Below are 41026 nucleotides of genomic sequence, written 5' to 3'. Positions count from 1 at the left end.
AAACGGTGGGCCGGGGGGCCCGGGCGGACCGGGGTACGTACCCTGGCTTGAAAATCGAATTAGACAAGATAGCATGATGAATTATTGCGAAGCGGGCGCGGTGCTGCTGGCGAGTGGCTTGCTGCTGGCCAGCTGCCAGTCAAAGCCCGGCGCGGGGGACGATGCCAGCGCAGAAAAATCTGGTGTCATCTGGCAATCAGCCGCTTACACGCTGTATGCCGATAGCGTGGTGCAGGGCGCCAACCACGCCCGCGCCACCTCGGCCACCGCGCTCACCTCCAATTACCGCAGCCCGGCCAACGAGCGCCAGAGCCCCAAAATCCTGTTTAAGTTCAGCCTCAATGGCCAGGACAACGAGCTGGCCTCGGGCCAGGATAATAGCTTTCTGGCGCTGCCGGCCACGCCCGGCGCGGTGGTCGAAACGCCGGTTATCGCCTTCGGCCAGCGCTACGTGGACCCCCGCCCCGAGCCCGCGGGCCAGTGCCTGGCGCCCAATACCAGGCTGAAAATCAGGCTCGACCTGCGGCCCGTGCTGGCTGCCTTCGCCAAGCAGGGCTACTACACTACTTTCAAGGGCGAAAAGCTTTATAAGCAAGACTTTAAACAGGTATTCGTGGCCGGTGGGCAAGCGCCGCTGAGCTGGGATTTTGACAACCTCGCCAACAAGCCCGAGCTGGCAATGCACGACCCCAACGGCGACGGCATCTACGAAGTGACGCTCACGCTCAACGCCCCGGCCGCCGCCAAAACCACGGCCCAGCAGTGGGAAAAATCCATCAAGACCGACGATTTTCCGCAGTATACTTCCGAGTATCCGCTGGCCGATGCGCTCTACAACCTGGCCCTGGAGGAGGCGCGCCGCGCCGTGGAGCCGGATAGCACCTTCCGCACCGGCAAGGAGTGGGCGGGCGTGTGGACGCGCGACGTGAGCTACTCTATCCTGCTGGCCCAGGCTACGTTGCAGCCTAAGGTGGCCATGAAGAGCCTGCTGCGCAAGGTGAGCCCCGAGGGCCGCATTATTCAGGACACGGGCACCGGCGGGGCCTACCCGTGCTCTACCGACCGCGTGGTGTGGGCCGTGGCCGCCTGGGAAGTGTACAAGGTGACCGGCGACGAAGCCTGGCTGCGCCAGGTATACCCGGTCGTCAAAAAATCGCTGGAAGAGGACGCCCAAAACGCCTACGACCCCGCCACCGGCCTGGTGCGCGGCGAGTCGTCGTTTCTGGACTGGCGCGAGCAGACCTACCCGCGCTGGATGCAGCCCGCGGACATCTACCAGAGCGAAAACCTGGGCACCAACGCCGTTCATTTTCAGGCCAATACCGTGCTGGCCCTCATGGCCCGGCAGCTGGGCGAGGCCGCCGTGGCCGCACGCCACGAGCAGGTGGCCGGGGCCATCAAGCAGGCCATCAACCAGCACTTATGGCTCGATAAGGCGGGCTACTACGGGCAGTACCGCTACGGCCGGGTGTTCCCGGTGGTGTCGCCCCGGGCCGAGGCGCTGGGCGAGGCCCTGAGCGTGTATTTTGGCGTGGCCGATGCGGCGCGGTCCCAAACGGTGGTGGCTAGCACGCCCACCACGCCCTTCGGCATCCCGTGCATCTACCCGCAGATTCCGGGCATCCCACCCTACCACAACGACGCGGTGTGGCCCTTCGTGCAGAGCTTTTGGGCCCTGGCTGCCGCCAAGGCCGGCAACGAGGCATCGCTCACCGAAAGCATGGCCGCCGTGTATCGCCCGGCCGCGCTGTTTTTGACCAACAAGGAAAACTTCGTGGCCAGCAACGGCGACTTTGCCGGCACCCAGGTCAACAGCAGCAACATGCTCTGGAGCCTCTCGGGCAGCCTGGGGCTGGTGTACAAGGTGCTGTTTGGCCTGCACTACGAAACCGACCGGCTGGTGTTTCAACCCTTTGTGCCGCAGGCGTTTAAAGGTATGCGCAAGCTCACCAATTTCAAATACCGCCGGGCCGTACTCAACATTGAGCTGACGGGCTATGGTAAGGAGATTCAGGAGATTACCCTGGATGGCAAGCCGCTGGCCGGCGCAGCCGTGCCCGCCACGCTCACTGGCACCCACGCCCTGCGCATAACGCTCAAAAGCCAGGCCCTGGCCGCGGCAAAAGTTACCCGCGTGGCCAACCTGTTCAGCCCCGAAACGCCGCAGGTCACCCTTGCCAACGGCCAGCTGCGCTGGGCCGCCATAGAAGGTGCGCAAACCTACCGCGTGCTCCAAAACGGCCGGCCCGTGAACGCCAGCGGTGCCCTCACCTACGCCGTGCCGGCCGGCCCCTACGCCGAGTACCAGGTGCTGGCCATCGACCGCCAGGGCCTCGAATCGTTTGCCAGCGAGCCGCTGCCGGTGGGCGCGCCCGCCACCGAAGTGCAGCTCGAAACCCTGGCCCCGGCCGCGGCCTACGCCTACAAAGGCTTCAGCGGCAAGGGCTTTGTGGAGGTGAGCACGGCCAAAAACACCCGGCTCACCATTCCGGTAGACGTGCCGGAGGCCGGGCAGTATGCCCTCGATTTCCGCTACGCCAACGGCAACGGCCCCCTTAATACCAATAATAAGTGCGCCATTCGCACCCTGCGCAACGGCCAGGGCGCGCTGCTGGGCACCGTGGTGCTGCCCCAGCGCGGGGTAGCGGAGTGGTCGAGCTGGGGCTTCTCGAACCCCGTGCTGGTGCAATTGGTGAAGGGTAAAAACACGCTCGTGCTCACCTACGAGGCCGCCAACACCAATATGAACGGCCCCGTGAACCAAGCCATGCTCGACTACCTGCGGGTGCGGAAAATTGATAAATAAAAAATCGTTTGTTATTGCGAGCGCAATGCAGTGGAGTGCGGCAAGCCTTCCTGGTCGTCCTCGGCATTTGATTACTAACCCCAGCGTGAAGGAAAGATTGCCAAGCTCCACCGCGTTGCGCCCGCAATGACAAACTACTACGAAGCAGTTCTTACTTTTACTCCCTATGACCGACGCCGAATTTGACTTGCTGGACGAATTGTATTTCGTGACTCCCTTTAAAGTGTTGCTCGAAAAAACCGGCCAGCCCGCCGCCGAGCTGCTGCCCGTGCTGAGCCGCCTGCTGGAGCGTGGCCTAGTGCGCTACTACTGGCCCGACCCCGACACTGAGCTGGCCTACGAGCCCACCTCGTTTGGCGCGCTGGGCCAGGATGCCAGCTACCTGGCCTCCAAGGAAGGCCTGCTGCAACACAACACCCGCTAGCCGTGGCCGCCCAACCGGGTACGACCGCGCCCGCTACCCTGCCCGCCGCCCCCGATACCGCCGTGGTAGTGCCGCCGCCTGCGCGCACGCCCGGCTACTACGTGCGCCAGCGCCTGTGGGCCAACCGGCCCGCCGTGGCCGGGCTGGTGTTTATCGGGCTGTGCGCGCTGGTGGCGCTGCTCGGCTACTGGGTGCTGCCCGATAACTCGCCCGATGCCAACAACGGCCTTGTGCAGCTGCAAAAGCAGCCGCCGGGCTTCGTGGCTACCATCCGGCAGGTGCCCAACGCCAACGCGCCGGCCCCCGGCAACGCGCTGCAAGTGTGGCTGCACGGCCGCCCGCCCCAATTTAAAGACGAGGTAGCCACCAGCGCAAACCCACTCCTTCCTTCACTCCTTCGCACGTACTGGCTGGGCACCGACAAAGCCGGGCGCGACGAGCTGAGCCGGTTGCTGCTGGGTACGCGCATCTCGCTGGGAATCGGGCTGGTAGGGGTGCTTATCTCGCTGGTGCTGGGCGTGAGTGTGGGGGCGGTAGCGGGCTACTTCGGCGGCTGGGTTGACAGCCTGCTGCTGGGCCTCATGACGGTGGTGTGGAGCATTCCGGGTATTATGCTGGTCATTGGCATTTCGCTGGCTCTGGACAGTAAAGGCGTGTGGGTCAGCTTTGTAGCCGTGGGCCTTACCATGTGGGTCGATGTGGCCCGGGTGGTGCGCGGGCAGGTGCTGAGCCTGCGCTCGGCCACGTTTATTGAGGCCGGGCGGGTGCTGGGGCTGCCCACCAGCCGGCTCATTTTTGTGCACCTGCTGCCCAACTTGCGTGGGCCCGTTATTGTGCTGGCTACCAGCAACTTCGCGGCGGCTATCCTGCTCGAAGCGGGCCTCAGCTTCCTGGGCCTGGGCGTGCAGCCGCCCGCCCCCAGCTGGGGCCTGATGGTGAAGGAGGGCTACGACCTGCTGGGCACCGAGGCTGGCCTGTGGCTTACGGCGCTGCCGGGCCTGGCCATTAGCTTGTTGGTGCTGAGTTTCAACGTATTGGGTAACGGCCTGCGCGATGCCTTCGACCCCAAAACCTCGCTCACTTAAGCACGTGGCCCGCCAGTTGGGCGGCTGCGCGTATCATTGTGGCACCTTCTCTTTTTCTGCGCCCGCCCGGCTTTAGTGCCGGCGGGCCTCCTTCGTACCTGCCCCATGCCTAACACCGCCGCCCTCGTTGGCCTCGAAAAACGCCTCTTTCTGAAGGAGCGCGAGTTGGGGGCGCTGCTCGAAATCACGCAGGCCATCACCCACAACTCGGCCGAGGCCGACCTGTACAAGATTTACCAATTCACGCTCATTGGGCAGCTGGGGGTGCGCCGCGTGGCGCTGTATGTGCTCGATGAGGGTGCCTACCGGCTGAAGGTAAATTTCGGCACCGACCTGCCCGCCGATTCCCACTTTATGCCTGCCGAGGTGGGCCACTGGTGCCCCGGCCCCTCGTGCGCCGTGCAGGAGCTGGGTTTGGGCCACGCTTGGCACAACTTTGAGCTGCTGGTGCCCGTGCGCCAGCAAGACATGGTGCAGGCCCTGGTCTTTATAGGTACGCTGCATGGCGAATATGCTAGTAGTGAGGCACTTTCGTTTCTCGAAACGCTGAGTAATATTTTGCTTGGGGCGGTGGCCAACCTGCGCTTGGCCCGTCAGCGCGAAACCCTACTCGTGGCCGAGGCCACCGTGCGCCGCGAAATCGAGATTGCCCAGCAGGTGCAGCAATTGTTGTTTCCGCAGCACCTGCCCAACAATGCCTACTACGCCCTGCACGCCACCTACCAGCCCCACACCGAGATAGGCGGCGACTACTACGACGTGGTGGAAATTGACCAGCACCGGCTGCTCATCTGCGTGGCCGACGTGAGCGGCAAGGGCGTGCCCGCCTCGCTGCTGATGTCCAACTTCCAAGCGGGCCTGCGCACGCTGCTGCGCCAGAACGTGGACCTCATGACCTGCGTGCACGAGCTCAACCACCTCATCTTTCGTAACTCGGGCGGCGAGAAATTTATCACCGCTTTTCTGGCCATTCATGACCGCCGCACCCAGGTGCTGGAATACGTGAACGCCGGCCACAACGACCCACTGCTGCTGCCCGACGTGGGCCCGCCCCAGCCCTTGCACGACGGCACCGTGATGCTGGGCATCATGCCCGACCTGCCCCGCTTTAAGGTGGGCCTGGCTGCCATGCCGCCCCACTCGCTGCTATTCGCCTACACCGACGGCCTCACCGAAGTATTTGATAGTCAGCAGGAAGAGTTTGGGGAGGAAGGCGTGCTGCGCGCGCTCACCCACAACCGCTACCTGCCGCTGCCGCGCCTGCACGAGGAAATGCTGCACGATATCCAGCGCTTCAACGCGACCGGCGACCGCTTCGCCGACGACGTAACGATGTTGAGCCTACGGGTGAAATGAGGGGGTGAGGGGGTAAAAAGAACATCATCGCCCCATTACCTCCTCACTTCCTGATTTCTTCACCTCAGTACCTCCCTCCAGCCAGGTGCCGCACCGAATAAGTACAGCTAATGACAGGAAAAAAACGGAACCGATTTTGTCAACCTCAATCAGCTCGTTGAGAAACAAGTGGAAGAGAATGATGGCAAAGGATAGCGAAGCCACGAGCACTACCCCGTGCACTTCGGGCCGGTGTCGGCTCGCGTGGTAGAGCCGCTCGGCCGTGAGCAAGGCCGTGGCTACCAAGGCACAAAATAGCAGCAAGCCAGGAAAACCCTGCTCAGCCGTGAGCAATATAAAGTAGTTGTGGGCCGTGGAGTGCTCGCGGTTATCGCTCACGTAGGTGCGGAAGCTGGTTACCGTATAGCGCTTGTACTCAGGGTAAAAGGTGGCGGGGCCGCTGCCGGTAATGGGCTTGTCGGCTATCATGCCAATAGCCGCCACCCAGCGGTACACCCGCTCCATGCCCGATACGTCCTGAAACTTATAGGTGGAGGCCAGGTGCGCCGAGAAGTCGCCGCCGTGCCAGATAGTCTTCTCATAGTCGGGCCGAAACCGCATGAAGTTCTCGCCACTCACAAAGTACACCGCCGAGCCCATCATGCCCAGCCCTACTATTACCAAAGCTATGCGCGTGAGGCGCAAGCGCATTACCCAATAAAAAACGGCTGCCACCGGCAACGACAGCCACGAGGCGCGCGTGTAGGAAGTAAGCAGGCCAAATAGCAGGATGGTGCCCACCCCCAGCCACAGCCGCCGCTGGGTGCGCGTGGCCGCCTGCGCCGCCAGCCCGCCCACCAGCGGCAGCAGCAGCGCCAGCACCGTAGCGTAGGTAACGTGGTTGCGGTAAAATGGCTGAATGGCCCAGTTTACCTTGGCAAAGCTGAATCCCACGCTGGCGTGGCGTGGCAACACCCACAACAAGCTTACCGCAGTGGCCGCCGCGTAAATACCCATTACCCGCCAAAAATCGGCGGGGCGCCGCACCAGCAGGAGCGTGCCCAGCAAAAACGGTATCAGGTACCAGCACTTGGCCAGCAGGTATTTACACGATTTCAGCAGGTTGGTCGAAAATACCGTGTCAAGCATCGACCAGGCCAGCATAAGCAAGGGCAGTAGCAGTAGCGGGTGCCGCCACTCGCGGCGGGCCAACTGGCCCAGCCCACCCGGGGCCAGCAGCAGCGCCAAGGGCACGCAGCCCAGCAGCGCCAGCATGAGCGGCTCGGAAGGCACATCCATGCTAAAGCCGCCCGGCAGGCCGATTTCGCGCGTGAAAGGCAGCGTCAGAAACAAGCCGTAGTAGAGCCACTGCCAGCGCGTGGCCGCCAGCACCACGGCCAGCAGCGCCAGGGCCGGCACCAGCAGCAGCGGCTCCCTCAGCAGCCCAGCCAGCAGCCCGCCCAGCAGGAGCAGCCCCAGAAAAGCCAAAAACAACCGCTGGCTAGCATCGACGGGCCGCAGGCGGAGCAATAACTGGTGCATGGCAAATCAAGTAATAGGTACTGATTACCAGGCAGCCCGTAGCAGGTACCAAGCAGTAGCGAATACTGCCTGCTACCTGCTACGGGCTGCCTGGTACTTCATTAATTGCTAATTGGCGTGGACGGGCGGCGGCGGTACAACTCTAGCAGCAGGATGATGAACACGGAAAGGGCCAGCGTGAGCAGCACCGAACCCAGCACGATAACCGTGCGGAAGGGCTTGCTCTTGCGGGTGGCGGGGTACGCCTTCTGCACCAGGTACAGCGACGATACCCGGCTGCGCAGCGACGTTTCGGCCTGCTCAAACGAGCCCTGCGCGGCTATCAGCCGGGTTTGCAGGTCCGTAATGCGCAGGCTTAGCAGCGTTACGGAGTCCACGCCTTTGTTCCAGCCCTCCAGGTTGATGGGGTTGCCTCCATCGGCCTTGGTGAGGCCATTGAGCGCCCGGCGCAGGCCCGCCGCGTTGCCGGGCCCGCCGCCCTCGGCCAGGCGCAGCTCCTTTTCGGTTTCGATAATCTCCTTGCTGAGGTATCGGCCCTGCTCTTCGGTGCGGAAATAGACCCCGTAGCGCTGGCGCATAGTAAGGAGCTGCCGGCGGGTAGTCTCGTAGATAACCCCCAGCTGATTAGAGCGTAACTGATAGATTTGCAACACGTTGCGTCGGTTTTCCAGCGTCAGTTGCTGGTTCACCGAGTCGATGGCGGCCACCATGGCGTTGGCCACGGCCGCGGCCAGCTTCTTATCGCGGTCCTGAAAGGTGAGCTCAATGGCGTCGCGCTCATTGTGCACGATGCTCAGGTTGGAAGTAAACTCGCGCAGCACGCTATTCTCGGCCGCGTCGGTACCGGGCTGGCCCGCGTCGTAGTGCTCATACAGGTTGAAGCGGCGAATCATGAGCTCGGCCAGCGGCAGCGACTGCCCCACGGTAATCACCCGGTCCAGGTCCTCGGAGCGGGCCCCTACTTCCAGCTTCGAGCCCTCCACCAGGCGGTCGGGGTCAGTGCTTTGGGGCGAAGTAGGCAGGAAAACAGCCGTGGAGCTGTAAATATTGGGTAAAGTCCACGATACCAGAATGCTTATCGCAGCAGACAGCACTACGGCCAGGGCCAAAAGATATTTCCAGCGATGAAAAATGGCCAGCAGGCCAGCCATGGCAAAGGAAGGACGCGAATCGGGGGACATAGACTATAAAAAGAAAACGGCGGCATAGGCAGCCCTTTGCCACTTCTGGCAAAGATAATGGCCTAACTGCCCTGGCTGGTACCCTATGCCGGGCCCGGCTGGCTCGTTGTGCCCGCCCAAGAAGCGGCCAGCCCGGCCGGGGTAGTAAAATTGCCAGCGCTCGCCTGGCCTAATTACCCGTAGTAGCTTTGCGGTCTTTTATTCGGTCTTTTATTCGCTACTATATCAAACGGTTTTTTGGAAATATCAGCCTGGCAATTGGGGTTAACCTGCTTGTGAAACCCGGCTGGGTAGTGGTCGAGAGCCTCGTGCAAAACCAAATTGGGCACGTGGCCTACGGCACCTTCACGGCCCTTTCGTCGCTGACAATGATACTGGCTACCCTCTCCGATGTGGGCCTCACGCACTACACCGTGAAGCGCATTGCCGCCGAGCCTACCTACCTGAGCACGCATTTCCCGGTTATTCTGCCCCTGCGGGGGCTGCTCAATGGCGTGGCGCTGCTACTGCTGCTGGCCCTTGGCGGGTTGCTGGGCTACCGGGGCAGCCAGCTGGGGCTGTTGGCCGCGGTGGGGGCGGGGCTACTGCTCACCCAGTATGGGCAGTTTTTGCGGGGTACGCTGCAAGCCAACCAGCGCTTCAACACCGATGCGCTGCTCTCGGTGCTCGAAAAAGCGCTGCTGCTCGTGTTGGTGCTGGCGCTGCTGCCGGTGGGCCTCACGCTGAACGTGTACGTGGGGGCCCGCCTGGCGGCAGCGGCCTTCACGGCAATGCTACTCTATGGCCTTATGACCCGCCTGTATGGGCGGGTGCGCTACCACTGGCACTGGGGCCACGCCCGCGGCGTACTGCGCGACGCCCTGCCTTTTGCCCTGATAACGCTGCTCTACGGGGCCAACGAGCGCATTGATATGGTGATGCTCGAACGGCTGGCCTCGCCCACCGAGGCCAGCTACTACGCGGGCGCCTACCGCTGGGTCGATGCCGTACTCATGTACGTTTGGACCCTGATGCCGCTGTTTTTTGCCCGGTTTGCGGCCGCCCTGCACAACCGGGGCGAGCAGCAGGCCCTGCTCTGGTTTGGGCAGCGCATCGTAACGCTGCCCATGCTGCTGGCCTGCGCGTTTGTGCTGTTTCGGGGCGAGCTGCTGTTCTGGCAGTTCACGCACAGCACCGCCGCTGAGGTGGCCCGCATGACGCTCTGCCTCAAAATTCTGTTTATCAATGTGTTGGTGCAGTCCTTCTTTGTCATCTACAGCACCCTGCTCAACAGCACGCACTACGTGCAGATTGTGAGCCGCCTGATAGCCTTTAGCCTGGCGCTGAACGTGGGGCTGAATCTGTGGCTGCTTCCCCACTACGGGGCCGTGGCCGCCGCCGCCAACACCCTGCTGTGTGCCACGCTGGTGGCGGGGGGGGGCGTGTGGCTGGTGCACCACCGGGCGCAGGTAGCCGTGCCGTGGCCGCTGCTGGGGCGGCTGGGGCTGGCTTTTGGGCTGCTGTGCGCCGGCTGGTACGGCTTGCAGCACTTGTTGGTGCTACCTTGGCTGGCCGAAAGCGCCCTGGCGGCCGGCTGGTTTGTAGCCATTAGCCTGGGGCTGGGGCTGGTGCCGCTGGCCGAAATCAGAGCGTTTTTCCGGCCTTCAGCACCAGCCCCGGCCGCTGAGAGCGGACCTCTTACGTAGTTTATGTTACCTCATTCCTCTTTGCTTACCAGCGACTTGCTGCAGCGGCTCCGCCGCGTTGAGAAGCTGGCAGCACTGCCTAAGATTGGGCGCTTGCTCCGCCTTCGGGGGCGTTATATCTATGCCCTTGGGTTTCGGTTGCTGCGCTACCGGCGCACCAAAAAAGGCGTGGCCCGCCAGGCTCTCACCTTCTTCAACATGCCCATGACGGTGGTGCTGCCCGCCAGCACCGATATTTACCTGACGGGTGGCAAATCGCACGATTCGGAAATCCGGCTGGCCCGGTTTCTGATTCAGCACCTCACGCCAGGAGCCGTTTTTGCCGACGTAGGGGCGCACTTTGGCTACTTTTCGCTGCTGGCGGCCCAGCTGGTAGGCGCGGCGGGCCAAGTAGTGGCCTTCGAGGCCTCAACCGCTACCTACGCCGTGCTGGCGGCCAATGTGGCAGCGGTGCCCACTGTGGCGGCGCACCACTGCGCCATATCAGACACGCAGGAGCGGCTGTCCTTCTACGAGTTTCCGGTGCACTACAATGAATTCAACTCATTGGATGTAAGTCAGTTCGCAGAAGAAAAATGGTTTAAGAACGACCGGCCGGTTAAGATTGAAGTAGCAGCCACCACCCTCGACAGCGTCTTTGCCGCGGCGGTCTGCCCGCCCGCCATTATCAAAATTGATGTGGAAGGGGCTGAGTTTAAGGTGATTAAAGGCGCTGCTGAGCTCTTGCGCCGCGCCGCGCCCGCGGTAGTGCTGGAGTACCTGGAGCCCAAGCGCCACAACACCGAGCATCGGCAAGCGGCTGCCTTGCTGGCCGACCTGGGCTACCAGGCCCACCGCATCAGCTCCGAAGGCTTGCCCATTGCCTGCCCCAACGTAGATGCCTATTTGCTGGCACAAGGTATTGATTCTGATAATTTTGTATTCCTGAAAGCCCGGGCTTAACGTGGGCCGTCTCGCGCCTATTAGTTGATTACTAATAAAGCAGTAGGAAGAAATCTAGCGCGGGTTGCGGCTGCGTAAAGCGGCCGCACTGCTTGGTGCAACGCTCCGGCCTGTGCTTGGCAGCAGGTTTTATCTTTGCGCCGTTGGGCCCGCCTGGCGGCTAAGGTGCCAGCTGGCTGAAAGCCCTTGCACAATGAACCAGTAGCTTGCTGGCAACAATTGAGCAGAGGAAGCAGATAGGTTGTCTGGCTACGTGGCTTGCACAGTTTTTTGATTTATAGATTGATAACAGCTATTGCTCCAGCCTGACAGGATAGTAGAAGAAGCGCTGAAGCAGCAATTGTGGCAAGCTGGCTCGCTGGTAGGCGCAGTGCAGGTACTTCACCAGTTTAAAGCGTCAGGTGGTAAGCAGCAAGATGCGTTGCGTATTTTAGCGCACTTGCGACGCCTGGTGGTTAGCGAGCAGGAGGAGGATAAAATACTGGAATTGATGGATTTGGCAACCGGGTTTTGCCAGGCACACAGGCGTATATGGTGATTTGCCAGAAGAATAAATTCTTTCAAGTAATTCATAATAAGCTGCTTTAGTGGGGCCTGCGCCAGAGCGGCCGTCGTTGTGCTGCAGCCAGCTTACAAGCACTCAGGTGCCTTACGGGCACGGCCCGCACACACTGGCTTGAGGCGCAACGTGTTCGCAGTACCAAACGATTTGGTGTAAGGCCTACTTTAGAGCGGATTACCCAACAGTGTGCAGTTTTTAGAGGAATGAAGAATTAAAAATCTGTTAGTCAAATTTTTAATTCTTCATTCTATTCATCCAAGCGGAAACCGCTCTAACAATCAATTGCGAAGCTGATTCAGCTTCGCAAACCCTGGAAAAACGTTTTACGCCTTCTATAATGGCCCGCCCGCACCCGCATCAATTTGCTTATTCTATGCTGCCCCAGCTGGTGTGGCGGCGGCCCGCCGCCGTGCGCCGCGAGCTAGCCGACCCGCTGCTGGCCCGCGAGCTGCTGCTCTACATGTGGGATAAGGCCGCCGAGAGCCTGCCACCCCGCGAGCGCGTGGCCCCCAGAAGCTTGCAGCTAAGCTGGCACCAACTGGCTGGCCGCGCCACGGCGCTGCTGCAGCTGCCGGCTCCCCAGGCCACCGGCGAGGCCCACTTGGTGGCCATCGTGTACGACGAGGCTGAGGCCGACCCCGACGACCACTCCCGCATCCCCAACGATGACGAGGACGACGACGAGGATGACCTCAGCCCCAGCCTGGAGGCCACCCTGCCGCGCTATTTTCTGCTGGAAGCCACCCTGGGCCGCAGCCCCGAAGAAGCCGGCACGCCTACCGTGCTGGGCGAGCTGCGCGGCGAGCACCACCGCCACCACGCACCCGGCCCCCCCGCCGGCCGGCCCGATACGGCCGGCCGTTTCCTGCAAGCCCTGGCCGACCTGCTCGGTCCCCTGCCCGATACAGTGCCCTACATGCGCGTGGTGCGCGGCTAGCGCTTGGCGGCCGCGCCCACCACGGTGATGTCGTTGCCCGTTTCGGGGTACACAAAATGCCCGCCCACGGCCCGCTTGCCGTTTACCCGGCACTCCCAGGTATAGCTGCCGGGGGTGGGCTGGGCCGCCAGGCCGGCCATGTTTTTGAAGTATTCGGGGTCGCTGGGCTCGGTAGGGAAGAAAACGTCAACGCCGTTTTCGCCCTTGGCCACCACTTTCGTCAGCAAAAACTGCTTGGTTGTTTTTTCGTCCGTTACAATAAACACGGCGCTGTAGCCGCCCAGCGCGTTGTATTTATCCAGCACGCCCAGTTTAATGTAGGGCGTGGTAGATACCATCCAGGTTTGCGCTTTGGCCGGCGTAGCCACCAGGCCGCCCGCCAATAAAGCCGCGGCTGCGGCGTAGCGGCGCAGCCCACCAGTGAGGAGAGAAGTAGTGAATGATGCCATCAGAAAAGAAGGAAAGAGTTAAAGAAAATAATGGATAAATGACAAATCGCTAAATTGCTAAGTTATTAATTTGTGGTCAATATAGTCACCTATTTGCTCAGTACGCAACTTCTTCGGGCCAATAGGGTAAAATACCGGCCCAGTTAATCCTATTTGCCCACCATTTTGTGACCCGCCGCCAGCAACTTGCCCAGGCTGCCGCCGAAGCCGCGGCCCGCGCCCAGCGCCCGCCCACTACCCACTGCGGCCTTTGCGAGCGGGCTGTGCAGCAAACCAGCCGCCACCACCTCGTGCCCCGCGAAGAGGGCGGCCGCCACGGCGAAGTAGTGGACCTGTGTCAGCCCTGCCACAGCAGCGTGCACCGCTTTCTTACTAACCGGGCGCTGGCCCAGTATTACCACACCGTAGAAGCCCTGCGCGCCGCCCCCGAGCTGCAAGGCTACCTCAGCTGGATTCGGAAAAACAAGGTAGAGAAAATTCGTAATCGCCGTGGTAATAAATAATTGATTTATAGATAATTATGGAAAGTAAGCAACTGCTAATCGCCAGCGAGCAAGGGCGATACTTCGTGCCGTTTGGGCAGCTGCGGCGGCAGCCCACCATCGTGGTCGATAGTACCGGGCTGGGGGCGGCCATTACGCTGGCGCACTGGCGCGGGGCCGCCACGCCCACCGCCCTGCGCGACGATACCAGCGCGGGCTCGTGCCTGCGCGCCCTGCACGCGCCCGCCACGCCGGGGCTGGCGGCACGCGCCGTTACGGCCAATCACTTTGATATCGACGGCTTCATTGGCGTGTGGGCGTTGCTGAACCCCACGCTGGCAGTGGCCCACGAGCCCCTGCTGCGCCTGGTAGCCACGCTGGGTGATTTTCGCGAGCTAGACTGGGCTAACCCATTGGCAGACTACGCCTTGCAGCTGGTGTGCTGGCTCAACGCCGAGGAAAAAGCCCATTTCTACGAGCCCTTTGGCGCGCCCGCCCGCCGCCGCCGCGAGGATGAGGCTTCGGCCGAAAAATTTGCCTGGTTTTTGCCGCGCTTCGCCGAGGTTTTGCTGACTGCAGAGGTGGGCCGCGCCGCCTGGGAGCCGGAGTACGCCCGCGTGAAGCAGGCCGTGGCCACGCTGCAAGGGCCGCTCACGCAGCGCAGCGAGTACCCCGAAATTGGCCTGGTCGTTATCCGCACGCCCGAGCCGGGGCCGTACTACGCGCTGTTTGGCCCTACGGCGGGCTTCGATTGGGTGCTGAGTCTCTACGATGGCCAGCGCTACGAGCTGGAAGCCAAGTACACTACCTGGATTGACCTGGAGAGCCGGCCCACGCTGCCGCGCCTGCCGCTGCCCGCCCTGGCTGCCCGCCTCAATGAGCTGGAAACCAGTAGTTACCGCTGGGCCGCTGATGGCCTCACCGATACCGGGCCACTGCTGCGCCTGGCCGGCCGCCGCCTCACTAAAGCCGAGCGCTACGCCGACCCTGAAGGGCGACCTATTTACGTTTCCAGCCTGGCGGCTGGAACGGTAGAGGCGGAGGTAGTTGCCTTCCTGACAAGGGGTTATGCTGATGTGGCGCCGAAGCGGTACTGGACCTGGGCTGAGGTGCGCAATGCAGGGTAAGCTTTGGCTTGCCGACGTTTGCCGCTATATGGGCCAGGCGTCGGCAAGCTAAAGCTTACCCTACGTCGTTTCAACGGGCCAAGTGGGGTTACCCTACGCCTCGCAGCTGGTTTCGGTGCCTACTACATCCACCACGCGCACGGTGCTGTTGCCGCCGGCACCGGGCTGCACCCGAATCTGGGTGCCGATGCGCTCCTTCAGGTCGGCTACGTGCGAGATGATGCCAATCATCTTGCCCGAGTGCTGGAGGCGCTCCAGCGCATCGAGGGCCGTGTTGAGCGAGTCGGGGTCGAGGGTGCCAAAGCCTTCGTCGATAAACAGCGATTCGATACGGGCCTTGTAGCCAGCTAGTTCGCTCAGGCCCAGCGCCAGCGCTAGGCTCACCAAAAAGCTTTCGCCGCCCGAGAGCGAGGCCATGGGCCGCACGGTATCGGCCTGGTCGTGGTCGATTATCTGGAGCTCCAGGTTGCGGTTGGGGGTTTTGAGGATGGTGTAGCGGCCCGTGAGCTGCTGGAGGCGCAGGTTGGCCAGCCGTGCCAAGTGGCTGAGCGTGAGGCCCTGGGCAAACTGGCTGAACTTGTCGCCCTTGGCCGAGCCGATTTGCTCGGCCAGGTCTTGCCAGCGCTGCTGCTCTCGCTGGCGGGCGGCCAGCTGGCGCAGACCTTCGGCCTGCTGCTGGCGGGCCTCATCGTCGTGGGTGAGCTGGCTGGCGGCGGCCCCGAGGCGCTGGTGCAGCTTCTCGTTTTCGGCGTTGAGCTGGGCCAGTTCGGCGGTGAGGGCCGCGGTGGGCAAGGCGGTGAGGGCGGCCTCATGGTGGTGGGCCAAGTCGGCGGCCAGCTTGGCTTGCAGTTGCTGGCTGGCCTGCTGGTCGGTGAGGTGGCGCTGGCGGCGCTGGGCCAGCTGCCGGGCCTCGGTTTCGGGCAGCAGCAGGGCCTGGGCCTCGGCCGCACTGGCAAAGCCGGCGGCGGCCAGGGCGGCGTGCAGGTCGGCCTGGTGGCCCTGGTAAGTAGCCTCGTGGCGCTGCAGGTCGTCTTGGCGCTGCCCTAGCTTCTCGCGCGTGCTATCGAGGGCTTGTTGCTGGCGGGCTTGCTCATCGTGCGTGGTCAAAAAGGCTTTGGCCAGCTGCCTGGTAGCTTGGTGGAGGCGCTCTTGCTCGGTGGCGGGGTCGGGGCCGGCGTAGGCCGCCATGCGAGTGGCTCGTTGCGCATCAATAGCCTGCTGCTCAATACGTAAACTGTCAGCATCGGCTTGCAGCCTGGCCGCGGTTTTGGCTAAGTTATCGGCGCGCACGGCTTGTTCTTTTTGCAGCGCGGCCAAGTCACTCTGGCTTTTATCCAGCGCCAGGTTGCGGGCGTGGTAGCAGTCGGCGCGCTCATGCAGCGTAGCCAACACCCCCGCGTAGCGCTGCGAAGTTGCGGGTAGCAGCAGTTGGTGCGGGGTAAGCAGGCTCTGGATAACGGCCCGGTAATTAGCGGCTTGCTCGCGGGTATCGACCAGCTCGGCATCAAGGGGTTGCAGGGCAAGGTGCGCCTGCTGGCGGCGGTCCGCGGCCAGCAGGCCCTCGTCCTGCGCCTGGGTTAGCCGAGCGCCGGCGGCCGTATGCTCGGCCTTGAGTTGGGCCAGCTCCTCGGTGAGCGTGGCCAGGCGGCGGCGAGCCAGGTCGGTGCTGGCTTGCTGGGCGGTGGTGGCGGCCAGCAAGTCGCCGACGGCCGCTGGGTCGGCGGGGTCGGGCGGGGCCGGGGTGAGCAGCGCGGCTAGCTCCGTGGCCTGGGTGCGGGCCAGGGTGGCGGTGGCCGTCGCTTCGTCGTGGCGGGCCAGGCGCTGCTGCTGGGCGTAGCGCAGGCGGGCTAGTTCCTGGCCTGCGGTGGTAAGTGCCTCATTCATTTGGGTTAAGGCAGTTTTTTGCGTGGTCACGCGCTGCTCCTGCTCATCGGCCTCGGCCTCAAAATCAGCAGCGAAAACGTGCTCGGCCGCCCCGCAAAGGGGGCACGGCTGCCCAGGCCGCAGGTGCTGGCGGTGGGCGTTGAGGTCGGCCAGGGCCTGCTGGGCGCGCAGCTCACGCTGGTAGCTGTCGAGCAGGCGCTGGCCATCGGCGCGGCGTTGCTCCAGGTGGTCGAAGGTGGTTTCGGCGGTGGTCAGGCCGGGCGCGGCCTGTGCATGCTCTTGCACCAGCGCTTGGGCGCGGGCGGTGTGGTCGTGGGCGGCCTGGGCCTGGGGCAGCAGGCGCTGCAACAGGCTCAGGCGGGCCGTGAGGTCGGCCGCGTCCTGGGCCAGCGCGGCGGCATCGGTGCCGCGCAGCAGGGTGGTCACTTCCTCCCGGTAGGGGCGGCCCTGCTCTACCAGCGCGCGTTGTTTTTGCAGGGCTTCGCCGGCCGCCTGCGCGTGGCGCTGCTGGTCGGCGGTGGCATCGGCCAGCAGCTTAAGCTGCGATTTTTGCTGCGCTTGCAGGGTTGCCAGCTGGGTATTAACTAACTCTAAATCTAGTAGTTGGCTATTTATTTCGGTGAGCTCGCTCGTGAGGTCGCGCTCGTGGTGGTGGGCAGCAAGCCACTCGTGCAGGGTGGCTTGCTGCTGTTGCAGCTGGGCCAGGCCGCTGGCCTGGGTGTGGTTCCAGGCGGCTTGCTCGTCGGCGTGGGCAGCGGCGGCGTGGTCGTGGGCGGCGCGGCTTTTCGCCAATTGGTTTTGCGCGGCCCGAATGGTCGTGTCCTGGGATTGCGCTTCCTGCAATACCGGGTACAGCCGTTCAGCCTCGGCGAGCGCCGTGGTCTGGCTGGTTGCGGCCAGCGCGTGAGCTACTTTGGCCGCCTCTGCGGCTGTGTGCAGCTGGGGCAGCTGCCGCTCAAGCTGCGCCAGCGCCTCGGCATCGCGGCTTAGCTCTTGCTGGGCTTGCTTGCTCAGTACCAGCGCGTTGGATAGCGCGGGCGTAGCGGCGCGCTCGTGGTCGGCGAGGCGCGCAAATGGGGGTTGCAGGGCCGCATCGTCGGCCCCGAGCTGGGTGGCCTGGCGGGTAGCGTCGGCCAGCTGCCGGTCGAGCTGGTCGAGGATGGTGCGCCAGGCCAGAAATGCGCCCAGCTCCTGCTGGTGGTCATAAATGCCCTGCGCCTCGCGGTCCAGCTCGTCGAGGAGGTGCTCCAGGCGCTGGCGCTCCTCGTCGGGCAGCAGGCGGGTGGCGTGCAGGGTGGCTTCGAGCAGCTTGGTTTTTTGCTCCTCCTCCTTGGCTTTCTCAAACGCCGCCACCGACAGCCGCGAGTAAATACCCACGTTGGTCATCTTTTCGAGCAGGGCGCTGCGCTCCTTTTCGGGGGCGTGCAGGAAGCGCGCAAACTTGCCCTGGCTCAGCAGCACGGCCTGCTCAAACTGCCCAAAATCGAGGCCCGACAGCTCGCCCACCTTGGCGGGCACGGCCTCCTTGCCGCTCACCACAGCCTCGCCCGAGGGGCTGAGCACCAGCGTCATGGCGTCCTGGCCGAGGCCGCCTTTGTCGTCGCCGCGGGTTTTGCGCTTCACCTCCCAGCGCGAGCGGTAGCGCACCCGCGCCGTGAGGCCGGTGTCGGGGTTGGTTTCGTGCACCTCAAACTCCACCTCCGACCACGCGCCCGCGGCGTGGCGGCTCACCATCTCGCCCACCTGGCGGTCGTGGCGCGGCACCCGGCCGTAGAGGCCCACCGCAATGGCGTCGAGCAGGGTGCTTTTGCCCGCGCCCGTGGGCCCGGTAATGGCAAACAAGCCCGTGTCGGCCAGCGGCGCCGCATCGAACCGGATGAGGTAGGGCCCCGGCAGCGAGTTGAGGTTGGCGAAGCGCAGGCTGATAATCTTCATACCCAAAAATACGCCCCAGCCCGCGCTATGGCGAACCGGGGCGTATTTAAGAGGGCGTAAAAACCGGCTTATTTGGCCGGCTCGGCCGGGGCGGCGGCCTGCTGGCGGCGGGCATTCTCGACCCAGTAAAAGTCCATTTCCCTCTGGTAGGCGTCGGTGCTCCAGTGCAGGCGCGCGCGCATCAGATTGGCGAGGCAGCTTTGCAAGGCGACTCGCTGCTCGGGTGGGCATACCGGGCCGGTGGCATCAGCTACTAGCGCCAGGTGGCAACGCTCCAGCTCGGCTTCTAAGTTGGTAATCAGCTCCGTATCCTGGCGGGGTAGCTGGGCCGGGGGCGTGCGTTGCATGGGGTACTGCTGCCCTTGGTAGTCTTGCATCGTGATGGGCCGCCCGGAAGCCTGCTGGTTTACCAGGCGGCCACCCGCCCGGCCCAGGTTAAAAAGCTGCAAGGGCAGCTGCGCGTGGGCTGAGCTGCTGAGGCACAGCGCCCCACCAAAAATAAGGAAGGCGTAAAAGTGTTTAGTCATATACTTGAAGTGGCGTTGCCAAAAGCAAAGCTAAACAACGCCACTCGCCAGCAGCGTAACCAGGGCTAGCCGTCGGCCCCCGCATCGCCGCCCCAGGCCTGTGGGTCGGCCTCGGCTAGCAACTGGCGCAGCTCCTGGAAGGTGGCGGCCAGGGCGGCGGCGCGCTCGGGCGGCAGGCCCGCCACGCGCCGTCCAAACACCTCCTCTACCGAGAGCTCGTGCAGGTGCTCGATGGGCGCGGCAGCTTCGGCCAGCATGGTGGGCGCGTCGGTTTGGCGCTGGTGGCGGGCGCCGCGCGGGGCCAGCACGTGGGCGCGGCGCTCGTGCAGGGCGGCCTGCACGCGGCGCTGCACTTCGGAATAAGATTCGTCGGAGCGCACCTGCACATCGGCCCAGGCCACTAGGCTAAAGGCCTCATTGTCATAGGCTAGGATAGCGGCCTCCACCTCCTCCAGCCCGCCGTGGAAACGCTGTAAGCGGCGCGCCACCGGCACAGCCAGCGCCGTAATCCGGGGTTCGCCGGCCCCCGCAAAGTCGAGCAGCAGCACTTGCTGGCGGTCGTCGGCCTCGGTGAAGGACAGCGGCACCGGCGAACCCGAGTAGCGGATACGCGCCTGCCCGCCCACCACCTGCGGGCGGTGCAGGTGGCCCAGGGCCACGTAGTCGAACGCGGCTGGGAAGTGCTCGGCCGCAATCACGCCCAGCCCGCCGATGTGCACGTCGCGCTCGGCCCCCTCACGGGCCTCGCCGCCGGCGGCGTAGAGGTGGCCGGTGGCCAGCACCGGCACGTCGCGCTCGCGCAGGCTGCGGATTAAGTCGTGCTCACTCAGTAGTTTATAGTGGCCCGCGATGCTGTCGCGCACGCGCAGCTGGCGCTCGTCGGGCGTTTCGCCGGCCACGGCCAGGCGCAGGTCGCGGTCGCGCAGGAAGGGCACGGCGGCCACTACCAAACCTGGCCGGCCACCGGCGTCGGCCAGCGAAATAACCTGGTCGGCGGCCTCAGCCGGCACCCCGCCCACCACATGGATGCGCAGCGCCCGCAGCAGCTGGCGGCTGGCGTTGAGCAGGGTGGGGGAGTCGTGGTTGCCGCCCACTATCACGATATCGCGGCAGCCGGTGCCTTGCATCCGCACCAGAAAATCGTAGTATAGCTCTTGGGCCGCGTGCGAGGGCGTGGTGGTATCGAACACGTCGCCGGCCAGCACCAGGGCCTCCACGCCTTCGGCCTGCACGGTGGTTAGCAGCCAGTTAAGGAAGGCCTTTTGCTCGGTAAGGCGCTCGTGGCCAGTGAGAAAATGCTGGCCCAGGTGCCAGTCGGCGGTGTGCAGTACACGCATCAAAAACAACAAAACAGAATCTACCCAAAGATACGCCGCTGCCCCGGCGACCGCTGCGGGCGCACGCTGCGTAAGGGTTCGTGCCCGGCCCCGGCCCCGTGCGAAGCCTCCTCATTATCGTTAGCCAGTCGCCATAAGGGTATTGGGCGCGTTTACAGAGAAGAAATAGCGGCAGGTCAGTTAATTTTTAAAAGATTAACTACTTATAAATCAAATATTTGTACGAAAAATTGTATAATGTATGCTGGATGATACTTGCCAGCCGGCCCGCCAGAGCCGCGTTCAATTGTTCAGCATTTCCGTAAGCTAAACCAGCACTACCCAGCTGGTCTGGCTTCGGTGGCCAATGCATTAAATCAGAATAAATCAGCCTCTTATGAAGACCAGCCAGCTTTTCGGCGCCGCCCTGCTTGGGTTGGCTATCAGTTTTTCGGCCCACGCCCAAACGCCCGTGAGGAGTACGGCCGGCGCACCCGTGGCGCCCAACCCGGCCGGCATGCCCAACGGGCTGAATACGGTGCCCGCCGGGGCCGTACCCGCCAACGCCACCACGCCCATCGGCAGCTCGGGTGGCCGGCTGTACCCGGTGGGTAGCGTGCCCACCCGCAACGTGAACGGCGGCACGCAGCGCGCCGACCAGCCCACTATTGGCACCGGCCGCCCCGCCACCATCGGCGGCCAGCCTACGCGCCGCATCAATAAAGGCCGCGCCAGTTCTGCGTCGATAAAGAAATAAGTAATTGATTCATAAGTGTTTGCACAAAAAATCCCGCTTGCTCTGGTTGAGCAAGCGGGATTTTTGCATAGTAGCCGGCCGGGGCGGCTAGCCGATTTTCTTGCCGCTCATGGCTTGCTTGATGGAGATATTCATCACGCGCTCGGCGTAGGGGCGGGTCAGCTCGTCGAGCTCGTCCATGCGCTTGAGGATGAGGTCGCGGTCATTGCCGGTGAGGGCTTGGCTGAGTTCGTCGGTTTTGGCGGTGGTGGTGGCTACCTCGCTGGTTTCCAGATGCTCGGCGTTCTTTTTGAGGAAGCGGCCGACCTGGTAAAGCAGCTGCTCGGCGGCGGTGCGCGCCTCAATGAGCAGGCGGGCGGCCACGTCCTGTTTGGCGTTGAGGAGCGAGTCCATCAGCATCTGCTCCACCTGGTCGTCGGTGAGGCCGTACTGGGGCTTGATATCGACCTGCTGGCGGGTGTCGGAGCGCAGCTCCACGGCCTCCACGCGCAGAATGCCGTCGGCGTTGAGGAAGAAGTTGACGTCGATTTTGGGCAGGCCGGCGGGCATGGCCGGAATGCCGCTGAGTATAAACTCGCCCAGCTTGCGATTTTCGCTAACCAGGTCGCGCTCACCCTGATAGACACCAATTTTCAGGTTCACCTGGCCATCGACGCTGGTGGTGTACTGGCGGCCGGCCTTGGTCGGAATTTTGGAGTTGCGCGGAATAATGGCGTCCATGAGCCCACCCAGCGTTTCGATACCCAGCGTGAGGGGCGTCACGTCGAGCAGCAGCACGTCGCGCCGGTTGCCGGCCAGGATATCGGCCTGAATGGCCGCGCCCAGCGCCACTACCTCGTCGGGGTTGAGCGAGTTATTGGCCTCCTGGCCAAAGAAGCTGCTCACCTCGGCGTGCACCAGCGGCACGCGCGTGGAGCCGCCCACCAGCAGCACCGCGTTGATGGCCGACGCGGGCAGCTGGGCATCGCCCAGGGCCTGGCGGCAGGCGGCAATGGTGCGCGCCACCAGCGGCCCGATGAGGCCGTCGAACGCGGCGCGGGTGAGCGTGACGCTGGTCACGTTTTCGTCGCCGTCGATGAGCTGGGTCGTGAAGTCGTCGTGCTGGCTAAGGTAGCGCTTGGCCATTTCGGCGGCCAGGCGCAGCTGCTGTTGCAGGGCAGGTATTTCCTGGTAAGTACTTGGTAGGTTGAACGTTGACTGCCAGTGCTCCACTACGGCGCGGTCCATATCATCGCCGCCCAGCCAGGTATCGCCGTGGGTGCTCAGCACCTCAAAAATGCCCTGGTGCAGGCGCAGAATGCTGATGTCGAAGGTGCCGCCGCCGAGGTCGTACACGGCCACGGTTTTTTCCTCGTCGGGGTCCAGCCCGATGCCGTAGGCCAGGGCGGCGGCGGTGGGCTCGTTCACAATGCGCAGCACCTCCAGGCCGGCCAGGCGGCCGGCGTCGCGGGTGGCTTGGCGTTGCGAGTCGTTGAAGTAGGCGGGCACCGTAATCACGGCGCGGCGCACCGGCGTTTTGAGGGCGTGCTCGGCGCGGTGGCGCAGCTCGCGCAGGATGTCGGCCGACAGCTCGATGGGGGAGTAGAAGCGGTCGCCCACCCGCACCTTCACCAGGCCCTCGGTGTCGTCGTCAATCACCTTGTAGCCCAGCTGGCCGGCGTGCTGGCCCAAGTCGCGGTAGCTTTTGCCCAGAAGGCGCTTCACCGAGTAAATGGTGTGGGCGGGGTCGGAGAGCAGAAAATCGCGGGCGTCGTTGCCTACCAAGGGCGAGCTGCCATCGGCCGGAAAGTGCACCACTGAGGGCACAATGGTGCCGCGGCCCAGGTCGTTGATGGCCGCCGGCTGGCGGGTTTCGGGGTGCACGTAGGCCACGAGGCTGTTGGTGGTGCCCAAGTCGATGCCCACAATCAGCTCTTCCTGCTGAACGGCGCCGGTGGCGAGGTTGATGGCAACTTTAGCCATAAGAAAACAGAGCAGCCGCGCAGCCGCGGCTAACTAACAAACAAGTGAAAAAAAACGCCGCCCGGCCCGCAAAAGTACGCCCGGCGGGGGCGGGCTGCCCGGCCGGCCCTTAGCACAAGCCAGGGCCGCGACAAAAGTTGGGAAGGTATAAGATTCGGGCATATGAGCGAAGCCTGCGAACCAGCAGATGGCTTACGGCGTAGGTGAGAGGAAATAAGAAAATATTACGGATAAAGTACTTATTATCAGGGCGAAAAAACGTAGAATTATCCAGTTAAATTTTAGCATCTTTCCACCATTTCCTTTTCTTTTTTTCATGAAAAAACTGCTTACCCGTCCCGCTCTCCAAGTAGCGTTAGCTGCTGCCGCCGTGGGCGGCCTGCTCACGTGGAGCGGCCATATCAACCACCTGGAGGCCTCTTCGCACCGCGAAGCCCCCCTCATTGCCGACGACCCGCTGGCCGACAACACCGACCTGTACGTTTTCCGCTCGCCCGATGCGCCCACCAACGATGGCAATGCTACCGTGACGATTGTGGCCAACTACATTCCGTTTGAGCTGCCGCAGGGCGGGCCAAACTTTAACACCTTTGGCGAGAATATCCGTTACGAGATTCACGTTAAAAACAACACCACCACTACCGGCGACGACATTACCTATCGCTTTACCTTCACGCGGGCCAACGAGGACCCTACCACCTTTTTCCGGGTGCGGCTGGGTAAAGAGAACCTCAAGACCACGTACAAGCTGGAGCAGAGCATTGGCGGCGCAGCCTTTACCACGGTGGTGGCGGCCGGCGTAGTGCCGGCCCCGAACATCGGGCCAGCCTCCATTACCAACCCGGCCGGTTTAGGCAAGGCTAGCTACCAGGCCTACGCCGAGAGCACCATTCAGACGGTGAATGGCATGAAGATTTTCTGTGGTCCTACCGACGACGCTTTCTTCGCTGACCTGGGGGCTATTTTCGACTTGGGCGGTGTGCGTACGGCGGGTGCTGCCCGCGACGGCCTGGCCCGTAAGAACGTGCACAGCATTGTGATGCAGGTGCCGGTATCGGCACTGGTGAAGGCCGGTACGCCGGCCCTGACGGCGACGACCAACCCGCTGGCTGGTGCGGGGGCTTCGCCCGTATCGCCGTTCACCATTGGTGTGTGGGCTTCGGCCAGCCGCTTGTCGCTACGCACCATCAACGCCGATGGTACCCGCAGCGAAACCGGCAATTACGTGCAGGTATCGCGCATCGGTATGCCGCTTACCAACGAGGTTATCAGCGCCATTGGCGACAAGGATGGCTGGAACGCCGGCTCCCCTTACGGTACCTACCCAGCCCCGGCTGGCTCGGGCTTGGCTAAGTATCAGGCCAACCTGAAAAACCCCGAGTTGGGCTTGTACATGGCTGACGACGTGCCCAAGAACGGCGCGGCTCCCAAGCCCACTGGTCAAACATACTATGGTGGAGCCGTACCAGGCTTAGGGCCGCTGCGCATCCAGACCAAGTCGCTGGCTGGCTTGCTACCCGGCGCTTTTGCTGGCGGCTTCGACTTCCGCAATGGCGCACCGGGCCTGGCTCCGCTTTTGGGCAACGCGCTTACGGCCGGCACTGCCCTTGCACGCAGCGCAGATGGCGGTTTTGGTGAACTGCTACTAAACGAAGGCAACAGTGGTGCCCCGCGCTCGGTAGACTTGCTGCCCCTATTCCACACCGGGGTGCCTAACCTGCCTCCCTACCAGCTGGCAACCGGTAAAACGGGTAATAACCCGCTGACGGCCGGCAAGCCGTTCATCAACAACTTCCTGCCGACCTATGGTGACATGCTGCGCATTAACCTGGCCGTAGCACCTACCTCCCGCACCTCGACCGACTTTAGCTCGGAGGGTCTGCTGGCTGCCGCCAAGCTAGGCCTCACCGATGCGCGCTACACGGCTGGCGGTGCCGCCTACACCGCCATCCCGAACATGGACGGCTTCCCGAACGGCCGTCGCCTCGAAGACGACGTAACGCGCATCGAGCTGCAAGCAGTGGGTGGCGTAGTACTGGCAGCCATCGGCCTGTGGTACGACGACTACACGGTGGGTACCACAGTTGACCCCGTAACGGCGCAGTTGGGCAACGTATTGACTTTCACCACGAACGTGGAGAAAAACGATACTACCTTCCGCACTACGTTCCCCTACGCCCAAACTCCTTGGAGTGGCACCAACGCCCAGCGCGTAGCCCTGGCGCAGCTAACGGGTAGCCCCACGCTGGGCCTGTCGCAGAACCTGGCCAAAGCTTCGGCTTACCCCAACCCTTCGAACGGCAGCACCACGCTGCACTTCGAACTGGCCGTTGCTTCCAACATGAACGTGCAGATTCGGGATGTAATGGGCCGTTTGGTAGCTACCATCCCCGCTAAGGATTACGCCGCTGGTGTAAACGAAGTGAAGTGGCAGCCGAACGCTTCGATAGTGCCCGGCCAGTACATTGCCTCCATTTACATGGGCAAAACGCTGGTTCAGTCGCTGCGCGTAGAGCGCCGCTAGCAACTGCCCGGCCGCTTGCACTGGCGGCTGAGTGCTAAAGAAAAAGGGCCGTCGGTTAGCTTAATTCAGCTAGCGGCGGCTCTTTTATCTTCGTAGCTTGCCGGTAAACTGGCCCAGTAGGCCCTTTAAATTAACTGGCTATCCGATAATCTATTCCACATCCCGCCCATGCGTAAAAAACTATATCCTGCGCTGCTGCTGGCCTTTGCGGTGGCAGTAGTAGCCATCGTTTTCTTCAAAAAGCCCGCCGCGCCCACCCTGCCTGCGCCCAAAGACCGCATCGGCAACCTGGCCCTGGGCGGCGAGTGGGTGAACACCAAAGCCTCGATGGAAGGCCTGCTGGCCAAGCTGCGCAGCAACCCCGCCGACCAGAAAAGCCGCCTGCTGCTGGCAGAAGCCTACATGCAGGAAGGCCGCGTAACCGGCAACCATCCGTACTACGACGCCGCCGCCATGCAGCTGCTGCAAGAGGTGCTCAAAACCGACCCCGAGAACTTCGAAGCCCTCTGCTGCCAGGCCTCGCTGAGCCTCACGCAGCACCACTTTTCGCAGGGCCTGGCCCTGGCCGAGCAGGCCCAGGCCATCAACCCGCAAAGCGGCTACGTCTATGGCTTGCTCACTGATGCCAACGTGGAGCTGGGCCGCTACGACCAGGCCGTGAAAATGGCCGACAAGATGAACCAGGTGCGCCCCGACCTCACCGCCTACACTCGCGTGAGCTACCTGCGCGAGATTCATGGCGACCTGCCGGGTGCCATTCAGGCCATGGACATGGCCGTGAAAGCCGGCTACAACGGCCTGGAGCAAACCGAGTGGAGCCGCGTGGCCCTGGGCCACCTCTACGAAGTGAGTGGCCAGCTCGACAAAGCCCAGGGCTACTACGCGCAGGCCCTGGCCATGCGCCCCAACTACGCCTACGCCCTGGCCGGCCTGGCCCGCGTGGCCGCCGCCCATAAGGACTACGCCACCGCCATCAAAAACCTGAACCTGGCCCGCGCCACCGTAAAAGACTACGCCTTTACCGACGAGCTGGTGGATGTGTACCGCCTCAACAACCAGCCCGCGGAAGCCGAGAAAATGGCCCGCGAATCGGTCGAGATGCTGGCCGACGCCGCCAAGCAAGCCAATGACAACGAGGAGCTTGGCCACTACACTGACCGCGAGCTGGCCTACGCCTACCTCAAAACCAACGAGCTGGACAAGGCCCTGGAGCACGCCAAAATCGAGTACGCCCGCCGCCCCGACAACATCGACGTGAACGAAACCCTGGCCTGGGTCTACTACAAGCGCGGTAATTTTCCTGATGCGCTGAAGTACATGACCGTGGCTCGCCGCACCAACTCCCAAAATCCCGTGCTACTGTGCCGCGCTGGCCTCATCCTCACCAAAACCGGCAAAGTCGCCGAGGGCCAGGCCCTCATTACGAAAGCCCTGGAAACCGCACCCTACCTCAACCCTGAGGTTGAAGCCGAAGGCCGCAAAATGCTGGCCGCCCGCTAATAAAATGGCGAAAATTATCAGTCATTGCGAGCACAGCGAAGCAATTGCACCCGAACGACACCCGAACGACAACGCGCTGCTGTCGTGGCTGCGCCACGCCGGCGCGGGGCGGGTTTTGCTCTTGGTGCTGCTCGCCAGCCTGCCCGCCGCCGCCCACGTCATCGATGCCGACCTGAGCAAGCTCTCGCGCACGGCCATTTTCTGGACGTATATCCAGCTGGGGTTCACGCACATTATTCCGCTGGGTTTCGACCATATCCTGTTCATCATCAGCCTCTACATCCTAGAGCCGCGCCTCAAGCCGGTGCTGTGGCAGGCCACGGCCTTCACGGTGGCGCACTCCATCACGCTGGGGCTGGCCATGTACGGCATCATTAAGCCGCCGGGCAGCGTGGTGGAGCCGATTATCGCACTCTCCATTATGTTTGTGGCGATTGAGAACATCCTTACGACTAAGCTAAGTCCCTGGCGCATAGCTATCGTGTTCGGCTTCGGGCTGATTCACGGCATGGGCTTCGCCAGCGCGCTCACCGGGTTGGGCCTACCGAAGCAGGCTTATTTCGGCTCGCTCATCTCATTTAATGTGGGCGTGGAGCTGGGCCAGGTTACCGTCATTATGCTGTGCTGGGCGCTGGTGGGCCGCTGGGCCGCCGACCGGACCTGGTACCGGGCGCGGGTCATTATCCCGGTGTCGGTGGTTATTGGCCTGGTGGCCGCCTACTGGACCGTAGACCGACTGCTGGCGTAGATTAGCCCAGCCGTTTGCCGATGCTTGTTTTGGTTAGAATAAGTACTTATTTCGTCAACAAGCCCTTGATTGCTAAACCGAACCACTACCTAATTGCGTAGCTTCACGCAGTTGTTTTATTTCCTATGCTCCGTTCACTGCTCACTTGGCTTTTGCTGCTCAACTACCTGCTGGTAGTGGGGGCGGGCCTGCTCGTGAGCCGGCCCCCGGAGCCGCTTTTCACCGCTGCACACCCCTACGTGCACAGCAAAGAGTGCCAGCAGCATAACTACCTGCGGCTCGATTGCTTTGAGCACTGCAACGGCAACCAGCACGAGGTAAAGACCAAGCTGCCCACCGGCACCGGCCTGCACTACCTGGCACAGCTCAAGGGCTTGGATGTGCACTGCGCCACCGGCCCGCTAGCCATGTTGGCCGCCCCGCGCCACTGGGCCCAGCTGGCCGCGCGCCGCGCCCTGGCCCACCCTGCCCCGCGCCCCAGCTTGGGTGCGCCCGACTACCCCCCACCCCAGCGCGGCTAAAACTGCCCAGCTTCCCGCAGCCGCCCGGCCGCCGGAACCACTACGCGGGCCCAAGGCCTAGCAACGTGGGCCGTTTTACTTTTTTAAGCTAGCGCCGATGTTGCGCCCTTTGGTGGGCGCGCGGGCGGGGCTAATTCGTTGGTATGCAAGTCAATTACTTTGTGGGAAATTTCAAGCAGGGGCTGCGTTGGCAGTCGCTGGGGCTATTAGTGGCCATGCTGCTGCTGGCGCTGGGTGCGCAGGCGCAGCGCCCGGCCGCCTTGCGCGGCACCGTGGCCGACTCGCTCTCGGGCCAGCCGCTGGCGGGCGTGAGCGTGGGGCTGGTGGGCCAGCCCGGCGGCACCGCCACCGATGCGCTGGGGCAGTTTCGCCTCACTGGGGTGGCCCCCGGCACCTACCAAGTGCGGCTGGGCGCGCTGGGTTACCGTCTCACCACCAAAACGGTAACGCTGCTGGCCGGCGAAACGCGCGGTCTTGCCGTAGCGCTGGCCACCACCAGCCTCAACCTGAGCGAGGTAACCGTGAGCCAGCCCCGCGACCCCAACCAGACGCTGGCCGCCATCTCGCACATCGACCAGACGCTGCGGCCCATCAACTCGGCCCAGGACCTGCTGCGGCTGGTGCCTGGCCTCTTCATTGCGCAGCACGCGGGCGGCGGCAAGGCCGAGCAGATATTCGTGCGGGGCTTCGACGCCGACCACGGCACCGACTTTGCGGTGAGCATCGACGGCCTGCCCGTGAACATGGTGAGCCACGCCCACGGCCAGGGCTACGCCGATTTTCACTTCGTGATTCCCGAAACGGTGGAGCAGCTCAAGGTGTACAAAGGCCCCTACACGGCGCGCTTCGGCGACTTTGCCACGGCCGGCGCGGGCGAGTTCAGCACCAAAACCAGCCTCGACCATAGCCAGGTGAAAGTAGAAGTGGGCCAGTTCGATACTTACCGGGCGCTGGTGATGCTCGACCTGCTGGGCACCCACCACCTGCTCAGCAAGCGGCCCGAAAGCGCCTACGTGGCCGCCGAGTATAACTTTACCAACTCGTACTTCGATAACCCGCAGCACTTCAAGCGCTTCAACGGCATGGCCAAGTACACGGGCCAGCTATCGGATAAAACCTCGCTCACGCTGTTTGGCTCGCATTTCGCCTCCAGCTGGGATGCCAGCGGCCAAATACCACAACGCCCAGTGGATGAGGGTATTATATCGAGGTTTGGCAGTATCGATGCCAGTGAGGGCGGCAACACGCGCCGCACCAACGCCTACGCCGTGCTCACCACCGCGCTGCCCCACGATGCCGTGCTGCGCCAGCAGGTGTACTACTCGCGCTACTACTTCAACCTGTTCTCCAACTTTACCTTTTTCAAGAACGACCCCGTTAATGGCGACGAGATAGCCCAGACCGACACCGGCCGTAATCTCTACGGCTACACCGGTACCTACGACCGCGACGACCAGTTGGGCACCCGCAATCTGCACTCGACCTTTGGCCTGGGCACCCGCATTGACGAGGGCGGCCTGCAATTGCGCCACGCCGTGCAGCGCCGCATCCTGGATACCGTGAGTACCGGCCGCCTCCACGAGCAGAATATCAACGCCTACCTCGACGAGACCCTGACCCTTACCGACCGCCTCACGGTGAACGCGGCGGTGCGGGCCGACGTGTTTGTGTTTGATTTTCGGGGGCAGCGGGCCGATTCGGCGGCCGGCTTTGTGCCGCTGGCGGGCCGCGTTACCCGCGCCCGGGTGTCGCCCAAGCTTAACCTGTACTACCAGCTTTCGCCGGCGGTGCAACTGTTTGCGCGCTCGGGCCTGGGTTTCCACTCGAATGATGCGCGCGGTGTGGTGCAGGGCACCGGCAATTTCAACGCGCTGCCCCGCGCTCTGGGCGCCGAGGTGGGCAGCACCTTTAAGCCGGTGCCGGCGCTGGTGATAAACGCCGCCCTCTGGACGCTGCACCTCGAAGATGAGCTGGTGTACTCGGGCGATGAGGGCACCACCGAAAGTGTGGGGCCCACGCGCCGCTTCGGCGTCGATGTGTCGGCGCGCTACCAGCTCTCGACCCGCTTTTTCCTCGATGGCGACTTCAATTACAGCCACGGCCGCATCATCGACGCGCCCGAGGGCGAGAATTACATTCCGCTGGCACCCACATTTACCAGCATCGGCGGCATCACCATGCGCAGCCCTAAGGGCCTGAACATCAGCCTGCGCTACCGCCACATCGACAACCGCCCGGCCCAGGAAGACAATGCCATTCGGGCCGTGGGCTACTTCCTGCTCGATGCGGTGGTCAACTATACCCAGCCGCGCTACCAGCTCGGCATCACGGGCCAAAATCTGCTCAATGCCAAGTGGAACGAGGCCCAGTTTGCCACCGACAGCCAGCTGCGCGGTGAGTCTGCTTCGGTTAATCAACTAAATTTCACGCCCGGCACGCCAGTCTACGTGCGGGCTAATGCCAGCATCTTTTTCTAACGATTTGCGCAAAGATGCCCGTCACTACGCAAGTCCTAAAAACCAACTAACCCTTCACCGCCGTGTCCCGCTCGCTTCTCGTTATGATGCTGGTGCTCAACTACCTGCTGGTGGTGTGCGCTAGCGTAGGCGGGCGGCCCGCGCCGCCAGTGGCGCGGGCCTACGGCTACGTGCACAGCCCCGATTGCCAGCTCCAAAACGCCTGGCGCGGCGGCAGCTGCTTCGACGATTGCAACGGTGTGCAATACCACGTGCAGAAGGGCCACAAACCCGTGCCCTTGCAGCAGCTCCTCACCTCGCTGAAGGGTGTGGACCTGCACTGCCTGCCCGCCGCGGAAGGGACGGCGGGCCGCCCGTTTGTAGGCCGCAACGCCCGGCCGCTGGCCTGGTACGCGGCCGGCACGCCGGCCGGCGTGCGGGGCCGCCTTTACGACCCGCCCCGCCGGGGATAAGCCCACGCGGCCGCCTGCCCGGCGGCGGCGGCTGGGGCGGCTGCCAGCCGCTTCGGCCACTGTGTTTTATCCCCACCAGGCAGTGCGCCGGCGTGCGCCAGGCGCTGCTATTCCGCTCATTTTCATGCATTTCCTGTCTTCCAATACCGTGGCGCTGGCTGCGGCTGCCTCGTCGGTGCGTCTGCCGCGCCCCGCTACTTCCTGTGCCGGTCTCAACCTGGCCGCCCTCAACCCCAAGGGGGCCCGCGCAGCGCTGGCTGCCGCCGCCCCCGACCAGCGCGCCCGGCACCGCACCGACCAGTCGCGCTACCAGGCCAAGTGCCGGATGGCGATGTCGTTTTAGCTGATTAGCTACTTGTAAATCAGCTTGATGAAAATTTATTGTAAGTGGGCAGCCGCCGCCACGAGCGTGCTGCTGCCCGGCTTTGCCCTGGCCCAAACTAGCGGCCAGCGCCCCCCCGCCGACAGCACCAAAACGCAGCGCCTCGGCACGGTAGAAGTGCGCGGCGAAACGGTTTCGACCAGCAAAATGACCGTTTCGGCCGAGGCTACGGCCAGTCCGGCGGCCGTTACGCTGGTGGGCCGCGCCTACATTGCCCGCCAGGCCGTAACCAGCTACGGCGACCTGCTGCGGCCGCTGGCCGGCGTGAGCGTAAGCAATTTCCAGCTCGGCGGCGTGGCCTACGGCATTCAGATGCGCGGCTACGTGGCCACCGAGCACGCCCGCGATATCGCGTTCTTTATTGATGGGGTGCCCCAGAACCAAGGGTCTAACCTTCAGGCCAATGGCTACGCCGACCTGAACCCGCTCATTCCCGAGATTATCCGGCGCATTGAGGTGGTGCGGGGGCCGTTCAGCGCCTTTTCGGGCGACCACGCCCTGGGTGGTACCATCAGCTTCGACACCGAGGACCGCCTGCCCACCAGCCTCACCCTGGAGGGCGGCACTTATGGCACGGCGCGGGCGCTGGGCATCGTGGGCCTGGGCAAGCCCGGCAGCAAGGTGGCCGCCTACGTGGTGCTCGATGCGGCCCACGGCGACGGCTACCGCGACAACGGCCGCGACAACCACCTCAACGGCCTGGCCAAGGTAACGGCGGCCCTGCCCCACGGCACGGCCACGCTGCGGGTGCAGGCCTACGGCGACAATTCGGGCTCGGCCAGCTATCTCAGCCGGGCGGCCGTGGAGGCCGGCACCCTCAGCCGCCGCGCCGCCGTGGACCTCACCGACGGCAACCAGACCCGCCAGCAGAACGCGGTGTTCAACTACAAGGGCAACAACCCCAACAGCTACTTCAGCACCACGCTCTACGTGCTGCACCACAATTTTCCGCGCTTCCGCAACGGCGGCGGGGGCCAGCGCGTGGACCGCGACGAGCGCACCTACGGCGGCGGCGACGTGCGCTACACCCGCATCACCACGCTGGGCGGGGCGCCTACGCTACTGGCCGCCGGCGTCAGCTACCGCGCCGATGCTGCTTCCGACAGCCGCTTTCCGACCGTGGGCCGCGTGCGCGGGCCGCAAACCCGCCAGCGCGACCTCACCCTGAACACGCCCTCGGCCTACGCGCAGGTGCAGTACCAGCCCCTGGTGCGCCTCAAGCTAACGGCCGCCGCCCGCTACGACCGGCTGTATTACGACGTGCGGGTGGGTAGCTTCGACGTGGCCAGCGTGGCCAATACTACCACGACTACCAACGTGGGCGCCTTCAACCCCAAAGTGGGTGCGGCCTTTAGTATCACGCCGGTAGTCAGCCTGTTTGCGAACTACGCCCGCGGCTTTAAGGGCATTGATGGCTACGGCGACCTGCCCGGCAATGCCAGCCTGGGCTTGTCGCGCCTCAACAGCTACGAGGCCGGTTTCAGCGCCGACGATGCCACCGGCCGCCTGCACGGCCTGCTCACGGCCTACCATTCGGAGCAAACCGGCGAGGTGCAGGTCGACCCGCTGGGTAACCTCACCAATTTTGGCCACACCCGCCGCCAGGGCGTGGAGGTGGAGGGCCGCTACCGCCTGGCCGAAACCAGCGCCGGCCCCACGGTTTTCGGCAACTACTCCTACGTGCAGCCCAAGCTGCTCAACGAGGCCCCCGACGATGGCTACGTCACCAACACGCCGCGCTACCTGGCCACCGTGGGCCTCGACCTGCCCCTGCTGGCCCGCTCGGCCGGCGTTAGTCGCCTGGCCCTCAGCTTATACGACCAGCTCATCGGCCCCAAGTATCTCGACCAGGCCGGCACCATGCAAACCAGCGCCTACCAGCGCCTGGCCGGCAAGCTCCTGTATACCCGCACCAGCTGGGCGGGCTTCCGGCTCTACGTGCAGGGCACGTTTTACCCCGGCACCGGCGCCCTCGATGAGATGACCTTTCTCTCGGGTGGCAGCCTGCTCACGGCCCCGCAGCCCAAGGGCACGTTTACGGCGGGCCTAAAAATTCCCATCAGCGGCTTCAACTCGACGCAGTAAAGGGGCTTTGTAGCCTGCTATGCTTGTTTAGTAAAGTGTTGATTTGTAATTAATTAACAATAGTAAAAAATATTCACCCCAACCTTTCGCTTTTCTGAGTTATGAAAAAAGTACTTGCTGCCGCTGCCCTGGTGCTGGCGGCCACCGCCCTGCCGCTGCTGGCCCACGATGCCTGGGTCGACCCGCTGGGCGGCCCCATCTACCAGGTTTTTTACGGCCACAAGGTGCCCGAAAACTACCCCGCCGCTAAGGTGACGACGTTGCAGGTGCTCGATGCCGAGCAGCATTTCCTGCCCTACACGCGCCTGCCCACGGCTAAGGGCCTGAGCATCAAGCCCACGGGGCAGCCCGCTATGTTTGTGCTCGACTTCGACAACGGCTACTGGACCAAAACCCTGCAGGACAAGGAGAGCCGCAACGTGCGCCTCACCGCCCAACCAGCCGCCGCGGGCGGCGTGGGTTCGCGCCTGTTCAAGTACTCCAAAACGGTGCTGCGCTGGCAGCCCTGGATGTTTAAGGCTGTGGGCCAACGCTTCGAGTTTGTGCCCGAGGCGTTTAGCGGCGCGCTCAGGGCCGGCCAGCCCTTTCAGGTGCGGCTGCTGCTCGACGGCCAGCCCCTGGCAAACGCCATGGTCGAAAACAACAGCAACGAGGAAGGCCCCCATACCGATGCCAATGGCTTGGTAACCATAAAGTTGGTAAAAGGCATTAACCGCCTTGCCAACGACCTCGACATTGCCCAAACGGCTGACCCCGACGCCACCCGCCTCAGCCTCACGGCCGCGCTGGTATTCGTGGCCGAGTAGGGGCGGGGCTCCGCCCGAAAAGCCGCGCCGGTTCCTTTTTTTAGCCGAAAAGGGAGCCGGCGCTGCTTTTTCGCGGCTAACTTTGGGTAATGAGATGCGCTGCATTCCGCCCGTTTTTGCCCTACTGCGCGGCTTTTTTAAGCTTGGGCGGCCTGGGCCTGGGGGCCTGCCAGCCTCAGGCGCACCCGGCCAGCGCGGCCCCACTGGCGGGGCGGGCCGCCGCCGATTCGCTCCGCCGGGCGGCGCTGCCCGATTCGCTACTGCCTACGCCCGTGCCCACCGTGGCCGGCGTGCCCGATACCCTGCGCCAGGCTATTGCCCAGCTGCACAGCGCATTGGGGCCCGAGGCGGCCGCGCTGCGGCCCGAGGTGCTGGCGCAGGCCTGCGTGGGCTACCTCACACTGCACCCCACCGGCCGCATCGAGCGGGCCGGCCTGCTGGCCGTGGCCGACATGGACCTGCCCAACTCTACCGAGCGCCTGTGGGTTATCGACCTGAAAAATGCTAAAGTGCTGCACCATAGCCTGGTAGCTCACGGCCTGGGCTCGGGCCACCTGCGGGCGCGGCGCTTTTCCAACGAGCAGAGCTCGGAGTGCACGTCGCTGGGTTTTTACCGCACCTCGGGCACCTACGGCGGCAAGCACGGTTACTCGCGCCGGTTGCAGGGCCTCGATAAGGGCGAAAACAGCAACGTCTTTGACCGCTACATTGTGCTGCACGCCGCCGACTATGCCAGCCCCGACTACCTGCGCCAGCACGGCCACCTGGGCTACAGCCGGGGCTGCCCGGCGCTGCCGCCCACGCAGTACAAGCAGATTATCAGCACGGTGCAAACGGGTAGCCTGCTGCTGGTGAGCGGGCCGGGCCTGGCCTCGCGTTGGCTCAACGGGCCGGCCGCCGGTCGGCGCTTTGCCCGGCGCGGCTGGCGCTGAGCCGGAATTATTTGGGCGAGTGTTCCGTTTGGCACTACCCAACCGGTTTCGAATCTCGTATAGTATCTTTCGAAACAGGTAGTTCGTTTTGGCGGACGCTTTCCACTTACGTTTCACGTCGAAATTGTTATGAAAAAGCATCATTGCAGCGTAGTTCAACGCCAGCGCGACGGTCGCCGCCGCTCGCAGCGCTTTGTGCGGCGCGTGCTGCCCTTTGTGGCCTCGCTGTTTTTGGCTACGCCGCTGGCCGGGCCGCTCATGCGCTCGTCGGCCCACACGCCGGCTGCTACGACTACAGTAGCCGTAGCCCTCACGCCGCTGGCCCGCTTCGATGCAACCCTGCGCCAGACCTATAACCGCTTGGGTGCCGAGCAGCAGGGCCTGCGCTTCGAGGTGTTTGAGAAGGCGATGACCGGCTACCTCAACCTGCGTGAAACCGGCCACCTGGCCGACAACCAGCAGCACCTGACGGTGGTGGACTTCGACCTGCCCTCGACCGAAAAGCGCCTCTGGGTACTCGACCTGCACAGCAACAGAATCCTGTTTCACACGCTGGTAGCCCACGGCCACAACTCGGGCGAGAATGGGGCCGACCAGTTTTCGAACACCGACCAGAGCAACATGAGTAGTTTGGGCTTCTACGTTACGGGCCAGGAGTACGAGGGCAAGCACGGTCACTCGCTCCGCTTGAAAGGCGTAGATGAGGGCTTCAACACCAATGCCTTTGCCCGCTCCATCGTGATGCACGGCGCCGACTACGTGAGCGAGGAATTCATCAAGCAAAACGGCCGCCTGGGCCGCAGCCTCGGCTGCCCCGCCTTGCCGCTCGCCCAATATTCGCAGATTATCGACGCGGTGGAAGGCGGTAGCTGCTTGTTTCTGAGCAAGTCGAACGCCGGGTACACTTCCAAATACCTGAACCAGAATGTGGCGTTGGCGGCGCTTTCATTGAAGCCGGCCAGCAACTCGTAACAGTTGTTTTTAGCCCGCAGAGGGCGCTGAGGTTTACGCAGAAGGCGCAGAAGCATACGGTCCCACAAGGGCTTTAGCCTCAGCGCCTTCTGCGTAAACCTCAGCGCCCTCTGCGGGCTAAAAACAGTCACGGCATTCGTACCAGCTGCTGATGTTGTCCGGCCAGCTCCACCTCATAAACGCCGGGCGTCAGCAGTTGGCCTTGGGCATCGCGGCCATCCCAAGACAGGGCATGAATACCAGCGGCGGCTTGAGTAGGCAGCTCGCGCACCACCTGCCCGCGCGCGTTGCGAATGCGCAGCGGCGCGGGGCTATCGGCCGCCACGTAGCGCTCGTAGTGCAAGCCTGCCGAGCCGGTGAAGGTGCGGCTATCGGGTGCGGTGAGCGTCAGGGTTTCGGGGTCAAGCTGCATAGCGGGCTCAGTGAGCAAGCGCAAATTGGCGACAGAGACACTGGCTCGCTGTGCGAGTGGAAATTGCAGCTGCAATTCGTGGCGTACGGCATCATAGTGCCACTCGGTGGCGGCTAGCGGCTGGCCTGCCAACTGCACCGCGACAGGCGCGCTGGCTACTCTGGCTATGCGTAGCTGCACCAGCCGCTGGCTGGGGGCGCCGGGGTATTTGCCCGAGGCAACGGCTGTGAAGGTGGTGTAATCATCAGTAGTACTGGCAGTTAATTCTATTGTGGCGAATTGCTGCTGCTTGAGCGCCTGCGCAGCGTGCCCATCATCTTCATACATCGTAAAAACCGAGGTCGAAACGCTAGGGTCGGGGAAGTAGCGCACCACCAGCGTGTCGGGCCGGTAGGCGGTAGTGCTGGCGCGGTAGGCCGTCATGGGCACAATGGCTCCGGCACGGGCCAGCAGCGGAATGTGCTCCAGCGGCGCGTTTAGCCCAACAGTTTGGCCGCCGGGCAGCGTTTGGCCGGTTTCCCAATCGACCCAGCCGCCGGGCGTGGCGGGCAGCACCACGTTGCGCCGCCGCTGGCCGGGCTGGTTGATGGGGGCCACCAGCAGGTTGGGGCCGAGCAGGTATTGGTCGCCAGGTGGGGCTAGGTCTGCTGTGGGGGCTGGCGTAAGAGCAGTTTTGCCCCCACCTTCTTCCACTGAACTTGGGGAAGATGCGGAGGCAGGGGAGGCGGGCACTCCCCAGTCTCCGCCATCCAATTCTTCCTTCCTAAGTCCCCATTCTTCCTTCGAAGTAAAATCCATAGCCCGTGCCAGCGGCGCGCCCGTTAGCGTGTTTTGCGCGGCCAGCGTGTAGAGATAGGGCAGCAATTCGTAGCGCAGATGCGCGTACCGCCGCACGATGCTCCTGTAAGGCTCGGGGTAGGTGTAGGGCTCGGGAGCCACCACCTGGTCGGAGTGCGGGCGCATGATGGGGCAGAGCGCCGCCAGCTGAAGCCAGCGCGTGTAGAGCTCGGGGTCTTGGGTGGCGTTGGCCCCGAAGCCGCCGGCGTCGGAGTGCATGTAGCCCACGCCCGCCTGGCCCATGCCCAGCATGATGGGCACCTGCGCTTGCAAGCCATTCCACGAGCGGTTGATGTCGCCGCTCCACGGAAACACCGAGTTGCGCTGCATACCCGCCCAGCCCGAGCGCGCCAGGTTGAAGAGGCGCTCATCGGGGTAGGTGCGGGCGTAGTTGTCCTGCAAAATCTGGGCCCAGGTCATGCCGTAGGCGTTGTGCACCTGGGCGGCGGGGCCCAGCGCGTGGTGCATGGCCAGGGGGTGGTTTTCGGGTTCGCCGAGGTCGCTCCACCAGCCGGCGGCCCCTTGGTCGTGCAGGCGCTGGTACTGCGCCCACAGCCACGTATGGGCCTGGGGCTTAAACACATCCAGAATGCTCGCCGGCCCCGCCCAAAACGAGCCCACCGTAAACGGCCGGCCCGCCGCCGTGGTGCCCACCAGCCCCTGCGTGCGCACGAGGCTATCGTTCAGCGAGGTACGCATTACGTAGGGCTCCGAAATGAGTATCGTGTGCACGCCCTGCGCTTTCAGGTCGTGCATCATGCCGGCGGGGTCGGGGAAATTGGCCGCGTCCCAGGCAAAGTCGCCCTGCCGGGTGGTGCCGCCAAACCAAAACAGGTCGAGTACCAGCGCATCGAGCGGGAAGTTTTCGCGGCGCATGCGGGCGGCCACGGCCAGCATCTGGGCCTGGCTGCGGTAGCCAAAGCGGCTCTGGATGAGGCCCAGCGCCCAGCGCGGCGGCAGCGGCTGCCGGCCGGTGAGGGCCGTGTAGCGGTTCAGGATTTCGCCCTGGTCCCGGCCCGTTACCACAAAGTAGCTCAGGCTGTTGAGGCCCCGCGCGCCGTATTCGAGGGCGTCGGGCTGCTGCTGGCCCAGGTCGAGGTAGGCCGGGGCATAGTGGTCGAACAGCAGCAGGTAGCCCCGGCTGCTGAGCACCACGGGCAGCGTCACGTTCAGGTTTTGCTCGCCGTTCTGGTAGCCGTAGTGGGCCTGGTTGTAGAGCTCCAGCCGGTAGCCGCGCCGGTCGAGGGGCAGGGCGCGGGCCCCCGTGCCATACAGCCGCTCGCCCGGCGCGAGGCGAAAGCGCACCCCCGTGCCCACCCCCTCATCCGCGGCGTAGCCCGGGCGCTGCGAGTCCGGTCGTGGGGGCAATTGGGCGGTGCGGGGCTGGCGGCGAAAGGGCGCGGCGGCTTCGCTGAACAGGATATCGCTTCCATATTCCCAACTGACTTGCAGCGAGCTTTTTTGAATAATTATAATGCCGTGGTTGGTGCGTAGGCGAACCGTGGTCGCCGTGGCCGACGAAGGGTTGGCGAGCAGCACTACATGCTTCCCATCTGGTGCCCTTACCGTTACTCCGTCTGTGTGAGGTAATGTATTGTTATTCAATACACTCAGTGATGAATCAGCCACTGGCTGCCGACCGGGCGCGAAGTAGTTGATTTTCACGACGCCTGTACCCCATTCCTGTATTTGCCGGCTACTGCCATCGGTAGCCTGGATTGTTAGTAGCCCTTTTTCTGTGTCAAATGAGTGCGACTCATACCGTCCGCCCGGCACCTCCCGCGCCCGCACCGGGCGGCGGCCAAACGGGTCCTGGGTGGGCGGCCGGTCGCCTACTTGCTGGGCGTGGGCGGGCGTGGCGAGCAACAAAACCGCCGGAAGCAGCCAGCCGGCGCGGTAAAGAAACGGAGACAACATAAGGCAAGGGCAGAAGGCCGCAAAGGTCCACACCACACCGCCGCTAAGCCCAGCCAGGAACAATCGGGCGGGCGGCGGGCTTCTTTGAAAAGCAGCTAATTATGAGCTTGCCCTGACTTTTTAGCTGGCCCGCTGCCGGCCGCGGCCCGCCTGCCCCCGACATTTGCCCCCACCCTCTTGCTCTACCGCTCACCGGGCTATCCGGTGGTTGGCTGCCTTCTTATTCTACTACTAATGCCCAATCCTACTACTTTTTCGGCGGTGCCGGCGGCGGCCTCGCCGTATGCCGCGGTTTTCATTGATTTTGAGAACGTTTACTATTTTCTTAAAAACCACTACCTCGACCCGCAAGACCCCCACGACTACGCCCTCGACTTGGTGCGCGCCCTGCGCGACACGCTCAAGCGCGAGCTGGGCCTCGATTCGCTGGTGCTCTACGCCTACGCCGATTTCGACCGCCTGCCCACCGGGCCGCAGGGCCCCCTGTACCTCATGGGCGTGGATACGCGCAACGTGCTGGGCACCGACCATAAGAACGCGGCCGATATGCAGCTCTGCATCGACGCGCTGGAGGTGCTCTACACCCGGCCCGATATCGGCACGTTTGTGCTGGTGGCCGGCGACCGCGACTACATTCCGGTGCTGCAACACCTGCGCCGGCAGGCCCGGCAGGTGAAGGTGGTGGGTTTCCGCGAAAGCGTGTCCGGCGACTTGCTGCTGATGCTGGGCCAGGAGCACTTCCTCGATGCCCGCCGGCTGCTGCCCGCCGAGCGCCTCCAGGCCCTCGAAGACCACCGCGCCGCCCGCCTGCAACTGGCCGAAGATGCCCGCCGCCTGCGCGCGCAGGGCACCGTGGGCGTGCCCACCGCCGCCGCCCGCCAGGCCGCCCAGGATGCGGCCGATACCCCGGCCCCAACCACCCAGGATGCGGCCAGCACCCCGGCCGCCGCGCCCGTGCGCCCGGCCCCCAAGCCCCTCAGCCTGATGGACCAGCTGCTGCAAGAGCCGGCCACCTTCCTGCCCATCCGGCGCGTGATGCTGCCCGACGAGCGCCGCTGCCTGGAATTCCTGCTGGAGCAGATGCAAAAATTTGGTAACCAGCAGAATGCGTCCGAGATATGGGCCAGCCCTTTCCTGCGCCGCCTCACCGACGTGCTGCCCGAACTGCCCGACTGGGAGCGCCGCCAGCTGCTCACCCACCTGCGCGACGCCGGGGCCGTGCGCATCGAAAAGCGCGAGGGCGAGCCGCACCCCTTCTCCGTTATCCTCGTCAATTACCAGCATCCCGACGTGCGGGAGCTGAACCCTGGGGAAGATAAGTAGGTAGTAATCAGTGCAAAATCTGCTGCTAAAAAGAAGCCTCTTGCTGAGGCTTCTTTTTAGCAGCAGATTTTGCTGGGCCTAGCAATTGTGGTGCTACTTGGCTCCGCCAGTGGGAGTGGTAGTAGTGGTGCCACACCAGTCTTTGGGTTTTGGGTCGCACTTCTTATCGCGGTCGAAGCAGGACGTGAGCGCGAAGCTCG

31 protein-coding genes (1 of these 31 cut by a window edge) are annotated in these 41026 nt (G+C 63.6%); 22 read left to right on the top strand and 9 right to left on the bottom strand.

Annotated features, from left to right (window positions below; translation table 11 throughout):
- Window positions 1–73 precede the first annotated feature (73 nt).
- The 4 genes from QMK33_RS03265 (at window position 74) to QMK33_RS03250 (ending at window position 5671) form a co-directional block, all read left to right on the top strand.
- On the top strand, window positions 74–2806 hold the full coding sequence (locus tag QMK33_RS03265; protein WP_283563114.1) for an alpha-L-rhamnosidase-related protein: 2733 nt from the start codon (window positions 74–76) through the stop codon (window positions 2804–2806).
- 166 nt (window positions 2807–2972) lie between these two features.
- Window positions 2973–3230: a hypothetical protein gene (locus QMK33_RS03260; RefSeq protein WP_283563113.1), complete on the top strand. Its 258-nt coding sequence runs from the start codon at window positions 2973–2975 to the stop codon at window positions 3228–3230.
- Between the two features lie 2 nt (window positions 3231–3232).
- The gene (locus tag QMK33_RS03255) at window positions 3233–4315 is read left to right on the top strand and encodes an ABC transporter permease (RefSeq protein WP_283563112.1); all 1083 of its coding nucleotides are present in this window, start codon (window positions 3233–3235) and stop codon (window positions 4313–4315) included.
- Window positions 4316–4420: 105 nt separating this feature from the next.
- The gene (locus QMK33_RS03250) at window positions 4421–5671 is read left to right on the top strand and encodes a PP2C family protein-serine/threonine phosphatase (protein WP_283563111.1); all 1251 of its coding nucleotides are present in this window, start codon (window positions 4421–4423) and stop codon (window positions 5669–5671) included.
- Between the two features lie 24 nt (window positions 5672–5695).
- On the opposite strand, the gene QMK33_RS03245 is transcribed toward QMK33_RS03250, so the two are convergent.
- Window positions 5696–7192, bottom strand: coding sequence for an O-antigen ligase family protein (locus tag QMK33_RS03245; RefSeq protein WP_283563110.1), 1497 nt, complete (start codon window positions 7190–7192; stop codon window positions 5696–5698).
- A 101-nt stretch (window positions 7193–7293) separates the two neighbouring features.
- Window positions 7294–8373, bottom strand: coding sequence for a GumC domain-containing protein (locus QMK33_RS03240; RefSeq protein WP_283563109.1), 1080 nt, complete (start codon window positions 8371–8373; stop codon window positions 7294–7296).
- A 188-nt stretch (window positions 8374–8561) separates the two neighbouring features.
- On the opposite strand from QMK33_RS03240, the gene QMK33_RS03235 reads away from it, so the two are divergent.
- The 3 genes from QMK33_RS03235 (at window position 8562) to QMK33_RS03225 (ending at window position 12499) form a co-directional block, all read left to right on the top strand.
- Window positions 8562–10058 carry an oligosaccharide flippase family protein gene (locus tag QMK33_RS03235; protein WP_283563108.1) on the top strand — a complete coding sequence of 499 codons (1497 nt, stop codon included), beginning with the start codon at window positions 8562–8564 and terminating at the stop codon, window positions 10056–10058.
- Window positions 10059–10061: 3 nt separating this feature from the next.
- Entirely contained in the window at window positions 10062–11000 is a 939-nt protein-coding gene (locus tag QMK33_RS03230; protein ID WP_283563107.1) for an FkbM family methyltransferase, read from the top strand.
- A gap of 935 nt (window positions 11001–11935) precedes the next feature.
- Window positions 11936–12499 carry a hypothetical protein gene (locus QMK33_RS03225; RefSeq protein ID WP_283563106.1) on the top strand — a complete coding sequence of 188 codons (564 nt, stop codon included), beginning with the start codon at window positions 11936–11938 and terminating at the stop codon, window positions 12497–12499.
- On the opposite strand, the gene QMK33_RS03220 is transcribed toward QMK33_RS03225, so the two are convergent.
- Window positions 12496–12948 carry a hypothetical protein gene (locus QMK33_RS03220; RefSeq protein ID WP_283563105.1) on the bottom strand — a complete coding sequence of 151 codons (453 nt, stop codon included), beginning with the start codon at window positions 12946–12948 and terminating at the stop codon, window positions 12496–12498. The genes QMK33_RS03225 and QMK33_RS03220 overlap by 4 nt on opposite strands.
- 167 nt (window positions 12949–13115) lie before the next feature.
- Here QMK33_RS03220 and QMK33_RS03215 point away from each other — a divergent pair, with 167 nt between their 5' ends.
- Window positions 13116–13451, top strand: a complete 336-nt coding sequence (locus QMK33_RS03215; RefSeq protein WP_283563104.1) for an HNH endonuclease — start codon at window positions 13116–13118, stop codon at window positions 13449–13451.
- Window positions 13452–13468: 17 nt separating this feature from the next.
- Entirely contained in the window at window positions 13469–14557 is a 1089-nt protein-coding gene (locus QMK33_RS03210) for a DUF6687 family protein (protein WP_283563103.1), read from the top strand.
- Between the two features lie 93 nt (window positions 14558–14650).
- Here the strand turns inward: QMK33_RS03210 and QMK33_RS03205 are convergent, their stop codons facing one another.
- The 3 genes from QMK33_RS03205 to QMK33_RS03195 form a co-directional block, all read right to left on the bottom strand.
- Window positions 14651–18376, bottom strand: coding sequence for an AAA family ATPase (locus QMK33_RS03205; RefSeq protein WP_283563102.1), 3726 nt, complete (start codon window positions 18374–18376; stop codon window positions 14651–14653).
- A gap of 68 nt (window positions 18377–18444) precedes the next feature.
- On the bottom strand, window positions 18445–18903 hold the full coding sequence (locus QMK33_RS03200; RefSeq protein WP_283563101.1) for a hypothetical protein: 459 nt from the start codon (window positions 18901–18903) through the stop codon (window positions 18445–18447).
- Window positions 18904–18968: 65 nt separating this feature from the next.
- Window positions 18969–20240, bottom strand: a complete 1272-nt coding sequence (locus tag QMK33_RS03195; RefSeq protein ID WP_283563204.1) for an exonuclease SbcCD subunit D C-terminal domain-containing protein — start codon at window positions 20238–20240, stop codon at window positions 18969–18971.
- Between the two features lie 376 nt (window positions 20241–20616).
- On the opposite strand from QMK33_RS03195, the gene QMK33_RS03190 reads away from it, so the two are divergent.
- Complete coding sequence (locus tag QMK33_RS03190) at window positions 20617–20976, top strand: hypothetical protein (RefSeq protein WP_283563100.1); 360 nt, start codon at window positions 20617–20619, stop codon at window positions 20974–20976.
- An 87-nt stretch (window positions 20977–21063) separates the two neighbouring features.
- On the opposite strand, the gene hscA is transcribed toward QMK33_RS03190, so the two are convergent.
- Entirely contained in the window at window positions 21064–22938 is a 1875-nt protein-coding gene (gene hscA, locus QMK33_RS03185) for a Fe-S protein assembly chaperone HscA (RefSeq protein ID WP_283563099.1), read from the bottom strand.
- 316 nt (window positions 22939–23254) lie between these two features.
- Between hscA and QMK33_RS03180 the strand changes: the two genes are divergently transcribed.
- From QMK33_RS03180 to QMK33_RS03130, 11 genes are all read left to right on the top strand, one after another.
- Window positions 23255–25462 carry a DUF4331 family protein gene (locus QMK33_RS03180; protein WP_283563098.1) on the top strand — a complete coding sequence of 736 codons (2208 nt, stop codon included), beginning with the start codon at window positions 23255–23257 and terminating at the stop codon, window positions 25460–25462.
- A 168-nt stretch (window positions 25463–25630) separates the two neighbouring features.
- On the top strand, window positions 25631–26962 hold the full coding sequence (locus tag QMK33_RS03175) for a tetratricopeptide repeat protein (RefSeq protein WP_283563097.1): 1332 nt from the start codon (window positions 25631–25633) through the stop codon (window positions 26960–26962).
- Window positions 26963–26966: 4 nt separating this feature from the next.
- Window positions 26967–27710: a HupE/UreJ family protein gene (locus QMK33_RS03170; RefSeq protein WP_283563096.1), complete on the top strand. Its 744-nt coding sequence runs from the start codon at window positions 26967–26969 to the stop codon at window positions 27708–27710.
- 125 nt (window positions 27711–27835) lie between these two features.
- Window positions 27836–28231, top strand: a complete 396-nt coding sequence (locus QMK33_RS03165; RefSeq protein ID WP_283563095.1) for a hypothetical protein — start codon at window positions 27836–27838, stop codon at window positions 28229–28231.
- A 143-nt stretch (window positions 28232–28374) separates the two neighbouring features.
- Window positions 28375–30708: a TonB-dependent receptor gene (locus QMK33_RS03160; RefSeq protein ID WP_283563094.1), complete on the top strand. Its 2334-nt coding sequence runs from the start codon at window positions 28375–28377 to the stop codon at window positions 30706–30708.
- Window positions 30709–30770: 62 nt separating this feature from the next.
- The gene (locus QMK33_RS03155) at window positions 30771–31160 is read left to right on the top strand and encodes a hypothetical protein (RefSeq protein WP_283563093.1); all 390 of its coding nucleotides are present in this window, start codon (window positions 30771–30773) and stop codon (window positions 31158–31160) included.
- A 124-nt stretch (window positions 31161–31284) separates the two neighbouring features.
- Window positions 31285–31503, top strand: coding sequence for a hypothetical protein (locus QMK33_RS03150; RefSeq protein WP_283563092.1), 219 nt, complete (start codon window positions 31285–31287; stop codon window positions 31501–31503).
- A gap of 27 nt (window positions 31504–31530) precedes the next feature.
- Entirely contained in the window at window positions 31531–33627 is a 2097-nt protein-coding gene (locus tag QMK33_RS03145) for a TonB-dependent receptor (protein WP_283563091.1), read from the top strand.
- Between the two features lie 101 nt (window positions 33628–33728).
- The gene (locus QMK33_RS03140) at window positions 33729–34433 is read left to right on the top strand and encodes a DUF4198 domain-containing protein (protein WP_283563090.1); all 705 of its coding nucleotides are present in this window, start codon (window positions 33729–33731) and stop codon (window positions 34431–34433) included.
- Between the two features lie 89 nt (window positions 34434–34522).
- Entirely contained in the window at window positions 34523–35365 is an 843-nt protein-coding gene (locus tag QMK33_RS03135) for a murein L,D-transpeptidase catalytic domain family protein (protein WP_283563089.1), read from the top strand.
- A 129-nt stretch (window positions 35366–35494) separates the two neighbouring features.
- Window positions 35495–36337 (top strand): murein L,D-transpeptidase catalytic domain family protein, encoded by an 843-nt coding sequence (locus QMK33_RS03130; protein ID WP_283563088.1) that lies wholly within the window; start codon window positions 35495–35497, stop codon window positions 36335–36337.
- A 127-nt stretch (window positions 36338–36464) separates the two neighbouring features.
- On the opposite strand, the gene QMK33_RS03125 is transcribed toward QMK33_RS03130, so the two are convergent.
- Entirely contained in the window at window positions 36465–39503 is a 3039-nt protein-coding gene (locus tag QMK33_RS03125) for a TIM-barrel domain-containing protein (protein ID WP_283563087.1), read from the bottom strand.
- 234 nt (window positions 39504–39737) lie between these two features.
- On the opposite strand from QMK33_RS03125, the gene QMK33_RS03120 reads away from it, so the two are divergent.
- Window positions 39738–40826, top strand: coding sequence for an NYN domain-containing protein (locus QMK33_RS03120; RefSeq protein ID WP_283563086.1), 1089 nt, complete (start codon window positions 39738–39740; stop codon window positions 40824–40826).
- A 93-nt stretch (window positions 40827–40919) separates the two neighbouring features.
- On the opposite strand, the gene QMK33_RS03115 is transcribed toward QMK33_RS03120, so the two are convergent.
- A protein-coding gene (locus QMK33_RS03115) for a hypothetical protein (RefSeq protein WP_283563085.1) crosses the window boundary here: on the bottom strand, window positions 40920–41026 show its 3' portion. The gene runs 49 nt beyond the window's last position; the window shows 107 of its 156 coding nt (coding positions 50–156); the start codon falls outside the window, past its right edge; it ends in the stop codon at window positions 40920–40922.

It is taken from the genome of Hymenobacter sp. H14-R3 (assembly GCF_030063445.1).
Taxonomy (GTDB): Bacteria; Bacteroidota; Bacteroidia; order Cytophagales; family Hymenobacteraceae; genus Hymenobacter.
This window is presented reverse-complemented; position numbering and strand designations above follow the sequence as displayed.

Bases quoted from the DNA above. Each gene is read 5' to 3' on its own strand.
- QMK33_RS03265 (WP_283563114.1), top strand. From the start codon at position 74: ATGATGAATTATTGCGAAGCGGGCGCGGTGCTGCTGGCGAGTGGCTTG.
- QMK33_RS03260 (WP_283563113.1), top strand. From the start codon at position 2,973: ATGACCGACGCCGAATTTGACTTGCTGGACGAATTGTATTTCGTGACT.
- QMK33_RS03250 (WP_283563111.1), top strand. From the start codon at position 4,421: ATGCCTAACACCGCCGCCCTCGTTGGCCTCGAAAAACGCCTCTTTCTG.
- QMK33_RS03245 (WP_283563110.1), bottom strand. From the start codon at position 7,192: ATGCACCAGTTATTGCTCCGCCTGCGGCCCGTCGATGCTAGCCAGCGG.
- QMK33_RS03240 (WP_283563109.1), bottom strand. From the start codon at position 8,373: ATGTCCCCCGATTCGCGTCCTTCCTTTGCCATGGCTGGCCTGCTGGCC.
- QMK33_RS03230 (WP_283563107.1), top strand. From the start codon at position 10,062: ATGTTACCTCATTCCTCTTTGCTTACCAGCGACTTGCTGCAGCGGCTC.
- QMK33_RS03225 (WP_283563106.1), top strand. From the start codon at position 11,936: ATGCTGCCCCAGCTGGTGTGGCGGCGGCCCGCCGCCGTGCGCCGCGAG.
- QMK33_RS03220 (WP_283563105.1), bottom strand. From the start codon at position 12,948: ATGGCATCATTCACTACTTCTCTCCTCACTGGTGGGCTGCGCCGCTAC.
- QMK33_RS03210 (WP_283563103.1), top strand. From the start codon at position 13,469: ATGGAAAGTAAGCAACTGCTAATCGCCAGCGAGCAAGGGCGATACTTC.
- QMK33_RS03205 (WP_283563102.1), bottom strand. From the start codon at position 18,376: ATGAAGATTATCAGCCTGCGCTTCGCCAACCTCAACTCGCTGCCGGGG.
- QMK33_RS03200 (WP_283563101.1), bottom strand. From the start codon at position 18,903: ATGACTAAACACTTTTACGCCTTCCTTATTTTTGGTGGGGCGCTGTGC.
- QMK33_RS03195 (WP_283563204.1), bottom strand. From the start codon at position 20,240: ATGCGTGTACTGCACACCGCCGACTGGCACCTGGGCCAGCATTTTCTC.
- QMK33_RS03190 (WP_283563100.1), top strand. From the start codon at position 20,617: ATGAAGACCAGCCAGCTTTTCGGCGCCGCCCTGCTTGGGTTGGCTATC.
- hscA (WP_283563099.1), bottom strand. From the start codon at position 22,938: ATGGCTAAAGTTGCCATCAACCTCGCCACCGGCGCCGTTCAGCAGGAA.
- QMK33_RS03180 (WP_283563098.1), top strand. From the start codon at position 23,255: ATGAAAAAACTGCTTACCCGTCCCGCTCTCCAAGTAGCGTTAGCTGCT.
- QMK33_RS03175 (WP_283563097.1), top strand. From the start codon at position 25,631: ATGCGTAAAAAACTATATCCTGCGCTGCTGCTGGCCTTTGCGGTGGCA.
- QMK33_RS03170 (WP_283563096.1), top strand. From the start codon at position 26,967: ATGGCGAAAATTATCAGTCATTGCGAGCACAGCGAAGCAATTGCACCC.
- QMK33_RS03165 (WP_283563095.1), top strand. From the start codon at position 27,836: ATGCTCCGTTCACTGCTCACTTGGCTTTTGCTGCTCAACTACCTGCTG.
- QMK33_RS03160 (WP_283563094.1), top strand. From the start codon at position 28,375: ATGCAAGTCAATTACTTTGTGGGAAATTTCAAGCAGGGGCTGCGTTGG.
- QMK33_RS03150 (WP_283563092.1), top strand. From the start codon at position 31,285: ATGCATTTCCTGTCTTCCAATACCGTGGCGCTGGCTGCGGCTGCCTCG.
- QMK33_RS03145 (WP_283563091.1), top strand. From the start codon at position 31,531: ATGAAAATTTATTGTAAGTGGGCAGCCGCCGCCACGAGCGTGCTGCTG.
- QMK33_RS03140 (WP_283563090.1), top strand. From the start codon at position 33,729: ATGAAAAAAGTACTTGCTGCCGCTGCCCTGGTGCTGGCGGCCACCGCC.
- QMK33_RS03135 (WP_283563089.1), top strand. From the start codon at position 34,523: ATGAGATGCGCTGCATTCCGCCCGTTTTTGCCCTACTGCGCGGCTTTT.
- QMK33_RS03130 (WP_283563088.1), top strand. From the start codon at position 35,495: ATGAAAAAGCATCATTGCAGCGTAGTTCAACGCCAGCGCGACGGTCGC.
- QMK33_RS03125 (WP_283563087.1), bottom strand. From the start codon at position 39,503: ATGTTGTCTCCGTTTCTTTACCGCGCCGGCTGGCTGCTTCCGGCGGTT.
- QMK33_RS03120 (WP_283563086.1), top strand. From the start codon at position 39,738: ATGCCCAATCCTACTACTTTTTCGGCGGTGCCGGCGGCGGCCTCGCCG.